Raw genomic sequence first — 57671 nt, forward strand, 5'->3', positions numbered from 1 at the left:
CATCGGCCGCCCCTACATCTACGGCCTCGGCGCCTACGGCGAAGCCGGCGTAACCCGCGCGCTGGAAATCCTCTACAACGAAATGGACATCACCATGGCCTTCACCGGCCACCGCAACATCCACGACGTTACCTGTGATATTTTGGTGCAAGGCACATACTGATTCAGCCTGCCATACACTATAATGCAGGCTACCTGAAACAGTACGGCCACGCCGCCCGTTTTCAGGTAGCCTGCTCACTCATCTGGAAACCCACCATGAAACCCCGAACCCTGCTGCTCAGCCTCCTCATCGCCGCCCCTTTCGCCGCCGCCGGCAACCTCGAGTGCAATCCCGAGCCGGTCAAGCAAGGCGTGCCCACCGTATACCGCTGCGTGTATCACAACGGCAGCCTCGCCCAAGCCTATGCCGCCCTACGCACCAACCAAAACGAAACCCGTGCCCTGATGCTCGACCACCCCAGCCTGCCGCATACCCTGCCCGCCCGCAGCTTTACCCGCCGCGTACAGCTCCGCGACCACAACGGCAGCGACAATTATCCGGCCGAAATCAGCCTGCGCCGCCAAGGGCAAAACCGCGTGCTGGTCAAATATTCCGACCAAGCCGAAGTCACCCCCTACAGCCGCGGCACCCTGTTCCGGCGCCAAGGCCGCAACGTAGAGATCACCATCACCGAAATTGCGCCCTAACTCCCGAAGCCCGCTACCGCCTTCGGGCGGCGGGGCAGCCATCCTGCCCGGCCTCATTAGGTTTTAGCTTCGCAGAAACTCACGTTGCTCGTTTTAACTGAGTTGAAGCTGCGCTTTCAGGTAGCCTTTATCCGCCCAAGGACTCCCCATGACCATCAAAGAAAGATTCTGGCAAGCCAGCACCATGCTGGAAGAAGCCGACCTGCTGTTCGACGAAGCCGCCTGCCGCGCCGCCCTCGAACGCATGGCCGAAGAAATCACCGCCGACCTCGGCGAGCAATACCCCCTGCTGCTGCCCGTGATGGGCGGCGCTGTCGTGTTCACCGGCCAGCTGCTGCCCCTGTTGCGCTTCCCGCTCGATTTCGACTACGTGCACGTTTCCCGCTACGGCAGCGAGCTCAGCGGCAGCGCCGAATTCAACTGGCTGCGCGCCCCGCAAAACAGCGTGGAAGGCCGCCACGTGCTCGTGCTCGACGACATCTTGGACGAAGGCCACACCATGGCCGCCATCCACCGCCAAGTGATGGATATGGGCGCCGCCTCCTGCCGCACTGCCGTGTTTGCCAACAAAGCCATCAACCGCCCCAAACCAATTACCGCCGACTACGTGGGCATCCACGTGCCCGACCGCTACGTGTTCGGCTACGGCATGGACGCCGCCGGCATGTGGCGCAACCTCGGCGCCATCTACGCCCTGGCCGACAAATAAAGCGCCCGCCTGCAAAGGCTACCTGAAAGCGCAGCTTCAACTCAGTTAAAACGAGCAACGCGAGTTTCTGCGAAGTTAAAAACCAGAGGCTACCTGAAAACCATCATCCCGATTTTCAGGTAGCCTCTGGTTTTTCAGGTAGCCTCAATAACAACATAACGAACCCCAACCTCTCGCCACACCGCCCCCATTATTTGACCTAGCTCACATCCGTCCCCGTTTCCCCGCCGAAAATCCCCCGCCTAAAGCCTTGTCCTCCCTTGTTAATAATGCAACAATGCGGCCTGCAATCAAACGGCGCAATCTGCCCGAGGGCGGCCATCCAGCCCGAAACAGGTTTCTCCAGTTTCATCAACCTATTACCAAGAAAGACATCGATTATGCCGAAATTCCTACTGGTGCCCCTGGGCGCCAAAACCGGTCTCACCAGCATTTCCCTCGGCCTCCTGCGCGCCATCCAGCGCAGCGGCCGCCGCCCCGCCTACTACAAACCCGTCTCCGACACACCCACGCCCGACGGCAGCACCGACAGCGCCGTAGTGTTTGCCAACAAGCTGTTCCACCTCAACCCGCCCGGCCCGCAGCCGCTCTCCAAAGTGGAAGAGCTGATCAGCGCCGGCCGCGACGACGATTTGATTGAGCTGATGGTGTCCGATTTCGACCGGGTTACCGCCGCCGAACACGATGTGGCCGTGATCGAAGGCGTGGTGCCCGACGACGAGCACAGCTTCCTCACCAGCAAAAACGCCCAAATCGCCGCCTCGCTGAACGCCAGCATCATCCTGGTGGCCGCCGTGGGCAAACACAGCGCCGAGCAGGTGGCCGACCAAATCAACCTCGCCGCCCACGAATACGACAACAGCCACACCGAAGTGGCCGGCTTCATCCTCAACCGCTACCACGGCAGCGACGCCAAAGCCTTCGCCGCCGAAGTTTCCGCCAAAGTGCGCGGCAAGCTGCCCTGCTTGGGCGTGGTGCCCTTCTCGCCCGAGCACTCCCTGCGACGCGTGGCCGATATTGCAGGCTACCTGAACGCGCAAGTGATTGCCGGCGAAGCACACTTGGGCAACCGCACCAAAGAAATCGTAGTGGCCGCGCAAAACGCCGCCCAAATGCACCACCGCATCACTTCCGGCGCATTGGTAATCACCCCCGGCGACCGCGAAGACATCCTGATGGCCGCCTCGCTGAAAATCCTCAGCGGCGTGCCGCTGGCCGGCCTGCTGATTACCTGCGGCACGCCGCCCTCCCAGGCCGTGCAGGGCATCATCAGCCCCGCCCTGAGCCACAACGTGCCGGTGCTGCTCACCGAGCTCGACACCTTCGCCACCGCCTACGCGCTGGCCCTCCAAGACCAAACCATCCCCGCCGACGACAGCGAGCGCATGGAAACCATGGTGGATTTCGTGGCCGAGCATGTGGACGTGGAAACCGTGTGCCGCAACATCGGCAAGCCGCGCCAGCTGCTGATGTCACCGCCCGCCTTCCGCTTCCGCATGATGGAGCAGGCACGTGCCGCCAACAAACGCATCGTGCTGCCGGAAGGCGACGAGCCGCGCACCGTGGAAGCCGCCGCCATCTGCCAGAGCAAAGGCATCGCCCGCTGCGTGCTCCTGGCCAAGCCGGAAGCCGTGCGCGAAGTGGCCGCCAACCGCGGCATCACGCTACCTGAAAGCCTGGAAATCATCGACCCCGACAGCATCCGCGAGCAATACGTCGCCCCGATGGTGGAGCTGCGCAAACACAAAGGCCTCACCCCCGGCCTCGCCAGCCAGGCCCTGGAAGACAGCGTGGTGCTCGGCACCATGATGCTGCAACAAGGCGACGTGGACGGCCTGGTGTCCGGCGCGGTACACACCACCGCCAACACCATCCGCCCCGCCCTGCAGCTGATTAAAACCGCCCCCGGCGCCAGCCTGGTATCCAGTGTGTTCTTCATGCTGATGCCCGAGCAAGTGTTGGTGTACGGCGACTGCGCGGTAAACCCCGAGCCCACCGCCGCCGAGCTGGCCGATATCGCCATCCAATCGGCCGAATCCGCCAAAGCCTTCGGCATCGAGCCGAGAGTGGCCATGATTTCCTACTCCACCGGCACCTCCGGCAGCGGCGCCGATGTGGAAAAAGTGAAAGAAGCCACCAAGCTGGCGCAAGAAAAACGCCCGGATCTGCTCATCGACGGCCCGCTGCAATACGACGCCGCCAGCGTGCCCAGCGTCGGCCGCCAGAAAGCGCCCGACAGTAAAGTCGCCGGCCAGGCCAATGTGTTCGTCTTCCCCGACCTGAACACCGGCAACACCACCTACAAAGCCGTGCAGCGCAGCGCCAACGTATTGAGCGTCGGCCCCATGCTGCAAGGCCTGCGCAAACCGGTAAACGACCTGTCGCGCGGCGCATTGGTGGACGACATCGTGTACACCATCGCGCTCACCGCCATCCAATCGGTGCAGATGAGCAAATAAGCCCGGCGGTCGCAAGGCCGTAACGCACCAGATAAAAGGCTACCTGAAAAACCGCTCTCGGTTTTAGCTTCGCAGAAACTCGCGTTGCTCGTTTTTCAGGTAGCCTTTTTAGCTGCACAGCATTGCCCGACCGATTCGCCGTATTCAGCCGCCATTTTCAGGCAGCCCCGATAATTCCCCCTGCATCAGCAGCCCTTCTGTGGCATAATCCCCGCACCCCGCACGCACGGAAATCAGAAGCAAACCACCACCACTAACAACAATGGATTGAAACAAAATAATTTTCAGGTAGCCCCAAAGGCTACCTGAAAATGATAGAATCCCACCCCAAACCAACCCAGCCTGCCGCACCCGATTCCAAACAAAACACCAAACCAATCAACGTGCAGCAGGCTACCTGAAAATACTAAACGACGCCCCGATGAGCACCCAAACCCTTTTAATCGAACTCCTCACCGAAGAACTCCCCCCAAAAGCCCTGAACAATTTGGGCAAGCACTTCGCCGCTTCCGTTGCCGAAGGCTTGGAAAAAGCGCAACTGACTGACGGTGCCGCCGAATTTACGGCTTATGCCTCGCCGCGCCGTTTGGCGGTTCAAGTCAAAAACGTCAAAGCCGTGCAAGCCGATCAGAAAATCGTGAAAAAAGGCCCTGCCGTGGCAAATGCCATGAAAGACGGTGTGCCGACCAAGGCTCTGGAAGGTTTTGCACGCGGGGCGGGCGCGAAAATCGAAGACCTGACCATCGTCCACGACGGCAAGCAGGATGTCTATGCCTACGAATACGTCCAAACCGGCAAACCCTTGGGCGAACTTCTGGAAGACATTATCAATCAGGCAGTTAAAAAGCTGCCGATTCCGAAAGTGATGCACTGGGGCAGCAGCACGTTTACCTTCGTGCGCCCCGTTCACGGGCTGATTGTGCTGCACGGCGGCGACATCGTGGACGTCAGCGTTTTGGGTCTGCAAAGCGGCAATCAAACCTTGGGACACCGCTTCCTGTCCAGCGGCGAAATCACCATTGAAAACGCCGACAGCTACGCCGAACAAATGCGCGGTCAAGGCAAAGTCGTTGCTTCGTTTGCCGAGCGCAAAGCTGCCATTCAGACTGCCTTGAACGAACAGGCAGGTCGTCTGAAAGCCACCGTAGCCGCCGATGAAGCCCTGCTGGACGAAGTAACCGCATTGGTTGAGTATCCCGTTGTTTTGGAAGCCGGTTTTGAAGAACATTTCCTCGCTGTGCCGCAGGAATGCCTGATTCTGACCATGCAGCAAAACCAAAAATACTTCCCGCTGCTCGACCAAAACGGCAAGCTGATGAACCGCTTTTTGCTGGTGTCCAACCTGCAAACCGAAGACCCGACGCACATCATCCAAGGCAACGAACGCGTTTTGCGCGCGCGCCTGTCTGATGCCGAGTTCTTCTACAAGCAAGACCAAAAAGCGACTTTGGAAAGCCGCCTGCCCAAGCTGGCAAACGTGGTTTATCACAACAAAATCGGTTCGCAAGCCGAACGCATCGAACGCCTGCAAAGCATCGCTGCACACATCGCCAAAGCATTGGGTGCGAATGCCGCAGCAGCCGAACGCGCCGCGCGCCTTGCCAAAGCCGACTTGGTTACCGAAATGGTCGGCGAGTTCCCCGAGCTGCAAGGCACGATGGGCAAATACTACGCCCGCTTGGATGGCGAAACCGAAGAAATCGCCGAAGCCCTCGAGCAGCACTATCAGCCGCGTTTTGCAGGAGACAGGCTACCTGAAAATAAAATCGCCACCACCGTCGCGCTTGCCGACAAGCTGGAAACCTTGGTCGGCATCTGGGGCATCGGTCTGATCCCCACCGGCGACAAAGACCCCTACGCCCTGCGCCGCGCCGCCTTGGGTATTTTGCGGATGCTGATGCACTACGGCTTGGATGTAAACGACCTGATTCAGACGACCTTCGACAGCTTCCCCAAAGGTTTGCTCAACGAAAAAACGCCGTCTGAAACCGCCGACTTCATGCAGGCGCGCCTTGCCGTGTTGTTGCAAAACGACTATCCGCAAGACATCGTCGCCGCCGTACTCGCCAAACAGCCGCGCCGTTTGGACGATTTGACCGCCAAACTGCAAGCCGTTGCCGCATTCAAACAACTGCCCGAAGCCGCCGCGCTTGCCGCTGCCAACAAACGCGTGCAAAACCTGCTGAAAAAAGCCGATGCCGCGCTGGACGAAGTCGATGAAAGCCTGCTGCAACAAGACGAAGAAAAAGCCCTCTTCGCCGCCGCACAAGGCTTGCAGCCGAAAATCGCCGCCGCCGTAGCTGCAGGCAATTTCCAGGCCGCCTTGTCCGAGTTGGCTTCCGTCAAACCTCAAGTCGATGCCTTCTTCGACGGCGTGATGGTGATGGCAGAAGACCCCGCCGTCAAACAAAACCGCCTGAACCTGCTCAACCGCTTGGCGGAACAGATGAACGCAGTGGCGGATATTGCGGTATTGGGGGAGTAGCCCTAGTTTTCAGGTAGCCTATCCATGTCATTTAAAAGCACATATAAGCAACTAAAACAAAAATGGGCAGCATTGCGGCTACGTATAGCCAAAACCCTGCTGGACCGGTCACCTGATATCCATATTGCCGAACTGAACCCTCACACCATAACAGGCATAGTTTTTCTGCGGCAAGATGGGAAAATTGGCGATTATATCGTCAGTTCTTTTGCGTTTCGCGAAATCAAAAGAATTAATCCGAATATCCGCATTGGCGTTATCTGCAACCATAAAAATCAAGCCATATTCACCAATAATCCATATATTGATGCCTTGCATGTTGTTAGAGCCAAATCAACCATCAGCTATTATCTAACCGCCCGATCGCTAGCCAAACAATATGATATTGCTATTGAACCAAGCTTGGTATTTCGCCCGCGTGATTTGATTCTACTGCACGAACTGAAATGTTCATATAATATCGGCCTAGCAAAGGATAATTATAAAATATTCAATTTAAATATTACCAACACACAGCAGCATTATAGTGATATTTATCAACAAGCTTTAGCGCTATGTGGCTTCTCTAATATCGATACAGACTATAATCTGCCCGTTCATGTGGAATCTGATGCTGCTATACAGAATTTTCTCGCACACCATCATCCATTAAATTATACTGTGGTTAATTTCTTTGGTGCATCTAAAGCACGGCAGTTTAATGACAACAATATTCGCCATATCTTAAACAAGCTTACCAACACTTTTCCTAATCATCACTTTATTTTACTAACCTATCCAGAAGTTACCCCTTCATTAGAAAATATTTGTACCGAATACCCAACGGTATTTATTTATAAAAACACAAGCACTATTTTTGATAGCATAGAAATTATCCGCCATTCAGAAACAGTTATCACTCCCGATACTGCGATAATCCATATTGCTTCTGGCTTAAATAAAAACATTATTGGCCTATATCACGACCACCAGCAAAACCTGACTAACTGGCACCCAAGAAGCAAACAGGCGCATCTGATCTTTTTTAAAAACAATATCAACGAAATTACTCCCAACCAAATATGTACAGCATTGCAGCAAGTATTTGATAAAACTACTAGATAAAAAAATAAATTGATTATGGATAAACCTGTTATTCTGCTTGGCATGATTAACGATGCCGGAATTGCCAAAATAGTAGCGGAAGCACTGGCTTATCATGGCTTTGAGGTAATCGATTACTCACTTGACTCGCTAACGTTTGAATATCCAAACCTAATATCTCGCTTATCCACACAATGGAAAAAATTGCAAGGCAATAAACAAGCAAAAAAAGAACTGATGGTTCAGCTCAAACAGCAAGAAATCCAAGAACAGCTAAGTAAATATCCTTATTTTGATTATGCTTTGTTTATCCGGTCAGATGTTTATCCAGACAACTTTCTAAAAGAAATCAAACAAAAAAGCAGTTTGTTTATAAATTATCAATGGGATGCAGTTAGCCGCTTTCCAGCTGCACTCAAACAAATTGATTTATTTGATCGCTTTTATGTCTTCGATCCTGATGATTTATCTCTTTCCCCAAATAAGCTATATCCTGCCACTAGTTTCTATTTCGACCATATTCCAAGCCCTTCAACTGATAACATATCCGATGATATTTATTTTCTTGGAGCACATCGAGAAGACAGAAAAGAACAAATTATCCGATTCTGCCAGTATGCCAAACAGGCTGGATGGAAATTAAATTTCCAGATTTCCTGCCCCAACCACCCGGAAGCACCACACGAATACCCTGTTGATAATATCCAATTTCATAAAGGTATTTCTTACAGGCAAAATATTATCAATGCACAAAATTGCGGAGTACTGGCCGACTTCGTAATCAGTTCTCACAAAGGGCTTTCCTTGAGAACTTTTGAAGCCATTGGCTATCGTAAAAAATTAATTACAACCAATTCTGAAGTAAAGAAATATGATTTCTATCACCCTAATAATATCTACATTCTAAATGAAAATAATCTTGATGGAATAAAAAATTTCTTAATCATCCCATACTATAATATTTCTTCAGAAATTATTAAAAAATATAGCTTTGGGAATTGGATACAATATCTATTGCAGATTAATCCCTACCTACCAATTAGTTTACCCAACTTACCCACATTATGAATAAAAAAACTGTTATTCTCGCTATGCCCCCTATCTTTGGTATACACCAAGCTATTGCCGATAACTTACGCTTCCATGGTTTTGAGGTTATTGAAATCATATATGGAGAAGATAGGAAATTTATTTACTCGAATATCTGGCAGCATGCGAAAAAAATCTTCTTCAGAAATATTCTACGGCAACGTGAGTATAAAAAAGAACAACTTTTTAAATCATACGCTAGCCATTTTATAAAACAATTAAATGCCATCGATGGGCAAGTTGATTATTGTCTAATGTTTTGGCCTGGAGGCTTTCCTAGTTCGTTTATTCAAACCCTCCGGAGAAAAAGTCGCTTAATGGTGCATTATAACTGGGAAAGGCTTGATTTTCTTGAGCATGAATTTTATAAAATTCGCTATTTTGATAAGTTTTTATTTTTTGATCCATATGACATTGGAAAAAAACAAAGCTATCATGAAAAGCTTATTCCAATAACCAGCTTCTGGATTGATTGTTATCCAGAAAATAATGAGTCTACTAACAGTTTACTATTTGTCGGATCTCATGCAAAGCAACGAACTAAAAGTATACAAATATTTTATCAAGTTGCAAAAAAGAATAATATTCCTATAGAGTTTTATATCTGTGCCCAAGATGGTAATATCGAGCGAGCTCAGGAAGAGCTGAAAATTGAGGAAGCCAAGTATTACCCAGCCTCCGAATCTATTTCTTATCCAGAATATCTTAAAATGGTAAAGAAATCTAGTATATTAATAGATTTTCTTAATGAAAAGCATTATGGCTTATCGCTACGTATCTTTGAAGCAATCGGATATGAGAAAAAAATAATAACCACCAATCCAACCATATTTAATTATGATTTTTATCATCCAAATAATATGTTTCTATGGAATGGCAAGAATATTGATGAGCTTAAACAGTTTATGCAGACTCCATACCATAAACTTTCTGATGAATTAAAAAACAAATATAGTTTTAAAAATTGGATATATTTTGTTTTTGATATTTACCCTAACATACCAATTACTCTTCCAAATCTTGATTTATTATAAGTAGACACTATTATGAAGAATAATCCTGTAATTTTATTAGGTTCCTACCAGGTAAATGATATCTACAGACTAATCATTACCCATTTAATAGATATGGGTTACAAGGTTGTTGATATAAGCTATAATCATGAACCACCTCCTTTTAAATATCGCTCTCTAACTACTCGGTTATTAGTATTATTTAAACGAATAATTTTTCGGCAAAAGAATGCTAAGCAGAAGCTAATTCAAAAAGAAAAAGATCTATATATTGAAAGCGTAAATAAACAAGTCAGTAAGAAGCTTGACCAATATAAATCTTTTGATTTTTCAATAATCCTTGGGGGACAGATATATCACAAAAATCATCTACTTGAAATAAAAAGAAAAACTAAAAATTTAATGGTTGCTTACCAAAGTGATGGTTTAACTAGATTTCCCAAAATTTTTGACTGTTTAGACATTTTCCATAAAGTATACATTTTTGATCCTAAAGACTATAAATCCTATAAGAACAGCATAACTAATCTCTATCCAGCTACGAATTTCTACTTTGATAGAATTACCTTTAATACAGGAAAATCTAACATTCCCTATTCATTCTATTTCCGAGGAGTACACTTAGATGAATTAAGTCGTGCTAAATCAATCTCCGTATTTGCCAAATATGCATTACAGAATAATTTAAATACAGATATTACTATATATCATCTTAATAATAGATCCTTTAAGAAGCATAACAAGTTGTATCCTTCTAATGTAAAAGCATCACTACAAGCAATCCCTTTTTCTGAAAATATTGAAAATGAAAAAAAACAGTTGGTGCCTTCTCGATTTTTGCACTCCCATTCATACCGGAGTTTCTTTCCGAACTATTGAAGCAATAGGGTACCAAAAGAAATTAATTACTACTAATCATTGGGTGAAAACTTATGACTTTTATCATCCTAATAACATTTTTATTTGGGATGGGGAAAATATTAATAGCGAAGAATTAGATTCATTTTTGAATTCTCCCTACTATGATATTGGAGATCTCATTAGGAAGAAATATAGTTTTACAAACTGGATCAGGTATTTACTCAATATTCATCCATATCAAGAAATCAACCTGCCTGACTTATGAGATACTATGTAAATATTCAATATTTTAGGAGCTGACGTAGATTAGCAATCTATACTAGGCCATGAAAATGCAGATAAGCAATTGTAAACTAAATAAGAGAATACAAAAGAAACTACTTGAATTTTTTGTGCTCGAAGTTACAACCTGTTCTACTGCCAATATTTTAAGTATACAACCCAACTTCTACCGTAAAGTCCGCATGGTCATTACCCATCATTTTGGCACTAGCTGCCGATGAGGTTTTTGATGGTGCTGCTTAATCGGACGAAAGCTATTTCGGTGGACACCGTAAAGGCAGGCGCGAGCGCGGTGCGGCGGATAAGGCGTGGTATTCGGCATTCTGAAACAACAAGGACAAATCTATACCGCTGTAGCAGATAATGCTAGGTCTGAAACATTACTGCCTGTCATCAAAAAAATCATGTCTGACAGCATTATTTGCACAGGCAGCCAGAGCATTATGACAAGTTGGAGGTGAGTGGTTTTATCTATTACCATATCAACCATGCCAGAGAATTTACAAACTGCCTGAACCACATCAACGCCATTGAGAATTTTTGGAATCAGGCAAAGCGAGTCTTACGCAAATACAACAAAATTGACCGCAAATCTTTCCCGATATTCTTGAAGGAATGCGAATTTTGGTTTAACTTCGGCACACCGTCCCAGCACTTGAATCCCTGCGAAGATGGTGTGGAATTTATGGCTAACCTAGGACAGCTCCAATAATTTATTATAGAGTTAATAATGGCTCACTATCCCTTAATCTCGATTATTATTCCTTGCTATAATACTGCGGACTATCTACCTGAAACTCTCAATAGTCTAGAAGCACAGGAATTTCAAAATTTTGAAATTATTGCAATCGATGATGGTTCTACCGATAATACACTGGAAATTTTAAAAACCTATGCTTTAAAAAATGATAAATTAACTGTTCTGACTCAAGAAAATACTTACTGTGTTAAGGCAAGAATTAATGCAATAAAACATGCCAGAGGAAAATATTTGGTTTGCCTAGATTCAGATGATATAATTTCACCTACTTATTTATCTGAGTGTGTTCAAGAGGCAGAGAAAGATTTAAGTTTGTCTATCGTTTATACAGATGCTGTGCTATTTGGTAGCAAAAATAAACCTTGGAAATTACCAGATTTCTCGTTATCTTCATTTCTATTGACTAATTATATTTATATAACGGCGTTGATCCGGAAGTCACATTATGATGATATTGGTGGGTTTGATGAAAAAATGACCCTTTTTGAAGATTGGGAGCTATTTATTTCACTCATTAAAAATGGTGGGAAAGTAAAAAAAATATCTAAACCTTTATTCTATTACCGACAGCGTGAAGATGAATCATCAGTAACAAATATGGCAACACAGCATAAATATTCAGATAATATATTAAAAATATACAATAAACACTATGATTTTTATAAAGAGAATAAAATATTTATGCACTCTTTTTTTATGAGAGCCTATTCAGATTTATTGAACGAACAAGCTTATAATGAAAGATTAAAAAGGAAGCATAATAATATTTTTGTTAAATATTTTTATAAATTTTTTAGACCAAAGAGATATGCTATCATTCAAAATAAGCTAAAAGATATAGCATAATTATAGATTATCAACCAAAGTTGAAACCAGATTAATCATGAAGCCAACAGAATTAAATAAGATGATTCTTGATCTTAAAGTATGGATAAAATACCAAAGAAACAAAATCTCAACTACTATAAATCCTTATACCTATGAACAAGGAAAATATACTGACTCCTTCCTGTCAAATTTTCCAAAACGAGAATTGACAACTATTAGATTTGAATCCATACCAAGGGTCATCTATTCTTTTTGGACAGGGGATAACCCAATGTCTCCTGCCCGAAACCAGCACTTTCAATTATTGAAAAAAAATTCAGGTATAGAAATTGCCTTAATTACACCGCAAAATTTGAGTGACTTTATTTTGCCTGCATACCCGCTACATCCTGCCTTCCCTTATTTATCACTAGTACATAAATCAGACTATTTACGTTGCTACTTTATGCACCATTATGGGGGCGGATACAGCGATGTAAAAGCTACCAAACATAGCTGGGAAAACTGTTTTTATCGGCTAGAAAACTCTAATGCCTATTTTTTGGGTTACCCTGAAGCAAAAAAAGAAGATCTTGCCCCAGTTGGTGGAATTTTAGGTAATGATATGAAATTGCGCTTCAGCCGAATAGCAGGAAATAGTGCTTATATTTTTAAGAAGCAAACTCCTTTTACTCAAGAATGGTATACGGAACTACACCATAGGATGGATAATTATACAGAGCAACTGATGAGACACCCTGGAAACATTTTAGGTGATAATTATGGTTACCCTATTCCTTGGACTAATATTTTAGGTGATATTTTCCACCCCCTTTGCTTAAAATATCATGAAAGAATACTGCTCGATTCTAAAATTAGGCCTTGTACCCATAATTATCGTTGATGATTAATTTTATTCTTGCTTAAAAATTCGGTTATGAAACTCCTCCTCACCGGCGGCGCCGGCTTTATCGGCTCGGCAGTTGCCCGCCACATCATCCGCAATACCCAAGACTCCGTTGTCAATCTCGACAAGCTCACTTATGCGGGCAACCTCGAATCCTTGGCAGAAGTTTCAGGTAGCCCCCGCTATGCCTTTGAGCAAGTGGATATTTGCAATCGCGCCGAGCTCGATCGCGTGTTTGCCCAACACCAGCCCGATGCCGTGATGCATTTGGCGGCAGAAAGCCATGTCGATCGCTCCATCGATTCCGCCGGCGAATTTATCCAAACCAATATCGTCGGCACTTTTCATCTGCTCGAAGCCGCCCGCGCCTATTGGCAAGGGCTACCTGAAAACCGCCGCACCGCCTTCCGCTTCCACCATATCTCCACCGACGAAGTGTATGGCGATTTGCACGGCACGGATGATCTATTCACCGAAACCACGCCCTACGCCCCTTCCAGCCCCTATTCCGCCAGCAAAGCCTCCAGCGACCATCTCGTGCGCGCCTGGCAGCGCACCTACGGCCTGCCCGCCCTCATCACCAACTGCTCCAACAACTACGGCCCCTACCACTTCCCCGAAAAACTCATCCCCCTGATGATTTTAAACGCGCTATCCGGCAAACCCCTGCCCGTGTATGGCAACGGCCAGCAAATCCGCGATTGGCTCTTCGTGGAAGACCACGCCCGCGCGCTATACCAAGTCATCACCCAAGGCCAAATCGGCGAAAGCTACAACATCGGCGGCCACAACGAAAAAACCAACCTCGAAGTAGTGCAAACCATCTGCGCCCTGCTTGAAGAACTCGTGCCGCAGAAGCCCGCCGGCGTGGCACATTATGCCGACCTCATCACCTTCGTGCCCGACCGCCCCGGCCACGATTTGCGCTACGCCATCGACGCCGCCAAAATCGGCCGCGAGCTCGGCTGGCAGCCGCAGGAAACCTTTGAATCCGGCATGCGCAAAACCGTACAATGGTATCTCGACAACCGCGCCTGGTGGCAACACATCCTCGACGGCAGCTATCGCCTCGAGCGCCTCGGCCTCAAACCCTGATTTCGGAGAAGCGAATGAACATCCGCCACACCGCCCTGCTCGGCTTTATCGCCCTCGGCCTCGCCGCCACCGGCATGGCCCAAGCCAAGCCGCAGCCCCATCGCGCCACTGCCGCCGCACACCACCAGCAACAGCGCGCCGACGGCAGCAGCCAAGAGCGCGCCATCGTGATCCACGAAAACGATACCCCGCGCGGCATTGCCGCCGAAAACCGCTGGATTGCGCAAAACATGCCCGGCTACCGCAAAGTCGGCCAAGCCCTGATCCAAGGGCAACACGGCATTTACGACCGCATCAGCGTGGCCGGCCCAAACGGCGAACGCAAAGAAATGTTCTTTGAAATCAGCGAATTCTTCGGCCGCTACAACGGCAAACTGCTGGGCACCGAATAAGCACGCCAGCCAACCAACACAGGCTACCTGAAAGCGTAAGCTTCAACGCAGTGAAAACAAACTTTGCGAGTTTCTGCGAAGCGAAAATTTTTCAGGTAGCCTGCTACCAAAGGGAAACAAAAGCATGAAAGGCATTATCCTCGCCGGCGGTTCCGGCACACGGCTCTACCCCATCACACGCGGCGTATCCAAACAACTCATGCCCGTGTACGACAAACCGATGATCTACTACCCCCTGTCCGTGCTCATGCTCGCCGGCATCCGCGACATCCTCATCATCACCACCCCCGAAGACAACGCCGCCTTCCGCCGCCTGCTCGGCAACGGCGCCGACTTCGGCATTCGCCTGCAATACGCCGAGCAGCCCAGCCCCGACGGCCTAGCCCAAGCCTTCATCATCGGCGAAGAATTCATCGGCAATAGCAACGTCTGCCTCGTGCTCGGCGACAACATCTTCTACGGCCAATCCTTCACCCAAACCCTGCAGCAAGCCGCCGCCAAAACCCACGGCGCCACCGTGTTCGGCTACCAAGTGAAAGACCCGGAGCGCTTCGGCGTTGTCGAGTTCGACAGCCAATTCAACGCCCTCTCCATCGAAGAAAAGCCCGCCAAACCCAAATCCAATTGGGCGGTAACCGGCCTCTATTTCTACGACCAGCGCGTGGCCGAATTCGCCAAACAAATCAAACCCTCCCCACGCGGCGAGCTCGAAATTTCCGACCTCAACCAGCTCTATCTCGAAGACGGCAGCCTCTCCGTGCAGCTGCTCGGCCGCGGCTTCGCCTGGCTCGACACCGGCACGCACGAAAGTCTGCACGAAGCCGCCGCCTTCGTGCGCACCATCCAAAACGTGCAAGCCCTTCAGGTAGCCTGCCTCGAAGAAATCGCCTGGCGCAACGGCTGGCTCTCCAACGAGCAACTGGCCGCTTTGGCCCGGCCCATGGCCAAAAACCAATACGGCCAATACCTGCTGCGCCTGCTGGCAAAATAATCCTTGGCGTTCCCATTATGAAATCCACCCTCCTCCTCGCCCTCCTGCTCATCGTACCGCTTGGCCGCGCCGACATATCCTTCGTCCACCCCATGACGCCGGCCGAGTGCAAACAAGCCCTCACCGACAGCCTGGAAATGTATGTCGATGCCCGCCACTGCGAAAAAGCCGACACCGAGCAAACCCGCCAGCGCGCCCTAATCGGCTGGTATGCCGTGGGCGAGCTCAACAGCAAATCCGGCAACGAGGCATTCCAACGCTGCACCCTCAGCCCCGAACAGCGCCAAGATCTCTCCAACCTAAGCAAACACTACGAAGCCATCATGCGCAGTCCAGAACGCCTGCAAAGCTTCTGCACCCCCACCCGCCGCGCCCGCATCGCGCCGCTGTATCCCCGCTACATGCAGCTGCTGCAAGAGCTCGAAAACGCCCGCCGGCAAAGCAGCACGCCCAACTGATTTTCAGGTAGCCTCCCACGCAGGCTACCTGAAAATACAAACGCCAACCTATCCACAATTAAACCCATCCAAATCATGAACATCCTCCCCACCGCCCTCCCCGACGTCAAACTCCTCGAACCCCAAATCCACGGCGACGAACGCGGCTTCTTCATGGAAACCTTCCGCGACAACTGGTTCCGCCAACACATCGCCCCGCGCACCTTCGTGCAAGAAAACCACTCCAAATCCGGCCACGGCGTCTTGCGCGGCCTGCACTACCAAACCGCAAACACCCAAGGCAAACTCGTGCGCGTGATTGCCGGCGAAGTGTTCGACGTGGCCGTCGATCTGCGCCGCCGCTCCCCCACCTTCGGCCAATGGGCCGGCGCCATCCTCTCCGCCGCCAACAAACACCAGCTCTGGGTGCCAGAAGGCTTTGCCCACGGCTTCTACGTGCTCAGCCCCGAAGCCGAATTCGTGTATAAATGCACCGACTACTACAACCCCCAGGCCGAACACTCCCTGCTCTGGAACGACCCCACCGTCGGCATCCAATGGCCATTGCAAGGCGAGCCCAAGCTCTCGCCCAAAGACCTTGCCGGCCAACCCCTGAGCCAAGCCGTATTGTTCGATTAAACCAAACCCACTTTTCAGGTAGCCCCATGAAACTCCTCATCACCGGCCACCAAGGCCAAGTCGGCCAAGCCCTCGTGCAGCAAGCCGCCGCCCGGCATTTTCAGGTAGCCGCCTACGACCGCAGCCAGCTCGACATCGCCGACCCCGCCGCCGTATGGCAGGCCGTTGAGCGCGAGCAGCCCGCCGTCATCATCAACGCCGCCGCCTACACCGCCGTAGACAAAGCCGAAAGCGAGCCCGCCGCCGCCCACGCCGCCAATGCCGCCGGCCCCGCCAACCTCGCTCACGCCGCCCAACACAGCGGAGCCGCCCTGCTGCACATCTCCACCGACTACGTCTTCGACGGCCACACCAGTCGCCCCTACCGCGAAACCGACGCCCCCAACCCCCAAACCATATACGGCCAAAGCAAGCTCGCCGGCGAACAATCCGTCCAAGCCGCCTGCCCCCGCCACATCATTTTGCGCACCGCCTGGGTGTTTGGCGAACACGGCGGCAACTTCGTCAAAACCATGCTCCGCCTCGGCCGCGAACGCGACAGCCTCAGCATCGTGGCCGACCAAGCCGGCGCCCCCACCTACGCCGGCCACATCGCCGCCGCCCTGCTGCACCTCGCCGAGCGCACCCAAAGCGCCCACTGCCCCTACGGCCTCTACCACTTTTCAGGTAGCCCCCACACCACCTGGCACGGATTCGCCGCCGAAATCTTCCGCCGCGCCGCCGAGCAAGGCATCCTGCCCCGCGCCCCGCAACTGAACGCCATCACCACCGCCGACTATCCCACCCCCGCCTGCCGCCCCGCCGATTCCCGCCTCGATTGCAGCAAAATCCACAGCGCCTTCGGCATCCCCCCCAGCGACTGGCAAAGCGCCTTGGGCAATTTGGCCGACTATCTCTAAGCCACAAAATTTTTCAGGTAGCCCCACGGCAGGCTACCTGAAAAAGCGCAAACTCCAGCGCAGCAAAAACACCATCCCAACCATCCGAAAAAATTTCAGGTAGCCCCCAAAAGGCTACCTGAAACGCCCTAATCCTTCCCGCTTTCCCATTCCCGCCGCGCCGCGCTCGCCTCGGCAAACATTTCCCGCAAGCCCGCCCCGTCTTCCCGCGCCAAACATTCGCGCAACTGCGCCAGCTGCCGCTCCTGCCCTGCCAGCAGAGCCAACAGGTTTTCCCGATTGGCCAGCGCAATATCCGCCCACATCGTCGGCTCGCTGCCCGCCAAGCGCGAAAAATCGCGGAAACCGCTACCCGCCAGCCGCAGCCATTCCTCCGCCTCCGCCGCGAGCGCAATCTGCCGCATATAGGCATAAGCCAAGAGCTGCGGCAGGTGCGACACTGCCGCAAACGCCGCATCGTGCGCCACCGCATCCATGCGCCCCACCTGCGCGCCCACCGCCCGCCACAGCGCCTCCACCCGCGCCAGCGCCACCGCATCCTGCGCCTCGTGCGGGCAGAGAATCAGCCGTTTGCCCGCAAACAGCCCCGCCTGTGCCGCCGCCGCGCCCGAACGCGCCGAGCCGGCAACCGGGTGCGCCGCCACACAGCGCGGCCACGCCTCTGGCAAATTCTCCCGCCAAGCCGCCAGCACCGACTGCTTGGTGCTGCCCACATCGCTCACCGCGCAGCCCTCCGGCAACAGCGGCGCCAGCTCCGCCGACACCCGACCCACCGCACCCACCGGCACCGCCAGCAGCACGCAATCCGTATCCGCGCCCACCGCCTGGCGCAGCGAGGCAAAGCCCTCGTCCACCACGCCCAGCCGCAGCGCCTCGCGCAGGTTGGCCGCATCCGCGTCCACCCCCGCCACGCAGTCCGCCAACCCGAGCCGTTTCACATCCAAAGCCAGCGAGCCACCAATCAGGCCCACCCCCGCCACCACCATCCGCCGCATCATCGCCATCGTTTGCTCCTTCATACAAAATTCTATCCGTGCACACATTCTAGCCGCACAACAGGCTACCTGAAAGCGTGAGCTTCAACGAAGTTAAAACGAGCGAAGCAAGTTTCTGCGAAGCTAAAACCAAAAAAAGCCCGCCGCAAACATAAAAAAGGCTACCTGAAACCCCTTTCCGGTTTTCAGGTAGCCTCTATCATCTTTTACGGCACAGGCTCAGCCCGGCAACACCTCTTCCGCCGCCGCCTGCACCAAAGCTGCTGCCTCTTCAATTACCTGCTGTTCGCCATCTGCTTCCAGCGGCAGCCGCGCCAAAATCGTTTCACTGGCGCGCACCTGCTCGCCGATGGCCACCAGCGGCACCGCATCCGTGGGCAGATACACATCCACCCGCGAGCCGAAGCGGATAAAGCCGTAGCGCTGGCCGCGCGTTACCTGCTCGCCCGGCCGCACATAACACAAAATGCGCCGCGCCACCAAGCCCGCCACCTGCACAAACGTAACCTCGCGGCCGCTCTTCGTGGTGGCCAACACCGCATTGCGTTCGTTTTCCGTGCTTGCCTTATCCAGCGCCGCGTTCACAAACTGGCCGGGAAAATAATCCACCTGCGTAATCATGCCGTCAATCGGCGCGCGCTGCGAATGCACGTTGAACACATTCATAAACACGCTGATTTTCAAAGCCGGCACTTGGCGGAACGGGTCTTCCGCGCGCTCCACCACCACAATCCGACCATCTGCCGGGCAGAGCACCGCATCCGCATCCGCCGGAATATCCCGCGCCGGATCGCGGAAAAACTGCACCGCAAACACAGTAAACAGCCAAAACGGCAGCGACCACCAGCCGCAGCAGCAGCTCACCAGCACACTCAGCAGCAGCCCGCCCAAAATAAACGGCCAGCCTTCCCGCGCAATCAGCGGATGGGGGTAAAAACGGTTCACGGCATCATCCTTAAAGAAAATAGAAACACGGCAGATTATACAAGAAAAGGCAGCCAACGCCCGCAACGGCCATCGAGGCTACCTGAAAAACAATCGCTGCCGTTTCAGCCCGCCATACCCTTCCGCCGCCACACAGGCTACCTGAAACCCAAAAGCCCGCCGCAAGCATAACCAAAAGGCTACCTGAAAAACCCTTTCCGGTTTTCAGGTAGCCCCAAGCCGCCTCACCAATCCTCCCCCCGCTCGCCCGTATAATCGCCCCACGTTTCCTCCCGCGCATACGGCAGCGCCAACAGAGCCGAAAACCAGCCGCCCGCCGCAGCCACCGCCAGCAGCCCATACCACGTTGGCACCGCCATCAGCTGCGCCAACTTCTCGCCCGGCCACGGCAGCACCGCCGCCAACGTTTCGGCCACCAAGCGGTTAAACAACAACGGCACATCCAGCCCCACCTGCCGCAGCAAGGCACACAGCCCCGCCGCCAGCCCCGTCCACACTAGCGCCGACAGCAGCCGCCCGCGCAGATTATTGGACAGCCGCAGCGCAGCCGCCGCCACGCCCGTGAGCGCCGCCGGCAGCGCCAGCAGCCACAAACCGTGCACCAGCGAAGCCAGCATCACCCCCAAGCCGCCCACACCCAGCAAATCCAGCAGCATTTCCTGCGGCGCCTGCCAGCCCGAACGCCACAAAATGGCCAGCGCCCCATACATCAGCCCGCAGCCCGCCCCCGAATACAGCACATACCACCCCGCCATACGCCACAGCGGCAGTTTCTCCCCAGCCATCGCCGGCCTCCGTTTGCAAAAAGCCGAAGGCTACCTGAAAAAGGTTCGGCGGCATAGCCGAAGGGCTCAACCCGGCAAACCCGCCCAGCCCGTTTTCAGGTAGCCCCACGCACAAAGCAGGCTACCTGAAAAATAAGCAAAACGAATTCCCGCAAAGCCACAATGCGCCACCCCTTTGCCTTTCATGGCGCCGAAACATTTTCAGGTAGCCCCGCGCCAAAACTAGAGTGGATTAAATTTCAATCAGGACAAGGCGACGAAGCCGCAGACAGTACAGGCAGTACGGCAAGGCGAGACAACGCAGTCCTGGTTTAAAGTTAATCCACTGTAGACAAGCCCCCGCCTTCTGGCACACAATCCCAGCCTTCAACCATCTTGCCAAACAAAGGAGCATCATGAGCCAGAATAACGCCACCATCCTGCAAACCCTCCCCGTCGGCCAAAAAGTCGGCATCGCCTTCTCCGGCGGGCTCGACACCTCCGCCGCCCTCCTGTGGATGAAACTCAAAGGCGCGCTGCCCTACGCCTACACCGCCAACCTCGGCCAGCCCGACGAAACCGACTACGAAACCATCCCGCGCAAAGCCAAAGAATACGGCGCCATCGAAGCCCGCCTGGTGGACTGCCGCGCCCAGCTCGCCCACGAAGGCATCGCCGCCATCCAATGCGGTGCGTTCCACGTATCCACCGGCGGCATGCCCTATTTCAACACCACCCCACTCGGCCGCGCCGTAACCGGCACCATGCTCGTTTCCGCCATGAAGCAAGACGACGTGCACATCTGGGGCGACGGCAGCACCTACAAAGGCAACGACATCGAACGCTTCTACCGCTACGGCCTGCTCACCAACCCCGCGCTCAAAATCTACAAGCCCTGGCTCGACCAGCAATTTATCGACGAACTCGGCGGCCGCCACGAAATGAGCCAATTCCTCATCGCTAACGGCTTCAACTACAAAATGTCGGTAGAAAAAGCCTATTCCACCGATTCCAATATGCTCGGCGCCACCCACGAAGCCAAAGATTTGGAATTCCTCAACAGCAGCGTGAAAATCGTGCAGCCCATCATGGGCGTGGCGTTTTGGGACGAAAATGTGGAAGTGAAGCCCGAAACCGTGTCTGTGCGCTTTGAAGAAGGCGTGCCCGTAGCGCTCAACGGCCAAACCTTCGCCAACGCGGTGGAGCTCTTCCTCGAAGCCAACCGCATCGGCGGCCGCCACGGCTTGGGCATGAGCGACCAAATCGAAAACCGCATCATCGAAGCCAAATCGCGCGGCATCTACGAAGCCCCCGGCATGGCGCTGCTGCACATCGCCTACGAACGCCTGGTTACCGGCATCCACAACGAAGACACCATCGAACAATACCGCATCAACGGCCTGCGTCTCGGCCGCCTGCTCTACCAAGGCCGCTGGTTCGACAGCCAAGCCCTGATGCTACGCGAAACCGCCCAGCGCTGGGTGGCCAAAGCCATCACCGGCGAAGTTACGCTGGAGCTGCGGCGCGGCAACGACTATTCGATTCTGAACACCGAATCGCCCAACCTCACCTACCAGCCCGAACGCCTAAGCATGGAAAAAGTGGAAAACGCCGCCTTCACCCCGCTCGACCGCATCGGCCAGCTCACCATGCGCAACCTCGACATCACCGACACCCGCGCCAAACTCGGCATCTACGCCGACAGCGGCCTGCTCTCCCTGGGCGAAGGCGCCGTGTTGCCGAAACTCGGCAGCGGCAAGTAAGCCTGAGCCAGAGTCAATAAAAGGCTACCTGAAAAACCATTTGCGGTTTTAGCTTCGCAGAAACTCGCGGAGCGCTTTTCAGGTAGCCTTTATTCCGCACAGCTTGAGCCACACCGCGCAGAGTGCTTTCCTTTGCAGCAATAAGCGGAGCCACGTTTCAGCTTCATCCTAGCTACCATTTTTCAGGTAGCCTCAGCCCGCCCATGCGCTATAATGCCGCATCCCAACTTATTAATCTGCCCGCCGACATGCCCCGCCGCCCGCCCTTCCAGCCCGACAAATCCCTCAGCCGCCCCGAGCGCGTGTTGCTGGTGGGCGTAATGCTGGCCGACAGCTTTTCCGGCAGCAACGAGCAGCGCGCCCGCGCCTTCCAAAACGTGCTCGACGAAGCCGCCGAGCTGGTGCGTGCCGGCGGCGGCGAATTGGTGCACATCTCCACCGCCCGCCGCGAGCGCCCCACCGGCGCGCTGTTTGTGGGCAGCGGCAAGGCCGAAGAGCTCGCCGCCGAAGTGCAGGCGCACAATATCGAATTGGCCGTGTTCAACCACGAGCTCACGCCCACGCAGGAGCGCAACCTCGAAGCCAAGCTGCAATGCCGCGTGCTCGACCGCGTGGGGCTCATCCTCGCCATCTTCGCCCAGCGCGCGCAAAGCCAGGAAGGCCGCCTGCAAGTGGAGCTCGCCCAGCTCACCCACCTCTCCGGCCGCCTCGTGCGCGGCTACGGCCACCTGCAAAGCCAAAAAGGCGGCATCGGCCTCAAAGGCCCGGGCGAAACCCAGCTCGAAACCGACCGCCGCCTCATCGCCCAAAAAATCACCACGCTGAAAAAACGCCTCGCCGACGTACGGCGAGGGCGCGCCACCCGCCGCAAAGCCCGCCAGCAGGGCAGCCTGCCCACCTTCGCCCTGGTGGGCTACACCAACCCCGGCAAATCCAGCCTCTTCAACCGCCTCACCAAAGCCGACGTGCTGGCCAAAGACCAGCTCTTCGCCACGCTCGACACCACCGCCCGCCGCCTGTATCTGGATAACGAACACAGCATCATCCTCACCGACACCGTGGGCTTCGTGCGCGACCTGCCGCACCGCCTGGTGGCCGCCTTTTCCGCCACGCTGGAAGAAACCGCCCAAGCCGACGTGTTGCTGCATGTGGCCGACGCCTCCCAGCCCGACTGCGAGCAACGCATGGAAGACGTAAACCGCGTGCTGGCCGAAATCGGCGCCGCCGACGTGCCCCAGCTCGTGCTCTACAACAAAATCGACCTGCTCCCGCCCGAGCAGCAAGCCCCCGGCATCCTACGCAGCAAAACCGGCCGCATTGCCGCCGTGCGCCTCTCCGTTACCCAAAGCCTCGGCCTGGAAGACCTGCGCCAAGCCTTGATTGAATGGGCCGATGCGCACGGCAAAGCCGCAGGCGGCAAAAAGGCTACCTGAAAACGATGTCTTGGCGAAGCCAAGGCTGAGTTTCTGCGAAGCTAAAACGTAAGCTTTCAGGTAGCCTTCCATACCACACCCAACCCGCCATGAAACGCCTCCTGATTCCCGCCCTCATCCTCGCCGCCCTGTTCGGCCTCGCCTCCTGCGCCAACCAAGCGTTCTACTATCCCGACCATGCCGACTACGGCTCGCCCGCACAATCCGGCCTGCCCTACCAAAACGTTTATTTCCACAGCGCCGACGGCACCCGCCTGCACGGCTGGTTTGTGCCCGCACAAGGCGTGGCCAGCCCCAAGCAGGCCGCCACCATCGTCCACTTCCACGGCAACGCCCAAAACCTCTCCGCCCATTGGCAGGCCGTGAAATGGCTGCCTGCACAAGGCTACAACGTTTTCCTGTTCGACTACCGCGGCTACGGCCAATCCGCAGGCAAGCCCGGCCGCCAAGGCCTGTTTGAAGACAGCAACGCCGCACTCGACTACATCCGCACCCGCCCCGACGTGGATGCCGAGCGCCTGCTCGTGTTCGGCCAAAGCCTGGGCGGCACCAACGCCATCGCCGCCGTGGGCGCCGGCAACCGAGCAGGCGTGCGCGCCATCGCCATCGAATCCACCTTTTCCTCCTATGCCGCCATCGCCCACGACAAACTCCCCGGCGCCGGCCTGCTCCTGAGCAACATACACAGCGCCAGCCGCCACATCGCCGCCCTCAGCCCGATCCCCCTGCTGCTGATTCACGGCACCGCCGACCAAGTGATTCCCGCCCGGCATTCCCAAACCCTGTTCGACTTGGCGCGGCCGCCCAAACAGCTCGTGCTCATCCCCAGCGGCACCCACCTCGGCCTGCAAGGCCTGGGCGGCTACGAGCAAACCCTGCTCGATTTCTTTGCCCGCCACAGCCGAAGCAGCCCGGCAGAATAGGCAGCTGCAAACCCGAACTCCGGCCCTTGCCCTCCCCATTTTTAGCCACGCCAAAGCTGCCGCCATAGCTTCGCAGAAACTCGCAGAGCTCATTTTTCAGGTAGCCTTTTATCCCCGCCAACCCTTTTCCAAACCCAACGCCCATGACCATCCTCATCACCGGCGCCACCGGCGGCCTCGGCCGCAACGCCGCCGAACTCGCCCTGCAAACCGGCAGCCCCGTGCTCGCCCTCGGCCGCAATTCCGCCGCCCTCGCCGAGCTCGCCGCCCAAGGCTGCCGCACCCTTGCCGCCGACCTCACCCGCCCCCTGCCGCCCCGGCTGCTGCACGGCATCCGCGCCGTGTGGCACTGTGCCGCCCTCTCCGCCCCGTGGGGCCGTTATGCCGACTTTCACGCCGCCAACGTGCTCGCCACCGAGCAGCTCGCCCAAGCCGCCGGCCAAGCGCAAGTGCCCGTGTTTGTGCACATCTCCACCCCCTCCCTCTATTTCGACTTCCGCCACCGCCGCAACGTGCCCGAAAGCTTCCGCCCCGCACGCTACGTCAACCACTACGCCGCCACCAAAGCCCTGGCCGAACAACGCATCCTCGCCGCCGCCGAAAAGTTTCCGCACACCCGCTTCGTCATGCTGCGCCCGCGCGCCATCTTCGGCCGCCACGACCAAGTGCTGCTGCCCCGCCTGCTGCACGTTATCCGCCAGCGCGGCTTCCTGCCCCTGCCGCGCGGCGGCGCCGCCCTGATGGATTTCACCTACGCCCCCAACGTTGCCCACGCCATGCGGCTCGCCACCGAACGCCCCGGTATCCCCAGCGGCAGCGCGTTCAACATCACCAACCAAGAGCCGCTCACCCTGCGCCAAGTGGTCGACACCCTGCTCAAAGGCTACCTGAAACTCGATTTTCCCATCCGCACCCCGCCCTACCCCCTGCTCGCCGCTGCCGCCGCCGCGCTCGAAGGCTGGAGCGCCCTCAGCCGCCGCGAGCCCCTGTTCACCCGCTATAGCATCGCCGCGCTGCACTACGACATGACATTGGACAACCGCGCCGCCCAAACTCTGCTCGGCTACACCCCGACCCACAATATGCAGCAAGCCATGGCCGCCACCGCCCTTTATTGGCGCGAACGGCTTTAGCTGCCCAAATAGGCAAGCAAAAGGCTACCTGAAAACCAAAAATATGTTTTCAGGTAGCCTTTTAAAATTGGCTTCGCTGAAGTTTACGTTCTATAGTGGATTAACAAAAACCAGTACCGCGTTGCCTCGCCTTGCCGTACTATCTGTACTGTCTGCGGCTTCGTCGCCTTGTCCTGATTTAAATTTAATCCACTATAACTTCACAGAAACTCGCCAAGCTTTTTCAGGTAGCCTTTTCCGTTTCCCAACACCAGCCCGGCGCTAACTCCCAATCCGCTCCAGCAGCATCTGCTCCAGCTTGAGCTGGAAGGCGGTGTCGGCCAGCTGCGGGTGGCGGATGAGGAAGCTGTCTTCCACGCGCTCGTCGAAGGTGGCGATGGCGGCGTAGCTGAGGCTGATGTTGAGCTGCGAGAGCACGTCGGCGATGTCGGCCAACAGGAAGGCGCGGTTGGCGGTGATGATTTCCAGCGTGTATTCGCCGGGGTTGTCTTCGGCGGAAAGGGTGATGCGCGGGGCGATGGGCAGGTGGCGCAGGCGGCGGCTCAGCACGCGCGGGGCAGGCTCGGCTGCGGCAGCGGCGGGCGGCGGGCTGTGCACAAATTGCTCTAAGGCCTGCTGCACACGGCTGCGGATGCGCCGAATATCGCCGGGCAGGCAGTGGGCGGGCAGCTGCAACACGAAGGTGTCGAGGATGTATTGATGCGCGGTGATATAGGCGTGGGCGGCGAGGATGCCGAGCTGGTGGCGGCCGAAGAGGCGGCACAGGCCGGCAAACAGGCGGTCGCGGTTGGGCATGAGCACCATCACCTGCAAGCCGCCCGCCTCGGGCAATTCGCGGATGTGCGCCTGCGGCGCTTCGGCATCGGCGGCCAACAGCGGCAGGTGCCACAAAATAATGTCTGCGCTGTGGCGCACGAAATAGGCCTGCCCCAGCTGCTGCCACAGCCGGCGGCATTCGGCCTCGCCCACGCCTGTATCGGCCAAGGCCTGCCGCGCCTTCTGCTGGCGGCGGCTCACCGCCATATCGCGGCTGGGCGTTTCGCCGCCGAAATATTGCAGCGCCGAGCGGAACAGCGATTCGAGCAGACTGGCTTTCCAGGCGTTCCAGATTTTCGGGTTGGTGCCGCGCATATCGGCCACGGTGAGCAGATAAAGCGCGGTGAGCCGCTCGGGCGTTTGCACTTGGCGGCAGAAGGCGGCCACCACCGCCGGGTCTTGAATATCTTCTTTCTGCGCGGTGAGCGACATCAGCAAGTGGCTGCCCACCAGCCATTCCAGCAAATCGGCTTCTTCCGCGCTCAAGAAATGGTCGGCGGCAAAGCGGCGCGCGTCTTCCCGCCCCAGCTCGGCATGGTCGCCGCCGCGCCCTTTGGCGATATCGTGAAACAACGCGGCCAAATAGAGTATCGGCTGGCGCGGAAAGCCGTGCATCAGCGCGCTGGCAAAGGGCAGCTCGTGGCTGTGTGCCTCCAAGGCCAGGCGGCGCATATTGCGCACCACCATCAGGATATGGTCGTCCACCGGATAAACATGAAACAGATCGTGCTGGAGCAGCCCCACAATCTTGCCCCACTCGGGCAGATAGCGCGCCAGCACGCCGTAGAGGTTTAAAAAACGCAAAAGGTGGGTGAGCCCGCCGCCGTGGCGGAAGAAGCCCACGAAACGGCGACGGTTGGCCTCATCGGCATAAAAACGCCCGTTCATTTCCTGCTGTACCGCCTGCCACCAGGCGCGCAGCGTTTCCGGTGCCAGGCCGGAGAGGTCGCTGTGTTGCTGCCTCAGCTCCAATATTTTAAAAATATGTTGCGGCTCGCGGCGGAACAGGCTTTTATCACGCACGGCGATGAGGTTGTTCACTTGGAAATAGTGCGCATCCAAATCGTGCACCACGCGCGGCAGCGGCGAATAAATCCGCCCGCGCAGCATCGGCAGCAGGATGCCGCCCAGCTGTTTCACCGTTTTCACCGCGCGGTAGAGCAGGTGCATCAGCCGCTCGCTGCGCCGCTGCTTGCTCTCGTCGTCGAAACCCAAGGCCAGCGCCACCTGCGGCTGCAAATCGAAACGCAGCTGCTCCTGCGGCTTGCCCGCGGCCAAGTGCAGCTCGATGCGGATGCGCGCCAGGCGGCGGTGGCTGCGGCGCAACATGGCCATTTCGGTGCGGGTGAGGATGCGCTGGCGTGCCAGCTGCTGCAACTGCGGCGCTATGCCCTGCACCCGCGCCAGCCACAGCATGGTGTGGATGTCGCGCAGGCCGCCGGGGCAGGTTTTCAGGTTGGGCTCCAGGCTGCTGCCCGCCTGCGCTTTAAGATGGCGCTGCTGCAATTCCAAGAGTTTGCCCTCGGCAAAGGCAGCCGGATTGCGCTGGATATCCAATTCGCGCCGCAGCCGCTCAAACACTTCCGCGCTGCCGTCAAGCAGGCGCGCTTCCAGCAGCGAAGTGTCGCCGGTTAAATCCTCCGCCGCACCGGCGCACAGCTCGGCCACGCTGCCGGTTTTCAGCGATGGGCTCAATCCCATATCCCACAATGCTTGCAGCCACGCTTCAATCTTCTGCCGCTGCGCTTCGTTTAATTCCCCGGCGGCGGCGATGCCCAAATCCACATCGGAAAAGGGATACATTTCACCGCGCCCGAAGCCGCCCAGCGCCATCAAAGCCAGCGGCTCCCGCTCTTGCAGCGGCAGCATCTGCCGCCACAGCGCCACCACGGTTTGCGACAGCGCGGCGCCGTAGTCGGCAAAAAAACGCTGCGGATTGCGGTGAGCGCGGTAGGCGGCAATGATTTGCTGCTTGCGCCCGGCCAGCTCCTGCGCCAGAGTGTGCACGGTTTGCGGCATGGTGGGTTTCCTGGGTTTGTGTGATGGGATGAAGGGAAGGATTGTATCGCGCGGGAAGGCTGCCCTCCAAGCTAAGAAAGGCTACCTGAAAATCAAAAAGGCTACCTGAAAAAATGGAAAATGATTTTTCAGGTAGCCTCTTACAGGAACATCATTGCCCCGCCGCCGTTGCCCGCCGCCGCCCGCTCCAGTAAACTGCCCGCCTCTGCCATCCTTCCCTGCCGCCGCCATGCCCAGCCCCCTTAATCTCCGCAACGGAATCATCACTTTCGACCATTTCTCCTGGCTGCTGGAACACGCCGATGAAGACCCAAGCAGCCTGCTTTTGGGCGAAGACCTGCTGCAAATCAGCTTCTTCGGCGGGCAATACCTGCTCGATGTGGGCTGGTATGCCGCGGCCGCGCCGCAGGGGCGGTTTACCGTGCTGCTGGTGGGCAATCAGGATTGGGAGCGCCCGCTGCGCCGCCTGCACACCCACCAAATCGCCCGCCTGCCCGAGCTGATCAACGGCTGCATCGATTGGCTGCACCAACATTGCGCCGATACCCGCCCGCTGCTGCACGTGGTGGCCGGCATTGTGTATAACGCGCGCGGCGAGGTGCTGCTCAGTTCGCGCCCCGAGGGCAAGGCCTATGCGGGCTATTGGGAATTTGCCGGCGGCAAGGTGGAGCCGGGCGAGGGCGACACCGACGCGCTGCGGCGCGAGCTGGCGGAAGAGCTGGGCATCCGCATCCACACCGCCGTGCCGTGGCTCACCAAAATCTACAGCTATGAGCACGCCCGCGTGCGGCTGCGTTTTTTCCGCGTGCCGGCAAACGGCTGGCACGGGCAGTTGCAGGCGCGTGAAGGCCAGCAATGGCGCTGGCAAAAGCCGGGGTGCTACACGGTGTCGCCCATGCTGCCGGCCAATGCGGCTTTGTTGAACGCGCTGGCGGTGCCCACGGCGTTTTCAGGTAGCCTGCATGCGGGTTTGCGCTCGGCAGACGGCGCTTTTTGCGTGTTGCCGCCCGATGCGCCCCACCCGCCGCCGGGCAGCCGCCTGCTGTCTAGCCTGGCCGACTTGGCCGCCGCTGCGCCGCGCGGGGTGCGCCGCTGGCCGCTGGTGCGCTCGGCGCGGGAAGTGGCGCTGGCGTCGGGAGCCAGGGCCGAAGCGGCGGTGTGGCCGGTGGGCGACGAGGCGGCAGCGGAACAGGCGTGCGCGGCCTTGGCCGAGGGCGTGGCGCTGCCGCTGGTGCTGCTGCCTTCCGATGCGGCGCTGGCGGCGCGTTATGCCGAACGCTGGCTGGCGGCGGGGGCGCATGCGGTGGTGCGGGGGTGAGAAACTGGATTTCAGGTAGCCTTTGCCGCGTGGCTGAAGGCTACCTGAAAAACCAGAATGAAAGGTTAAACAGATGTGGAACAAGCTTAATCCGTATTGGAAAGATATTTTGATTGCCTTGGTGCTGTATCTGCCGCTAGCGGCATATATACTGTATCGCCCGCCCACGTTTGGGTTGTTTCCTTTACCTTTCATTCAGTCTAGCCCTCTACTCATCCCCACCCTGCTGGCTTGGCTGTGCAGCTGGAAGATGTCGAGCGTCCGGCCGTATTTTGCGTCGGGCATTTCGCTGGCCATAAACTTGGGGATATGGATGTATTGGCTGGCAGTGCTCGTGTTTGGTAACGATGAATTATGGTTTCTATATTGGTTCTCGACACCGGCTTTGATTATCGGCTTTATCGTGGCCTTGATATGGCAAGTGGAAGTGGAAGCCGATGAATGGGCAGCGTTTCGGGCGGGTTTTCTCGGCAGTTTTGTGCCGTTTTTACTGGCTCCTCTTGTATTGATACTTTTCGAGTTTAGATAATCCGCCCAAACTTTTTCAGGTAGCCTCTTATGCCCCTCTCTCCACGCACCAAAACCTTGCTCGCCCTCGCCGCGCTGCTGGCGCTGGCAGGCGGCCATTTTGCCGCGCGCCAGTGGCGTGCCGCGCAACAGCCTGCCGCAGCCGCCACACCGCAGGCCTGCCAGCCGCGCCAGGGCTGCACCCTGCCCAACGGCAGCCGCATCCGTTTTGCCGCCGCGCTGCGCGAACCGTTTGATATTGAATTGGCAAACGTGCCGCCCGAAGTGCAGCGGGTGGAAGTGAGCTTCAGCATGGCAAACATGGATATGGGCTTCAACCGCTACCCGCTCGCCCGCCAGCCAAACGGCTCTTGGCTGGCCGCGCAAATCCGCCTGCCGGTGTGCACCGACCGGCGCCACGATTACTTAGCCGACGTGCGCATCGGCGAACAGGTTTTTCAGGTAGCCTTTGAAGCGCAATAGCCGAAACACTGCTTCCTTTTCCCACACCCAAACACCACACACCCATGCCCCACTGCAAGCCCCAGCCCTCAGCCCCCCGCCGCCCCTCTCGCTCTATATCCACATCCCCTGGTGCATCCAAAAATGCCCCTATTGCGACTTCAATTCCCACCGCCTCAAGCCCGACACCAGCGAAGCCGCCTACATCGACGCCCTGCTCGCCGACCTGCAACACGAGCTGCCCCATATTTGGGGCCGCCCCGTGGAAACCATCTTCATCGGCGGCGGCACCCCCAGCGTGTTTTCCGCCGAGAGCATCAACCGCCTGCTCGGCGGCGTGCGCGCCCTCGTGCGCCTGCTGCCCGACGCCGAAATCACCCTCGAAGCCAACCCCGGCACCTTCGAGCAGGCGCGCTTCCAAGGCTACGCCGAAGCCGGCGTCAACCGCCTCTCGCTCGGCATCCAAAGCTTCAACGATGCCAAGCTCAAAGCCCTCGGCCGCATCCACAACGGCAGCGAAGCCCGTGCCGCCATCGAAGCCGCCCTCGCCATCTTCCCCCGCGTGAACACCGACATCATGTATGCCCTGCCCCGCCAAACCCCCGCAGAAGCCCGGCAAGACATCCAAAGCGCCATCGATTCCGGCGTATCCCACATCAGCGCCTACCACCTCACCATGGAGCCCAACACCCCCTTCGGCCGCACCCCGCCCCCCGGCATCCCCGAAGAAGACGCCGCCTACGACATCGAACAAGCCGTACACCAAGCCCTGCTCGCCGCCGGCTTTGCACACTACGAAACCAGCGCCTTCGCCCGAGCCAATCAACAATGCCGCCACAACCTCAACTACTGGCAGTTCGGCGACTACATCGGCATCGGCGCCGGCGCCCACGGCAAAATCAGCAGCCACAGCGGCATCATCCGCACCACCCGCGCCCGCCACCCCCGCAGCTACCTCGCCGCCATGCAGGACAACCCCGCCGAAGCCATCGAACGTTTTCAGGTAGCCCCGGCGAGCTGCCTTTCGAATTCATGCTCAACGCCATGCGCCTCACCCAAGGCGTGCCCACCCACCTCTTCACCGAGCGCACCGGCCTTTCCCTCGCCGCCATCGCCCGCCCCTGCAAAGCGCCGTCCGGCTCGGCCTCATCGACCCCAGCCCCGCCCTCCTGCGCCCCACCGAACGCGGCCAGCGCTACCTAAACGACCTGCTGCAACTGTTCTTGTAAACACCAGCCCCAAGCACAAAAAAGGCTACCTGAAAATTTTCAGGTAGCCTTTAATCCTGCCTCCAGCCTAAGCGTTTAAGCCTCGCGGCGGATAATCAGCAGCGGCAGGCGGGTTTCGCGCATCACGGTTTCAGCGAAGCTGCCCATCAGAAGGTGCATCAGGCCGGTGCGGCCGTGCGTGCCCAGCACCAAGAGGTCGGCCTTCTGCTCGGTGGCGTATTCCACCAGGCTCTTGGCCATGTCGCGCGCGTTTTTGCTGATCACCAGCAAATGGCGGCCGATTTGCGCGTTTTCGCCCAGTATGCCGCGTGCCTGCTTGATGGCGGCATCCAAAATGGCGTTGCCCTGCTCGGTGGCGGCGGTTTCGTAGTTTTCATACTGCAAAAACTCAGGCGCCACAGTGGCCACGTATTCGGCCGGATTGGCCACGTGCACCAGCGTGAGCGCCGCGCCGGTGGCCTGCGCCAGCCCGCAGGCCTGTTTGAGCGCATGCTGCGAAGTGCGGCTGCCGTCTACTGCAATTACGATCTGTTTGTACATAATTTTCTCCTGAGTGAACGATGTTCCAATGCCTCCGCACAGGGGCAACAGCCGCCGGACGGGTCTCTTCCTGATACGTTTACAGTATAATACCGAAGTGCCGAATGTGCCATTTTTTCCGATTGTTTTTGCTCAAACCAATGACAGATTTTTCTCCAAGCAACCGCCGCTTCGGCGGCATTTCCCGCCTCTACGGCGCCGCCGCGCTGCAACAATTTGCCACTTCGCACGTGTGCGTGGTGGGCGTGGGCGGCGTGGGCTCGTGGGCGGTGGAAGCGCTGGCGCGCAGCGGCGTGGGCCGGCTCACGCTGATTGATTTGGACAACGTGGCCGAATCCAACACCAACCGCCAGCTCCACGCCCTCACCGATAATTTCGGCCTGCCCAAGGTCACCGCGCTGCACCGGCGCATCCTGCAAATCAACCCAGCCTGCACCGTGCGCGAAATCGAAGATTTTGTGGACGCGGAAAACGTGGGCACGCTCTTTGCCGAGCCGTTTGACTTTGTGATCGACGCCATCGACCAAGTGCGCGTGAAGGCCGCCATGGCCGCACATTTTGTGGCGCAGAAGCAGCCGTTTATCGTATCCGGCGGCGCGGGCGGCCAGCGCGACCCCGCCCTCATCCGCCGCGCCGACCTCGCCCGCACCACCCACGACCCGCTGCTGGCCAACCTGCGCTACACCTTGCGCCGCCGCCACGGCTTCCCGCGCGACCCCAAAACGCGCATGAAAGTGAGCTGCGTGTATTCCGAAGAAACCGTTGCCCCGCCGCAAACCGGCGCCGCCTGCGAGGCCGATGCCGCGCCGCAGGGCCTATCCTGCGCGGGCTACGGCGCCAGCATGCTGGTTACCGCTGCCTTCGGCCTGTTTTGCGCGCAGGCGGCGATTGAGCACTTTGCCGCCCAAGCCAAATAACTGCTTATTCCAAAGGAAAACCATGTCTCCCATCGAACTGAAAGCCCTGTGCCTCAACCTGAACCTCACTGCCGCCGAAGCCGGCCAAACCCTCGTGCCGAATGTGCACTTTCCCCACGGCGCCACCGCCGCAGAATGGGAAAGCTGGGAAGCCGGCGAGGCCGCCATCCCGCTGCACGTGGTGGCCGCCGTGGAAACCCGCCTCAACCAAAAATACCAGGCCATCGACGACTACGCCGAGCAAATCGCCCGCCAGGCCGAAGGCGGCGAGCCCACCATCGCCTTGTGGTATCCCGACGAACGAGCCTGCATCGGCATTGCCGACTGGCGCATCAGTCAGAGCGTGGCCGGCGAAGTGGCCGCCATGGGCGGGCGCGTGGTACTGTTTAACGCCGAAGCCTACCGCGCCTGGCGCGAGCAGCACGGCCACGCCGCCGACACCCCCGCCAACCGCCAGCGCTGGGCGCAAGAGCAGTTTGCCGCGAGCCGGGGATAATCCGGTTATCCGCAAGCAATCAAGGCTACCTGAAAACTTCGCTTTCTGCGGAAGCGTCGTTCCAGGTAGCCTTTTATTGCTGATGAACGGTGTGGACAGCATTTTCAGGTAGCCTTTTCTGCATCCCTTCTGGCTACCTGAAAAATATTTGGCACGGATATTGCCGCCTATTCAAACATCTGCTGCCATTGCGCCAGCCGCTCGGCAAACGGCCATTCCACGCTATCGAGCAGGTTTTTGGCAATCAGCCCCAATTCGGTGTCGCCTTCGATTTGCAGCTTGCGTTTGAAAAACAGGGTGTCGGGGTCTTCTTCGCGCAGCATCATGCGCAGAAAGTCGGCGCTGTTGGCGGCCAGGCGCAGGTCGGGCTCGCCTTGGAAGGCTTGGTCGAGGAAGCGTTCGCCGTCGGCGGTGAAGCGCACGGCTATGCCCGCGTCAAGCACGTCGATTTCGAAGGTACGACCGGCAAACAGGCTCATGTCGGCGGGCAAGAGGCCGCGCTTGAGCATGAGGTTGAGGGTTTTAACCAGGGCGAAACGCGGCGGCAGGCCGGGCAGGCGGCGGCCGATTCGGGCGCACCATTGGGGCAGGGTGAGGTCGGGGAGGGGCATGATGGTTTCCTTTGTTTATGCGGCTACCTGAAAATTGGTTTTGGCTGCACAGAAACTTTGTTTTAGCTTCGCAGAAACTTTGCTTCTTCGGAAACTTCGTTTTAGCTTCGCAGAAACTCCGCTTCCTGCGGAAACTTCGTTTTCAGACGGCCTTTTTCAGGTAGCCTTGGTTAGGCGGCGTGGTTGCCGTAGGCTTGGCGGTGGGCTTCCACGGCTTCGATGCCGGGTTTGCCGAGCCAGTAGCCGTCCACGGGTGTGCCGGTGGCGAGGCGGGTGAGTTCGGGCAGGGCTTCGGCGAGGGTGGTTTGTCCGTCGAGCACGGCGCGGTGCAGGGCGATGATGCGCGGCATGTCGGTGAGCTGGGGCGAGAGGCGCAGGATGTGTACGCCGATGGCGGCCATGTTGGCGTGGTGCGGCAGCAGGCATTGGCTGCCGTAGGACATGGTTTGGATGCCGTTGATGGTGAGGAAGGGCTGGCCTTCGCGGGTGTTCATGGTGAGGCCGTGTTCGTGGTCGAGGCAGCGGAATTCGCAGCTGTCTTTGTTGAGGTTGTAGTGCCGCGCGGTGAAGCAGCGGGAGGAGTAGGCCAGGGGGATTTTGCCCCAGGCGAAGATTTCGGTTTCGAGGCCGCTGGAAAGGCGGGCGATGTCGGCCACTTTGCCGCGTTCGAGTTCGGCGGGGGCGACCCAGCGGTAGGCGCCGAGGTTTTGGAAGAGTTGGAGGGGGGCTTCGTTGTAGATGTTGAGGCTGGCGCCGGCCACGAAGGGGATGCCGTGTTCGCGGGCGAGTTTGACCGCGCCCATGTCGTTGGCTTCGATTTTGAATTTGTCTTGGCCGGTGATTTTGCGCAGGCGTTTGAGGTCGGATTCGCTTTCGAGCAGCACTTGGGAGGAGAGGATGATTTCTTTGCCGCTGTCGGCGAGGTCTTGGGCGAGGCCGAACCAGTCGTCGAAACGCATTTTCTGGCGGCGGGAGCAGACGGTTTCGCCCAGGTAGATGGTGTCGAGCGGGCTGTCGAGCATGGCGGCGTAGAATTCGAGCAGGGTTTCTTTCTGCCAGAAGAATTGGACGGGGGCGAGGGAGAGATTCATGGGTGTTCCTTTTTTCAGGTAGCCTTTTCAGACGGCCTTATTCTGTTCGGCTTCGGCGGCGTAGATATATTGCATCAGCGTTTCGATGAAGGCGGCCATGGTGAGGTCGTATTTGTATAGGGCGTTGCGCAGGTCTTCGATGTGTTTTTTCATGCTCTTACTGTTTCGCACCGTTTTTCAGGTAGCCTTTTCAGACGGCCTGAGAGGCTACCTGAAAATATTCGAGCCCGTCTGAAACCTACTTCCAAGGCCGGTTATACGCACCCAGCGTGCTCTGGCTGCCTTCGGAAACCTTGCCTAAAGCCGCATCCCAGGCGGGGGTTACGCGGTAGTGCGCGGGGTCGGCGGCGGCCGCGTCCAAAGCCTGCCGCAGCGTGCGCGTAACCTGCGCGGTGTACATCGGGCTGCGCTGGCGGCCTTCCACCTTCACCGCCGCCACGCCGATTTTTATCAGTTCGGGCAGCACGGAAAGCACGTTCAGGCTGGTCGGCTCTTCCAGCGCGTAATAGGTTTCATCGTTCACTTCAAAACGGCCTTTGCACAGCGTGGGGTAGCCCGCTGGTTCGTCTTTATTGAACTGGTCGATTAGCACTTGGTTGAGCCGCACGTTCATCTTGTCGGGCAGTTGCTCCCAGCGCACGGCCTTGGCGGGCGAACACACGCCCTGCATATTCGGCGATTCGCCCGTGGCGTAGCTCGACAAAATACAGCGGCCTTCCACCATCACGCACAGGCTGCCGAAACCGAACACTTCAATCTCCACATCCGTGTTTTCAATCACATGCCGCACTTGGTCGATGGTGAGCACGCGCGGCAGCACGGCGCGGCGGATGCCGAACAAATCGCGCATCAGGTTGATGGCTTCGTAATTGGTGGCCGAACCCTGCACCGACATATGCAGGCGCAAGTTCGGATGTTTCTTGCAGGCGTAGTCCATCACGGCGGGGTCGGCCACAATGATGGCATCCGCGCCCAAATCAGCGGCGGTGTCCACCGCGCGCTGCCAGCGTGCCACCTGCCCGGCTTGGGCATAAGTGTTGATGGCCATCAGCACGTGCCGCCCGCGCTCGTGGGCGTAGCGGATGCCTTCGATGGTGGATTTTTGGTCGAAATTCAGGCCGGGGAAATTGCGCGCGTTGGTGGCGTCTTTCAGCCCCATGTAAACCGTGTCCGCGCCGTTGTCCACGGCGGTTTTCAGGGCGGGCAGGTTGCCGGCGGGGCAGACGAGTTCGGGCGCGGGGGCGGCCGGCGGGCTGCGGCTGGCGGCAGGCTGGGTGCGGTGGGTGGGCTGGAAATCGTCGAACAGCATAGTGTGGCTCGCATGTGCAGGTTAGGCTAGGGCGAACTGACCATTTGAAATGAGTCGGTTTTTGGCACAGAAAATGCCGGATTCAAGGCAAAAAGCACAGCAAGATTGGACATCTTGCGAGCATTTTTAACGCAGAAGGCGGCGTTTTATGGGACAAAATACCGCCGTTATCAAATTGTCAGTTCGCCCTAGGCATTCTAGGGGCATTGCCCGGCCTCAGCGCTGATTTAAGTCAAGCCTGCGGAAAGCAGATATAGTTGGTTTTGCGGAAACACGCCCCCGCTCGTTTGCATGCAACCTTTGGCTTGAGGCTACCTGAAAACGCAATCTTCAATGCAGCGCAACGAGCAAGGCAAACTTTGCGCCGCCCAAGGCTTCCCGCCCGCTTGCGAGCCGCAGGCAGCACAGGAGTACGGCAAGGCGAGCTAACAGCAAAAGTTAAGTTGGTTCGCTATATATTTTTCAGGTAGCCTCCCGCCGCCAGGCAGGATGCAGTAAAATCACGCCCAATTTTTGTTTACTCGGCAGCCTCTCTGCCAAGCCGCCCGAGGCTACCTGAAAATCCATCTTCACTTTAAAGAGACACCATGAAAACCAAAGAACTGCGCCAAAAATTCCTGCAATTTTTCCAAAACAAAGGCCACCAAGTTGTCCGTTCCTCCTCGCTCGTCCCCCACGACGACCCGACCCTGCTCTTTACCAACGCGGGCATGAACCAGTTTAAAGACGTGTTCCTCGGCTTCGACAAACGCGCTTACAGCCGCGCCACCACCGCGCAAAAATGCGTGCGCGCAGGCGGCAAACACAACGACTTGGAAAACGTCGGCTATACCGCCCGCCACCACACCTTCTTTGAAATGATGGGCAACTTCTCCTTCGGCGACTACTTCAAACGCGACGCCATCCACTTCGCTTGGGAGTTCCTCACTTCCCCCGAATGGCTGAACCTGCCCAAAGAAAAACTCTTGGCAACCGTCTATGCCGAAGACGACGAAGCCTACAACATCTGGCTGAACGAAATCGGTATGCCTGCCGAGCGCATCGTCCGCATCGGCGACAACAAGGGCGGCAGGTACGCATCCGACAACTTCTGGCAGATGGGCGACACCGGCCCCTGCGGCCCTTGCTCCGAAATTTTCTACGACCACGGCGAAGAAATCTGGGGCGGCATTCCCGGCAGCCCCGAAGAAGACGGCGACCGCTGGATTGAAATCTGGAACTGCGTGTTCATGCAGTTCAACCGCGACGAACAGGGCAACATGAACCCGCTGCCCAAACCCTCCGTCGATACCGGCATGGGCTTGGAGCGCATGGCGGCAGTCATGCAGCACGTCCACAGCAACTACGAAATCGACCTGTTCCAAGACCTGCTCAAAGCCGTCGCCCGCGAAACCGGCGCGCCGTTCAGCATGGACGAGCCGAGTCTGAAAGTCATCGCCGACCACATTCGCTCCTGCTCCTTCCTGATTGCCGACGGCGTGATGCCGTCCAACGAAGGACGCGGCTATGTGCTGCGCCGCATCATCCGCCGCGCCGTGCGCCACGGTTACAAACTCGGTCAGAAACAGGCGTTTTTCTACAAACTCGTGCCTGATTTGGTGAAAGCCATGGGCGACGCGTATCCCGAGTTGAAAGAAAAACAGACGCACATCATGGAAGCCCTGCGCGGCGAAGAAACCCGCTTCGGCGAAACGCTGGAAAAAGGCATGGGGCTGTTCAACCAAGTATGGCACGGCATGGCGTTCCTCAAACTCGAAAGCCTGCTGCCCGCCGAAGGCAGCGGCAAACCGCTGGTGTTGAAAACCGCCGACGGCATCGAGTTTTTCGCCGAATCGCGCAACGCGCCCGACCGCAAACAAGTCATCCTGTCCACCCGCGAAACAGGTCGTCTGAACGAAAAATGCGTCTTTGATTTCCAAGAGATTTGGACCAATGCCGACAAACCGAAACCCGCAGAAATCAAACCCTATATCGAAGCATTGGAAGGCTACCTGAAAAACAACATCGCCAACAGCAAGCTCGTCATTCCCGGCGAAGCCGTGTTCAAACTCTACGACACCTACGGCTTCCCCTACGACCTGACCGCAGACATGGCGCGCGAACTCGGCATCGACTTGGACGAAGAAGGCTTCGATCGCGAAATGGAAGCCCAACGCGCCCGCGCCCGCGCCGCGCAAAATTTCAAAGCCAACGCGCAACTGGACTACACAGGCGCGGACACCGAGTTCACCGGCTACGAACACCGCAGCCAAGACACCAAAATCATCGCCTTATACAAAGGCAGCGAAGCCGTGGACGAACTTCAAGCAGGCGAAGCAGGCGTAGTCGTTTTGGAACACACCCCGTTCTACGCCGAAAGCGGCGGACAGGTCGGCGACGTCGGCTACATCTTCGCCGGCGAAAACCGCTTCCGCGTCGAAGACACGCAGAAAATCAAAGCCGCCGTACACGGACAATTCGGCGCAGTCGTATCAGGTCGTCTGAAAGTGGGCGACGCCGTATCCGCTGAAATCGACAACGACATCCGCGACAGCATCATGCGCAACCACAGCGTAACCCACCTGATGCACAAAGCCCTGCGCGACGTACTCGGCACACACGTCGAACAAAAAGGCAGCCTGCAAAACGCCGAGCTGACCCGCTTCGACATCTCCCACCCGCAAGGCATCAACGCGGAAGAAATCGCCGAAGTCGAACGCCGCGTCAACGCCGCGATTATCGCCAACGTGCCCGTCAAAGTCGAAACCATGTCCATTGAAGACGCGCAAAAATCCGGCGCAATGATGCTCTTCGGCGAAAAATACGGCGACTTCGTCCGCGTCATCACTATGGGCGACTACTCTACCGAATTGTGCGGCGGCACCCACGTCGCCCGCACCGGCGACATCGGCTTCTTCAAAATCATCAGCGAAGGCGGCATCGCCGCAGGCATCCGCCGCGTAGAAGCCATCACTGGCCTTGCCGCACTCGCATGGGCGCAAAACCAAGAGCGTTTGATTAAAAACATCATCGCCGAAGTCAAAGCCCAAACCGAGAAAGACGTACTCGCCAAAATCCAAGCCAACGCCGCAAACGCCAAAGCCTTGGAAAAAGAATTGGCACGCGCCAAAGCTGAACTCGCCGTCTACGCAGGCGCCAAACTCTTGGACAACGCAAAAGACTTGGGCGCAGCCAAACTCGTCGCCGCCCAAATCGAAGCCGACGCAGCAGCCCTGCGCGAAATCGTTACCGACCTGACCGGCAAATCCGACAACGCCGTGATTCTTTTAGCGGCAGTGAACGACGGCAAAGTCTCCCTGTGCGCCGGCGTATCCAAACCGCTAACCGGTAAAGTAAAAGCCGGTGATTTGGTCAAATTCGCAGCCGAACAAGTCGGCGGCAAAGGCGGCGGACGGCCGGATTTGGCACAGGCGGGGGGCGCGGATATTGCGAAACTGCCTGAAATGTTAGGGAGTGTGGAAGGCTGGGTAAGCGGCAAGCTAGCCTAAATTATTTCGTTCTAATCAAAGGCTACCTGAAAAAATTTTCAGGTAGCCTTTTCCTTGCCCGCCATCCCTCCCTCCAAGCACAACCGCCATTTTTGCAAAGCCGCCACACTTATCCCGCAACAAACTTTTACAAAACTTCAAGAAACTAGCAAAATCGTGTATCATTCACATCACCGATACGCTGGCGGCTGTCCGAGCGGGCGGCAAACGGCATATCGATTAAGCAGTTCGTTTAGGCAATACCGACATTCCGTTTGAAATTTGAATTAAGGAGAAAACTATGTTGTATCCGATTCAAGAACCCATCCGCAGCGGCATGCTGCCCGTATCCGAGCTCCACACAATCTATTGGGAAGAAAGCGGCAACCCCGCCGGCATTCCCGTCATCTTCCTGCACGGCGGCCCCGGCGCAGGCTCCAGCCCCGCCTGCCGAGGCTTTTTCAATCCCGAAAAATACCGCATCATCATCATCGATCAGCGCGGCAGCGGCAAATCCACCCCCTATGCCGAAACCCGCGACAACACCACCTGGGATTTGGTGGAAGACATTGAAAAAGTGCGCAAAATGCTCGGCATCGATACCTGGCTAGTATTCGGCGGCTCATGGGGCAGCACCCTCGCCCTGGCCTATGCCGAAACCCATCCCGACCGCGTGCGCGGCCTCGTGCTGAGAGGCATCTTCCTTTGCCGCCAGATTGAAATCAACTGGCTGAGCGAAGAAGGTGGCGTGAGCATGATTTACCCCGAACAATGGCAGCGCTACCTCGCCGCCGTGCCGCCCGAGCAGCGCGCCGGCTCGCTGGTGGAAGCCTACTACTGGATGCTCAATTCGCCCGATCCCGCCGTACACCTGCCCGCCGCCAAAGCCTGGGCCGATTGGGAAAGCTGGCTGATTTGGTTCGACCCCAAACCGGTAGATGAAGACCCGCAGGCCTCCCTCGCCATCGCCCGCTTCGAAAACTACTATTTCGTACACCAAGGCTGGCTGCAAGGCGACAAATCCATCTTGGCCAACGCCCACAAAATCCAGCATATTCCCACCATCATCGTGCAAGGCCGCTACGACCTCTGCACCCCCACCCGCAGCGCGTGGGATTTGAAACAGGCATTGCCGCAGGCCGATTTGCGCATCATCCAAAGCGGCCACTATGCGCAAAACCCCGCCATCGCCGAAGCCCTGGTGCAAGCCACCGACGAATTCGCCGAACGGCTCGGCGGCTAACACTCCCCGCCTAAACCGTTCGCGATGCAGGCTACCTGAAAATCAAACGATCCTGCTTCAAAGCCCGCAGCAAAAGGAATAAAATTTCCCCAAAGCTTCCCAACCCAACCAACCCGTTTAAGGAGAAGAAGATGCGTAGAACCAAACCCTTTGCCCTCGTGTGCGCCGCCCTGCTTTCCGCCCCCGCCCTGGCCGACAACCTCACCAAAACCCTGCCCGGCGACCTCACCGTGGAGCAGGCGCAGGCCGTGGTGCAGGCTTCTATCGCCAAAGCGCGCGAAATCAAAGTGCCGATGAACATTGCCGTGATGGATGCCGGCGGCAACCTGAAAGCCTTCGTGCGCATGGACGACGCCTTTATCGGCAGCATCGACGTGGCCACCCGCAAAGCCCGCACCGCGCGCTATTTCAATATGTCCACTCGCGACCTAGGCAAAGCCTCGCAGCCCGGCGGCGAGCTCTACGGCATCGAAGTCACCAACGGCGGCCTGGTGATTTTTGCCGGCGGCGAACTGCTGGTTGACCGCTCCGGCACCATCGTCGGCAGCATCGGCGTGAGCGGCGGCTCGGTAGACGAAGACGAAAGCGTGGCCAAAGCCGGCGCCGCCGCCCTGCCGCGCAGATAGCCGCAATAGTTTTGCCCCACAGCCTGCCCGCCCCGGCAGGCTGTTTTGTTTCCCCTTGCCGCGGCCGGTTTGGTTTACAATGGCCGTCGTTCGTTCAGGCTACCTGAAAACTGCCAAACCATTTTTCAGGTAGCCTCTTTAGGAAACAATCAACCATGAAATACCAAGACCTTCGCGATTTTATCGCCATGCTCGAGCAGCAGGGCAAACTCAAACGCATCGCCCACCCCGTTTCCCCGCATTTGGAAATGACCGAAATCGCCGACCGCGTGCTGCGTGCCGAAGGACCGGCGTTGCTGTTTGAAAACCCGATTAAGCCCGACGGTACGCGCTATGATTATCCCGTGTTGGCGAACCTGTTCGGCACGCCCGAACGCGTGGCGATGGGCATGGGCGCGGACAGCGTGTCCAAGCTGCGCGAAATCGGGCAGACGCTGGCGTATCTGAAAGAACCCGAGCCGCCCAAAGGCATTAAAGACGCGTTTTCCAAGCTGCCGCTCTTGAAAGACATTTGGAGCATGGCACCGAACGTGGTGAAAAACGCGCCGTGTCAGCAAATCGTGTGGGAAGGTGAAGACGTTGATTTGTCTCAGCTTCCGATTCAGCGCTGCTGGCCGGAAGACGTTGCGCCACTGGTAACATGGGGCTTGACCGTAACGCGCGGACCGCACAAAAAACGCCAGAACTTGGGCATTTACCGTCAGCAGCTGATTGCGAAAAACAAGCTGATTATGCGCTGGCTGGCGCATCGCGGCGGCGCGTTGGATTATCAGGCGTTCCGCCGCGAAAACCCCGACACGCCGTATCCCGTCGCCGTCGTGCTCGGTTGCGACCCTGCCACCATTTTGGGCGCGGTAACGCCTGTTCCCGATACTTTGAGCGAATACCAGTTTGCCGGCCTGCTGCGCGGTTCGCGGACGGAACTGGTGAAATGTATCGGCAGCGATTTGCAAGTGCCCGCCCGCGCAGAAATCGTGCTGGAAGGCGTGATTCATCCGAACGAAACCGCGCTGGAAGGCCCATACGGCGACCACACCGGCTATTACAACGAGCAGGATTATTTCCCCGTGTTCACGGTCGAGCGCATCACCATGCGCGAAAACCCGATTTACCTCTCCACCTACACGGGCAAACCGCCCGACGAACCCGCCGTCTTGGGCGTGGCGTTGAACGAAGTGTTCGTGCCGCTCTTGCAAAAGCAGTTCCCCGAAATCACCGATTTCTACCTGCCGCCCGAAGGCTGCTCCTACCGCATGGCGGTGGTCAGCATGAAAAAACAGTACGCCGGACACGCCAAGCGCGTGATGATGGGCTGCTGGTCGTTCCTGCGCCAGTTCATGTACACCAAATTCATCATCGTGGTGGATGACGATGTGGACGTGCGCGACTGGAAGGAAGTCATCTGGGCCATCACCACGCGCATGGATCCCGTGCGGGATACGGTGCTGGTGGAAAACACGCCGATTGATTATTTGGATTTTGCCAGCCCCGTCAGCGGACTCGGCGGCAAAATGGGCTTGGACGCGACCAACAAATGGCCAGGCGAAACCGACCGCGAATGGGGACGGGTAATCCAAAAAGACCCGGCGGTTACGGCGAAGATTGATGCGATTTGGGGGGAGTTGGGGTTGTAGATGATGAGTGCCTTATCCAAAATATCGGAGCTGCTCGGCGGTTTGGGCGAACTGCTGCTTGCCGCACGGGACAGCGTTCGCCAATGGCAACGGGATTGGAAACAAGGGCAGTTATCCGAAGGCAGCAAGGTGCTGATTGGCGTTTGGCTGGCAGCGGCTTTGCTGCTGGCCTTGATGTGTGCCAACCTGCTGCTTTGAATTGTGAAACGGCAGGGGCTACCTGAAAACAGCAATACATTTTTCAGGTAGCCTCTATACCCTGCCCAAAGGCTACCTGAAAATCCCAAATCCCAAAAACACATGATCCCCGACCTTTTCCCCGCCTCCGCCGACCCGCATACCAACCTGCTCCCCTGCGACGGCATCCTCAACGACCACGGCATCATCTTTACCCCCGCCGAAGCCGATGCCTGCCTGCACACCCTGCTGCACGAAATCCCGTGGCGGCACGACCAAGTGCGGCTCTACGGCAAAACCATCACCACCGCCCGCCAAACCGCGTGGTACGGCGAAGCCGGCGCGGCCTACACCTATTCCGGCATCACGCGCCAGCCCCTGCCGTGGACAACCTTCCTGCTGCGGCTGAAAGAACGCGTCGAGCAGCATCTGCACGCCGTCAGCCCCACCCTTTTCAACACCTGCCTGCTCAACCGCTACCGCCACGGCGGCGAAGGCATGGGCTGGCACAGCGACGACGAAGCCGAATTGGGCACAAACACCGTCATCGCCTCCCTCAGCTTCGGCGCCACCCGCAAATTTGCCTTCCGCCACAACCAAACCCGTGAAAAACGCGAAATCCTGCTGCACCACGGCCAGCTCGTCGTGATGCGCGGCGAAACCCAACATCACTGGCAGCACGCCGTGATGAAAAGCAGCAAAATCAGCGAAGAACGCGTGAGCCTCACGTTCCGCACCTATGTGGGCAAAGACGCCAGCCCGCTGCGCTGAAGCCAAGCTTTTCAGGTAGCCTGTTGCCCCGCCAATCGCCGGTGTAGAATGCCGCACAAGAATACTTCCCGCGCCCTTTCAGGCTACCTGAACCCCGCCAGGCCAGTTTCCGCCAAGCCAAGTCCGCCCCAATCCGCCTCTTCAGGAAAACCGCCATGCTGAAAATCCAAGATGCCGTGAGCGAAACCCTGCTGATCCCGCTCTACATGAAATACCTCGACGCGCAAGAGCCCGCGCCCATCCTCAACGACCCCGCCGCAGCACGCCTTGTGCCGCAAATCGACTACGACTTCTCCAAATTCCGCCACGCCCGCAACAGCCGCGTCGGCACCGCCCTGCGCGCCCGCTATTTCGACCAAGTGGTCGCCGACTTCATCCGCCGCAAGCCCGAAGCCGTGGCCGTAATCATCGGCTGCGGGCTCGACAGCCGCCGCGAGCGCCTCGGCGAAGCCGCCGCCCACACCCCCTTCTACCAGCTCGACCTGCCCGACGTAATCGCCCTGCGCGAAAAGCTGCTGCCCCCGCTGCCCAACGAAACCCTGCTCGCCGCCTCCGCCTTCGACACCGGCTGGATGGACGACCTGCGCCAACGCCATCCGCATTCCCCCTCCCTCTTCGTGCTCGAAGGCGTGCTGATGTATTTCAGCGAAAACCAAGTGCGCACCCTGTTTCAAAACCTCGCCCGGCGCTTCCCCGGCGGCGAGATCGCCTTCGACGTGGCCGGCAGCTTCATGGTGCAGAATTCCGACAAACACGACTCGCTCAAACACGCCCGCGCCCGCTTCGATTTTGCCTGCGACGATGACCGGCAAATGGAAGCCTGGGTCGACAACCTGCACCTCGTCTCCGCCAAACACATAACCGACTTCCCCGCCGCCCGCCACATCGGCTTTTCCTACTGGCTGATGAGCATCATCCCGAAAATCCGCAATTCCTACCGCCTGCTGCACTACCGCATCGCCTAAGCCGTGCACACGCGAAAAGGCTGCACGCGAAAAGGCTACCTGAAAAATAATCAGCTTATTTTTCAGGTAGCCTCATTTACATCCTGCTGCGGCAAACCAAGCTTTGCCAAATCAAGCCATTTGGCAGAAACATCCTGCCCGCACGCCCAAGCGGGCACGCCGTATCGTTTGCATCCGCCTCCCCGCTAGCGGCCTGAATCGGCGGGCTAATTTTCTAGCCAACCGCCAATCGGCTGTTGCCCGCTGCCGCTGCCGTTGCTATACTCATTTCCCGATTAATGAAATAAATCTGCGGCCGACATCCATCCGGCCGGCCATACCCAGCTAAAGCCCTTATTTCTCCACATCGGGCGCTACACCGGCGCAATCAGGGGAAATCGGGCTTTGGCTTTCGTTTTTGGCGGATGCGGATTGAGGCGCAGGAAAGGAGAAAACACTATGAATGCCGTTGTCTTGGCGGTGCTGGTGATGCTGATTTTGTCGGCAGCGCGGGTACACGTCGTATTGAGCTTGGTGATCGGCGCATTTGTGGGCGGTTTGGCCGCCGGGCTGCCGCTGGCCGATGTAACCGATCCGAACACCCACGAAGTGATCAGGCAGGGCGTGATCACGCATTTCCAAAGCGGCCTCTCCGGCGGCGCGAAAATTGCGCTCTCCTACGCCATGCTGGGCGCGTTTGCCATGGCCATCGCCCACTCCGGCCTGCCTTATCAGCTCGCCGGCATGGTGGTGCGCAAAATGGGCGGTGAAACCCGCCGCGACCAAATTCCCTCCGCCGTAAACGGCATCAAATGGGGGCTGATCGGCGCGCTCCTGCTGATGAGCATCATGAGCCAGAACGTGATTCCGATCCACATCGCCTTTATCCCGATGGTGGTGCCGCCGCTGCTTTTGGTGTTCAACCGCCTGCAAATCGACCGCCGCCTGCTGGCCTGCGTGCTCACCTTCGGCTTGGTGACCACCTATATGTTCCTGCCCTACGGCTTCGGCGCGATTTTCTTAAACCAAATCCTCTTGGGCAACATCCAGAAAGCCGGCATGAACGTGCAGGGCATCAACGTGATGGAAGCGATGGCGATTCCCGCCGCCGGCATGCTGGCCGGCCTCTTGCTGGCCTTCATCCACTACCGCAAACCGCGCCACTACACCAACAACCAAGTGGACTTGAGCGCCGAGCAGGCTGCCGAGCGCGCGCCGAAAATCTCCACCTACCGCAGCGTGGTGGCGATTGTGGCGATTGTGGCTTCCTTCGTGGTGCAATTGGTGTATGACGACGCGCTGCTCTTGGGCGCGATGGTGGGCTTCGGCGTGTTTATGGCCACCGGCGTGGTGCGCCGCCGCGAAGTGGACGGCGTGTTCGACAGCGGCCTGCGCATGATGGCGATGATCGGCTTCATCATGATTGCCGCGCAGGGCTTTGCCGAAGTGATGCAGGCCACCGGCCAGATCAAACCGCTGGTGGACGCCAGCGCCAGCCTGTTTGCCGGCAGCAAAGGCATGGCCGCGCTGGCCATGCTCGCCGTGGGTCTGCTGGTAACCATGGGCATCGGCAGCTCTTTCTCCACCCTGCCCATCATCACCGCCATTTATGTGCCGCTGTGCGTGGGCATGGGCTTCTCGCCGCTGGCCACCGTGGCCATCATCGGCACCGCCGGCGCGCTGGGTGATGCCGGCTCGCCCGCTTCCGATTCTACCCTCGGCCCCACCTCCGGCCTGAATGTGGACGGCCAGCACGACCACATCTACGATTCCGTGATCCCCACCTTCATCCACTACAACCTGCCCTTGATGGCCGCCGGCTGGATTGCCGCCATGGTGCTGTGATGGAACGCGAAGAACTGGCCGCCCGGCTGGAGGAGCTGGAAATCCAAGCCGCCCTGCAAAACGAGCTGCTCGACAGCCTGAGCGGCACCGTTGCCCGATTGCAAAAAGATTTGGATTTGCAACAGGCGCAGCTACGGTTGCTCTACGGCCGCCTGCAAGAAAAAGACGGCGCCAGGCAGAGCCAGCCCTTCAACCCCGCTGCCGAAATCCCGCCGCATTATTGATCACGGCTAAGCGTATCAAGCAAAAGGCTACCTGAAAAATAATTTTCAGGTAGCCTTTTTCGATAGAGTGCAGCCAGTAAACCCTTATCCCGCCCGGCAAAAATCCCCCGCCCCCGCCAAAATTTCCGCCGTGGGCGCGAAGGTGGCTTCCACAATGCTTTTGCCCGTGGCGGCCAGATAGGCCTGCACCAGGTGGTAGCCGTAGGCATAGCCCGCCGCGTAGGGCAGCCCGACCGGCTGGTGGCCTTGCAGCGCGGCGATTTCATCGCCGTAAAGATAGGGGGTCATCTCCGCCATGCCGGTCATGCCCAGCCGCGCGGAAATCACGGGCTTGATTTTCTCCAACGTGGCGGCATCGGTTTCGCTCACCCACGGGCCGATGAACCGGCTGCCGAATTGTGCCGCCGCAAACGATTCCGCCAGCCCCTCGCTGACCACCCAGTCCGCCAGCGTGGTTTTGCTGCTCCATTTGGCAAACTGGAAGCGCACGTTGTGGTTGCATTCGTGGGCGATGGCGGCTTGCAGGCGCGGCAGGGTGTAAGCGTTGGGCAGGATGCTCATCATGATGTAGCCGGGAATGCCGCCGTCGCCGAGATAGCCTTTGTTCAGCGCGAGCATGCGGCTTTTCGGGCTGCCGAACAGGATGGTGAAGGTGTAGTCGCGCACGGGTAGCGGGCGGTGCGCGTCCAACAGGGCAAGGCTGGTTTGCACGGTGTTGCGGCAGGTTTGCCAAAGTGCGTCGTCGGCAATGGCGGCAACGGCGGGGGGGGCGGCTTCGGTGATGTCGGCGGGCATCAGGTGCATCCAGCCCAAGAGCCGCATGGCATCGAAGCGGCCGGGTTCTTTGGCTTTCAGCGGCATGTTTTGCGTTTGGAATTTGTCTTTGAACGGCCAAAGCACCCGGGCGATAAAGTGGTTTTCCCGTTCGGCTGGGGGCAAATCTAATAATTCGTGGTATACGCGATCGGAACGGATGATGTTGATGTTCATGGGATTTCCCCTTTTTTGATCAAGCTGCCTGCACTTGGGTTTCAGACCATCTGAAAGCGCGGTTCCCACACAAGTATAGTGGATTAACAAAAATCAGGACAAGGCGACGAAGCCGAAGACAGTACAAATAGTACGGCAAGGCGAGGCAACGCCGTACTGGTTTTTGTTAATTCACTATAAAACGAAGCTTCCGCAAAGCTAAAGTAGCAGGCTACCTGAAAAATTTTCAGGTAGCCTTTTCGCTTATTTGCCAACCCAGGCCTTACAGCGGCAAGTCGCGGTTTGTGCCTCCCACACGGCCTTTGCGCAGGGTTTCCAATTCGTCGAGCAGTTGCAAAATCAGCGCGGTGGCGGGCACACTGGCCTCGAAGTCGCGGCTGATGCGGCGGGCGCGGCGGATGCGGGCGAGCTGCCAGCCGCTGAAGCCGGCCTGCTGCGGGCTGCCCTGCACGGATACGATTTCTTCTTCAATCACGTTCACCACCCAATCGGCGTCGCCATCGCAGGCGCGCACGATTTCTTGGAAACTGAGCTGGATGTCTGGTTCGCGGTTCATGGTTTATCCTTTCACGCCGTAGTGTTCGGCCAGTTGCTGCCAGGCGGCGCGGTCGGCTTCGCTGTGGGCTTCGGGCAGCACGATGTTGATAACGAGGTAGAGGTCGCCGGCTTCTTTGGCGGGGATGCCTTTGCCTTTGAGGCGCAGGTTTTGGCCGCTGCGGCTGTTGGCGGGAATGCTGATGTTGAGCTTGCCGGCGGGGGTGTCGACGGCGGTTTTGCCGCCGATGGCGGCCACCCAGGGCAGCACGTCGATGCGCTGGTATACGTCCTTACCATCTTTCACATACAGCGTGTCGCTCTCGCGGAAGCGGACTTTGAGGTAGAGGTCGCCGTGTTCGCCGCCGTTGAAGCCGGGCAGGCCTTGGCCGCGTAGGCGAATTTGCTGGCCTTCGCTGATGCCTTTGGGGATTTTCACTTGCAGGGTTTTGCGCTCGTAGGCCATTTGGCCGTCGGCGGTGAGGGTGGGCATGTCGAGGCTGAGCGCGCGTTCGCTGCCGGCATAGGCGGCGGCGATGTCGATGCTCAGTTCGGCGTGCTGGTCTTCGCCGTGGACGGGGCCGGCTTGGCGCTGCTGGCGGCCTGCGCCGGCATGGCCAAAGGCGGAGAAGATGTCGTCGAAACGGAAATCGCCGCTGCCGAAGGGCTGGCCGTCGCCGAAGTGGCGGCTGTCGAAATGGTAGTATTGCCCGAAGCCTTGGCCGGGGTCGAAACCGCCTGCGCCTGCGCCCGCGCCGCCGTAGGCGCTACCGGCGCGGCCGAATGGGTTGGCCAACATTTCGTCGTATTCGGCGCGTTTTTCCGGGTCTTTCAGGGTGTTGTAGGCGAGGTTGATTTCGCTGGTTTTTTGGTCGGCATCGGGGTCTTTGCTGATGTCGGGGTGGTATTGTCGCACCAGCTTGCGGTAGGCCTTTTTGATGTCGGCCAGGCTGGCGTCTTTGGCCACGCCGAGGATGTCGTAGTAGTTTTTCTGATTGGCACTCATAACAGTAAAGATTCTATAGAATGAATTGGCAAACAGATGGGGCTGGGGCCGGGAAAATCAATATGCAAGGCAGGTTCGGCAGCAGCTGGAAGGCTACCTGAATTTTTCAGGTAGCCTTCCTCCCGCAATCCCGACCGATTCACTCGGCTAATATGCTAAAATACGCGCCATTATCCGCACAACAAACACAACACACGCCATGGCCCTCCTGCAAATCGCCGAACCCGGCCTTTCCGCCGCACCGCACCAACACCGCCTCGCCGTCGGCATCGACCTGGGCACCACCAACAGCCTGGTGGCCACCGTGAAAAACGGCCACGCTGCCTGCCTGCCCGACGAAAACGGCCGCTTCCTGCTGCCCTCCGTGGTGCGCTACGGCACCAACGGCCAAATCACCACCGGCCTCTTGGCGCTGCAAAGCCAAACCGCCGATCCCTCCAACACCATCAGCTCCGCCAAACGCCTGATTGGCCGCAAACTGGAAGACATCGACACCAGCCACCTGCCCTACCGCTTCGGCCGGTCAGACCAGCTCATCGACCTGCAAACCCGCCAAGGCGCCAAAACCCCGATCGACGTCTCCGCCGACATCCTGCGCGCGCTCAAAACCCGCGCCGAGCAATCCCTGGGCGGCGAGCTGGTGGGCGCCGTCATCACCGTGCCCGCCTATTTCGACGACGCCCAGCGCCAGGCCACCAAAGACGCCGCCCGCCTTGCCGGGCTCAACGTGTTGCGCCTGCTCAACGAGCCCACCGCCGCCGCCATCGCCTACGGGCTCGACAACGCCGCCGAAGGCACCTTCGTGGTATACGACCTCGGCGGCGGCACGTTTGACGTATCCGTGTTGCAGCTCTCCAAAGGCCTGTTTGAAGTGAAGGCCACCGGCGGCAACTCCGCGCTCGGCGGCGACGATTTCGACCACCGCATGCTGTGCCACCTCATCGAAATCAACCGCCTCTCCATCACCAACGCCCAAGACAGCCGCCTGCTGCTCAGCCTCGTGCGCCGTGCCAAAGAAGAGCTCAGCAGGCTACCTGAAAGCCGTATCCAAGCCGTATTGAGTGACGGCACCCCCATCGACACCACCCTCACCCGCGCCCAATTCCACGCCCTCACCCAGCACCTCGTAGCGCAAACCCTCGTGCCCGTGAAGCAGGCGCTGAAAGACGCCGGCTTGAGCAAGGCCGACATCAACGGCGTCATCATGGTGGGCGGCGCCACCCGTATGCTGCACGTGCAGCAGGCCGTGGCCAACTTCTTCGGCCAAACCCCGCTCAACAACCTCGACCCCGACCAAGTGGTTGCGCTGGGCGCCGCCATGCAGGCCGACGTGCTCGCCGGCAACAAGCGCGACAGCGACTGGCTGCTGCTCGACGTTACGCCCCTATCCTTGGGCTTGGAAACCTATGGCGGGCTGGCCGAAAAAATCATCCCGCGCAACAGCACCCTGCCCACAGCCCGCGCCCAAGAATTCCCCACCTTCAAAGACGGCCAAACCGCCATGACCATCCACGTGGTGCAGGGCGAACGCGAGCTCGTGGCCGACTGCCGCAGCCTCGCCAAATTCACCCTGCGCGGCATTCCGCCCATGGTGGCCGGCGCCGCCCGCATCCGCGTTACCTTCCAAATCGACGCCGACGGCCTGCTCTCCGTGTCCGCCCGCGAGCAAACCACCGGCGTACAGGCGCAAATCGAAGTGAAGCCCTCCTACGGCCTCAGCGACGAAACCATCACCCAAATGCTCACCGACAGCATCCAAAATGCCGGCGGCGACGCCGAAGCCCGCGCCCGCGCCGAAGCCGTGGTGGAAGCCGAAAGCCTGATTGGCGCCGTTGAAGCCGCACTGGCGCTCGACGGCGACCTGCTCGACGATGCCGCCCTTGCCGCCATCCGCGCCGAAATCGCCACCCTGCAAACCCTGCTCGCCCACGCCGACGCCGCCGCCATCCGCCGCTCCACCGCCGCCCTCGCCGAGCACACCGACGACTTCGCCGCCAAACGCATGGACCGCAACATCCAGCGCGCCCTCGCCGGGCAAAATGTGAACGATATTTAAGCCGCATCACGCTTAAGTCGGAATATTTTTCAGGTAGCCTCTTCCCGCCAAAAGGCTACCTGAAAAGCCACTCCAAGCTCGTTCCCGCACGGCGGAAAACAAAACGGCAACAAACATCTGATGCCGCCACGGCAGCCAAGTTAAATCCCGTATCCCCGCTTGCCGCCCGCAGCCGGATTTGCTACCATCCACAGCGCATTAAGAGTTGGGAATCCATGCCAACCTGCCCGCCGCAAACGGCGCGTAAGGTGGACGGCCGAGAGGCCGATGTGGCTCGTCTGAATCAGGCCGGGCAATATCTCTTCCCGCCTGGTGCGGGATTTTTTATTGCCCGTTGAGCCCTCCTTGCTAAGCTGCAAGGTTTATCTATTATCCGAAAGACATATCATGAGCGAATACCTCTTTACCTCCGAATCTGTTTCCGAAGGCCATCCCGACAAAGTGGCCGATCAAGTATCCGATGCCATTCTCGATGCCGTCCTCGCCCAAGACCCCAAAGCCCGAGTGGCTGCCGAAACGCTGGTGAACACCGGCCTGTGCGTGCTGGCCGGGGAAATCACCACCACCGCACACGTGGACTACATCAAAGTGGCGCGCGAAACCATTGCCAAAATCGGCTACAACTCTTCCGAGCTCGGCTTTGATGCCAACGGCTGCGCGGTGGGCGTGTATTACGACCAGCAATCGCCTGACATCGCCCAAGGCGTGAACGAAGGCGAAGGTATCGACCTGAACCAAGGCGCGGGCGACCAAGGCCTGATGTTCGGCTATGCCTGCGACGAAACCCCCACTCTGATGCCGTTTGCCATCTATTACAGCCACCGCCTGATGCAGCGCCAGAGCGAAGTGCGCAAAAGCGGCCAACTGCCCTGGCTGCGCCCCGATGCCAAAGCGCAAATTACCGCCGTGTACGATAGCGAAACCGGCAAGGTAAAAAGCATCGACACCGTGGTGCTTTCCACTCAGCACGATCCGTCTATCGGCCATGAAGAACTGAGCAAAGCCGTGATTGAGCACATCATCAAACCCGTGCTGCCGCCCGAAATGCTCACCGCCGACACCAAATACCTGATCAACCCCACCGGCCGCTTCGTGATTGGCGGGCCGCAGGGCGACTGCGGGCTCACCGGCCGCAAAATCATTGTCGATACCTACGGCGGCGCAGCCCCGCACGGCGGCGGTGCATTCTCTGGTAAAGACCCGAGCAAAGTAGACCGCTCCGCTGCCTACGCTTGCCGTTATGTGGCGAAAAACATCGTGGCCGCCGGTTTGGCCACTCAGTGCCAGATTCAGGTTTCCTACGCCATCGGCATTGCCGAGCCCACTTCCATCGCCATCGACACCTTCGGCACGGGCAAAATCAGCGAAGACAAACTCATTGCCATTGTGCGCGAACATTTCGATCTGCGCCCGAAAGGCATTGTGCAGATGCTCGACCTCCTGCGTCCAATTTACAGCAAATCCGCCGCCTACGGCCACTTCGGCCGCGAAGAGCCTGAGTTTACTTGGGAGCGCACCGATAAGGCTTCGGCTTTGAAAGCAGCAGCAGGTTTGTAATTCCGTTTGCCAAACAGATTAGAGGCTACCTGAAAACGAGCAAAGCCAGTTTTCAGGTAGCCTCTTTAATGTGCGGGCAGAATGGCTAAAAAGCCTTCCTGCATACTATTTATCCGGTTTCCTTTCCCGAAACTCTAAGAACGCATCAAACTTCGCAAACTCTGGTACTTGGATAAGATTCTCCGCACGTATCATCAATCTATCCCCTTTGCGGACAAATCCGGAGTGAACGGAGAAAATGAAATCGCCGTTTTCCTCTTTGGAGAAATCAGCCACAACAGTGTCTTTCCCATAAAGTAAGCTGGGATTACCCGCCGTTTGCACCTCATACTTCACCACAAAAGGCACATGCCTGGCCTGATAAAACAAGTTGTCTATCTCTTCTTTTGAAAGATGTGTTCCGGTTTTCGGCTTTAATCTTACCGTGAGTGCAAACAAGCCACGATGCGGGATTGGTACATCGTTTATCGTCTGTTGATAGCCTTCCTGCTGCGTACTGAACGGCACAGAAACCAGCGGCGTGGTATCCACTTCTCTATTCATATCGCTGATATAGTCGCCAACAAACGGGATAATTGCCACAGTAGCAGCCATACCGATTAGTGCGAACACTATCAACACCGCCAGTGCTATCTTCTTCCAGCGCTTCTGTCCCATTTCCCTTCCTCTAAAATTACTGTTTAAAAGAATTTTCAGGTAGCCTCGTGCAGCCCAAGGCTACCTGAAAATCTTTAAACCACTGCCAGCTCTTGCTGCAAGCGGGCAATAAACTCTTCTATCTGCATGCTGCCCAAATCCTCGCCTTTGCGGCGCACGGCTACTTGGCCGTTTTCCATTTCCTTATCGCCCACCACCACTTGGTAGGGGTAGCGCATTTGGCTGTTGTCGCGGATTTTGTAGCCGATTTTTTCGTTGCGTAGGTCGGCTTCGGCGCGCAGGCCGGCGGCTTTGAGTTTGTTGACCACTTCCAGGCAGTAATCGGCCTGTTTTTCGGTGATGTTCATCACCACCATCTGTACGGGCGCGAGCCACAGCGGGAAGGAGCCGGCGTGCTCTTCAATCAGGATGCCGATGAAGCGCTCCAGTGAGCCCAAAATGGCGCGGTGCAGCATCACGGGGCGGGCACGGCCGTTGTCTTCGGTGACGTATTCGGCACCCAGGCGCTCGGGCAGCACGAAGTCGAGCTGGATGGTGCCGCACTGCCAAGAACGACCGAGCGCGTCTTTGATGTGGTATTCCACTTTGGGGCCGTAGAAGGCGCCTTCGCCGGGCAGCTCTTCCCATTCCACGCCGCAGGCGGTGAGGGCGTGGCGCAGGCCGTCTTCGGCTTTATCCCAGGTTTCATCGCTGCCGGCGCGCTGTTCGGGGCGCAGGGAGAGCTTGATGCTCACGTGCTCGAAGCCGAAGCGTTGGTAAATCTTCATCACCAGCTGGTTGAAGGCGCGGGTTTCGTCGGCAATCTGGTCTTCGGTGCAGAAGATGTGGGCGTCGTCTTGCACGAAGCCGCGCACGCGCATGAGGCCGTGCAGGGCGCCGGAGGGCTCGTTGCGGTGGCAGGAGCCGAATTCGGCCAGGCGCATGGGCAGGTCGCGGTAGGAGCGCAGGCCGTGGTTGAAGATTTGCACGTGGCCGGGGCAGTTCATCGGTTTCACGGCGTAGTCGCGTTTTTCCGATTTGGTCACGAACATATTGTCTTTGTAGTTTTCCCAGTGGCCGGATTTTTCCCAGAAGCTTTTGTCGAGAATCTGCGGGGTTTTCACTTCTTGGTAGCCGGCGGCCTGCAATTCGCGGCGCATGTATTGCTCGATGGTTTGCCACAGCGTCCAGCCGCGCGGATGCCAGAACACCATGCCGGGGGCTTCGTCTTGCAGGTGGAAGAGGTTGAGCTGGCGGCCGAGGCGGCGGTGGTCGCGTTTTTCGGCTTCTTCGATGCGCTGGATATAGGCTTTGAGCTCTTCTTTGCTGGCCCAGGCGGTGCCGTAGATGCGCTGGAGCATTTCGTTGTTGCTGTCGCCGCGCCAGTAGGCGCCGGCCAGCTTGGTGAGCTTGAAGTTTTTCAAAAAGCGGGTGTTGGGCACGTGCGGGCCGCGGCACATGTCTACATATTCTTGGTGGTGATACATGCCCATTTCCTGCACTTCGGGCATATCTTCAATCAGGCGCAGTTTGTATTCTTCTCCGCGCTGGCTGAAGATTTGGATGGTTTCGGCGCGCGGGGTCATGATTTTGACCACGTCGTAGTCTTGGTTGATGAGCTCTTTCATGCGCGCTTCGATGGCGGCCATGTCTTCGGGGGTGAAGGGCTTGTCGGTGGCGATGTCGTAATAGAAGCCGTCTTCAATCACGGGGCCGATCACCATTTTGGCGTCGGGATAGAGCTGCTTCACAGCGTGGCCCACCAAATGGGCGCAAGAGTGGCGGATGATTTCCACGCCTTCCTTGTCTTTCGGCGTGATGATTTGCACGGTTGCATCTTCGGTAATCGGGTCGCAGGCGTCGCGCAGGATGCCGTTCACTTTGCCGGCCACGGTGGCTTTGGCCAGGCCGGAGCCGATGGAGGCGGCAATTTGGGCAACGGTTACGGGGGCTTCGTATTGGCGCACAGAACCGTCGGGCAGGGTGATGTTGATTTGGGGCATGATGGGTTGCTTTCTGTTTGGTTTAATAAAAAGATGAGTGGATTTTCAGGTAGCCTTGATTCCGTGTGCGGGCAAGGCGTTCAGGCAAAGCCGAAAAAGTAAAACAGCAGAAACAGGCCGGCAACCGCCAGCGCGGCCAAAGCGGCCAGGGTGAGCAGCAGGGCGGGCACGGGGCGTGGGCAGCGCATGGGGCTTTCCGGCAAAACGGTTCGGCGGCGGGCGGGCGGCAAAGCTGATTTTCAGGTAGCCTCCATGCAGGCACAGGCTACCTGAAAATCAAGCGGCGGCTTCTTTATCGCGAACCAACTTAACTTTCGCTACGGCGTTAGCCCGCCTTGCCGTACTCCTGTACTGCCTGCGGCTCGCTGCCTGGTATCGAAAGCCAATTTGATTCGCTATAGCATCAAACAAAAAGGAACAACCGAAGTTTCCCAGAAACCCCTGTTGTTCCACGAATTCTGGTAGGCACGATTGGATTCGAACCAACGACCCCCACCATGTCAAGGTGATGCTCTAACCAACTGAGCTACGTGCCTGTGTCGAAGGGCGGATTATAGCCGATTCCACACGGCTTGGGAAAGGCGCGGCCGCCTATTCCGCCGCCCCGCCAGCCTCCCCCCGCAGCCACTCCCGAAACGCCCGCACCTGCGGCAGGTTGCAGCTTTCCGCACGGTACACCAGATAATAGGCCAGCGGGCTGGGCACGGAGATTTCGGGGAACAGGCGCACCAGCCGTCCGGCTTTAAGGTCGTCTGCCGCTAGGATGCTGCGTGCCAGCGCAATGCCCGCGCCGTCTGCCGCCGCCTGCAACACGGCGGCGGAATTGTTGATGTGCAGCCCTTTGGCGGCGGGCTGCGGCAGGCCGGAGGAAAACCAGTCCGCCCAGCCCGCAAAACCGCTGTCGGGCGGCAGCGTGTCGTCGTGGATGAGCGGTAGGGCGAGCAAATCGGCGGGGCGGCGGATGTCGTGCGCGGCGGCGAAGGCGGGCGAGCAGACGGGGAACACGGTTTCGCCGCACCATTTTTCGGCGGCCACGTCCGTCCAGCCGCCCCGACCGTAGCGGATGCCGATGTCGATGTGTTCCGCCAG

At 57.6% G+C, this 57671-nt stretch carries 52 protein-coding genes, 1 tRNA gene and 2 pseudogenes (2 of these 55 running past the window's edge); 39 read left to right on the plus strand and 16 right to left on the minus strand.

Going from position 1 to position 57671, the window contains the following annotated elements; translation table 11 throughout:
* From LG371_RS05465 to rfbD, 18 genes and pseudogenes are all read left to right on the plus strand, one after another.
* On the plus strand, window positions 1–163 hold the 3' end of the coding sequence (locus LG371_RS05465; RefSeq protein ID WP_225747952.1) for an alpha-hydroxy acid oxidase. The gene continues 995 nt to the left of window position 1, outside the view; the window shows 163 of its 1158 coding nt (coding positions 996–1158); its start codon lies beyond the left edge, outside the window; the stop codon is at window positions 161–163.
* Window positions 164–258: 95 nt separating this feature from the next.
* Complete coding sequence (locus LG371_RS05470; protein WP_067590119.1) at window positions 259–690, plus strand: hypothetical protein; 432 nt, start codon at window positions 259–261, stop codon at window positions 688–690.
* Between the two features lie 148 nt (window positions 691–838).
* Window positions 839–1399, plus strand: coding sequence for a hypoxanthine-guanine phosphoribosyltransferase (locus tag LG371_RS05475; protein WP_067590122.1), 561 nt, complete (start codon window positions 839–841; stop codon window positions 1397–1399).
* A gap of 380 nt (window positions 1400–1779) precedes the next feature.
* Window positions 1780–3858, plus strand: a complete 2079-nt coding sequence (gene pta, locus LG371_RS05480; RefSeq protein WP_225747953.1) for a phosphate acetyltransferase — start codon at window positions 1780–1782, stop codon at window positions 3856–3858.
* A gap of 421 nt (window positions 3859–4279) precedes the next feature.
* Window positions 4280–6343, plus strand: a complete 2064-nt coding sequence (gene glyS, locus LG371_RS05485; protein ID WP_225747954.1) for a glycine--tRNA ligase subunit beta — start codon at window positions 4280–4282, stop codon at window positions 6341–6343.
* A 24-nt stretch (window positions 6344–6367) separates the two neighbouring features.
* The gene (locus LG371_RS05490; protein ID WP_082890672.1) at window positions 6368–7447 is read left to right on the plus strand and encodes a glycosyltransferase family 9 protein; all 1080 of its coding nucleotides are present in this window, start codon (window positions 6368–6370) and stop codon (window positions 7445–7447) included.
* Window positions 7448–7462: 15 nt separating this feature from the next.
* Entirely contained in the window at window positions 7463–8494 is a 1032-nt protein-coding gene (locus tag LG371_RS05495; protein ID WP_225747955.1) for a hypothetical protein, read from the plus strand.
* Window positions 8491–9549 (plus strand): hypothetical protein, encoded by a 1059-nt coding sequence (locus LG371_RS05500; protein WP_067590136.1) that lies wholly within the window; start codon window positions 8491–8493, stop codon window positions 9547–9549. The genes LG371_RS05495 and LG371_RS05500 overlap by 4 nt, the downstream gene beginning before the upstream one ends.
* Before the next feature lie 12 nt (window positions 9550–9561).
* Window positions 9562–10407 (plus strand): hypothetical protein, encoded by an 846-nt coding sequence (locus LG371_RS05505; protein ID WP_225747956.1) that lies wholly within the window; start codon window positions 9562–9564, stop codon window positions 10405–10407.
* Between the two features lie 314 nt (window positions 10408–10721).
* Window positions 10722–11364 (plus strand): annotated as a pseudogene (locus LG371_RS05510) (IS1595 family transposase).
* 37 nt (window positions 11365–11401) lie between these two features.
* Window positions 11402–12277, plus strand: a complete 876-nt coding sequence (locus tag LG371_RS05515; RefSeq protein ID WP_225747957.1) for a glycosyltransferase family 2 protein — start codon at window positions 11402–11404, stop codon at window positions 12275–12277.
* Window positions 12278–12314: 37 nt separating this feature from the next.
* Window positions 12315–13142, plus strand: coding sequence for a hypothetical protein (locus LG371_RS05520; protein WP_225747958.1), 828 nt, complete (start codon window positions 12315–12317; stop codon window positions 13140–13142).
* A 33-nt stretch (window positions 13143–13175) separates the two neighbouring features.
* A complete protein-coding gene (gene rffG, locus LG371_RS05525; RefSeq protein WP_225747959.1) occupies window positions 13176–14240 on the plus strand; it encodes a dTDP-glucose 4,6-dehydratase in 1065 nt (354 codons plus the stop codon).
* Between the two features lie 14 nt (window positions 14241–14254).
* Complete coding sequence (locus tag LG371_RS05530; protein ID WP_067590141.1) at window positions 14255–14632, plus strand: hypothetical protein; 378 nt, start codon at window positions 14255–14257, stop codon at window positions 14630–14632.
* 124 nt (window positions 14633–14756) lie between these two features.
* Window positions 14757–15623, plus strand: coding sequence for a glucose-1-phosphate thymidylyltransferase RfbA (rfbA, locus tag LG371_RS05535; protein ID WP_067590144.1), 867 nt, complete (start codon window positions 14757–14759; stop codon window positions 15621–15623).
* Between the two features lie 17 nt (window positions 15624–15640).
* Window positions 15641–16081, plus strand: coding sequence for a hypothetical protein (locus LG371_RS05540; protein ID WP_067590147.1), 441 nt, complete (start codon window positions 15641–15643; stop codon window positions 16079–16081).
* Between the two features lie 75 nt (window positions 16082–16156).
* Window positions 16157–16699, plus strand: coding sequence for a dTDP-4-dehydrorhamnose 3,5-epimerase (gene rfbC / locus LG371_RS05545; protein WP_067590150.1), 543 nt, complete (start codon window positions 16157–16159; stop codon window positions 16697–16699).
* A gap of 26 nt (window positions 16700–16725) precedes the next feature.
* Window positions 16726–17598, plus strand: a complete 873-nt coding sequence (rfbD, locus tag LG371_RS05550) for a dTDP-4-dehydrorhamnose reductase (RefSeq protein ID WP_225747960.1) — start codon at window positions 16726–16728, stop codon at window positions 17596–17598.
* Between the two features lie 128 nt (window positions 17599–17726).
* On the opposite strand, the gene LG371_RS05555 is transcribed toward rfbD, so the two are convergent.
* The 3 genes from LG371_RS05555 to LG371_RS05565 form a co-directional block, all read right to left on the minus strand.
* Window positions 17727–18617: a prephenate dehydrogenase/arogenate dehydrogenase family protein gene (locus tag LG371_RS05555; RefSeq protein ID WP_225747961.1), complete on the minus strand. Its 891-nt coding sequence runs from the start codon at window positions 18615–18617 to the stop codon at window positions 17727–17729.
* Between the two features lie 195 nt (window positions 18618–18812).
* Entirely contained in the window at window positions 18813–19538 is a 726-nt protein-coding gene (locus LG371_RS05560; protein ID WP_067590156.1) for a phosphatidylserine decarboxylase, read from the minus strand.
* Window positions 19539–19762: 224 nt separating this feature from the next.
* Window positions 19763–20323 carry a hypothetical protein gene (locus LG371_RS05565; RefSeq protein ID WP_225747962.1) on the minus strand — a complete coding sequence of 187 codons (561 nt, stop codon included), beginning with the start codon at window positions 20321–20323 and terminating at the stop codon, window positions 19763–19765.
* A 395-nt stretch (window positions 20324–20718) separates the two neighbouring features.
* Between LG371_RS05565 and argG the strand changes: the two genes are divergently transcribed.
* The 4 genes from argG to LG371_RS05590 all read left to right on the plus strand — a co-directional run bounded on the left by argG (window position 20719) and on the right by LG371_RS05590 (window position 25554).
* Window positions 20719–22065, plus strand: coding sequence for an argininosuccinate synthase (gene argG / locus LG371_RS05575; RefSeq protein WP_067590165.1), 1347 nt, complete (start codon window positions 20719–20721; stop codon window positions 22063–22065).
* A gap of 248 nt (window positions 22066–22313) precedes the next feature.
* Window positions 22314–23498 carry a GTPase HflX gene (gene hflX, locus LG371_RS05580; RefSeq protein ID WP_225748054.1) on the plus strand — a complete coding sequence of 395 codons (1185 nt, stop codon included), beginning with the start codon at window positions 22314–22316 and terminating at the stop codon, window positions 23496–23498.
* 89 nt (window positions 23499–23587) lie between these two features.
* Window positions 23588–24421, plus strand: a complete 834-nt coding sequence (locus tag LG371_RS05585; RefSeq protein WP_067590168.1) for an alpha/beta hydrolase — start codon at window positions 23588–23590, stop codon at window positions 24419–24421.
* Between the two features lie 143 nt (window positions 24422–24564).
* Window positions 24565–25554 (plus strand): NAD(P)-dependent oxidoreductase, encoded by a 990-nt coding sequence (locus LG371_RS05590; RefSeq protein WP_067590171.1) that lies wholly within the window; start codon window positions 24565–24567, stop codon window positions 25552–25554.
* A gap of 261 nt (window positions 25555–25815) precedes the next feature.
* Here LG371_RS05590 and glnD read toward each other — a convergent pair whose 3' ends face one another.
* Complete coding sequence (gene glnD / locus LG371_RS05595) at window positions 25816–28389, minus strand: [protein-PII] uridylyltransferase (RefSeq protein WP_225747963.1); 2574 nt, start codon at window positions 28387–28389, stop codon at window positions 25816–25818.
* A 154-nt stretch (window positions 28390–28543) separates the two neighbouring features.
* On the opposite strand from glnD, the gene LG371_RS05600 reads away from it, so the two are divergent.
* The 4 genes and pseudogenes from LG371_RS05600 to hemW all read left to right on the plus strand — a co-directional run bounded on the left by LG371_RS05600 (window position 28544) and on the right by hemW (window position 31905).
* Complete coding sequence (locus tag LG371_RS05600; protein WP_370632656.1) at window positions 28544–29707, plus strand: NUDIX domain-containing protein; 1164 nt, start codon at window positions 28544–28546, stop codon at window positions 29705–29707.
* Between the two features lie 73 nt (window positions 29708–29780).
* Window positions 29781–30236, plus strand: coding sequence for a hypothetical protein (locus LG371_RS05605; protein WP_067590174.1), 456 nt, complete (start codon window positions 29781–29783; stop codon window positions 30234–30236).
* A gap of 29 nt (window positions 30237–30265) precedes the next feature.
* Window positions 30266–30697 (plus strand): hypothetical protein, encoded by a 432-nt coding sequence (locus LG371_RS05610; protein WP_067590177.1) that lies wholly within the window; start codon window positions 30266–30268, stop codon window positions 30695–30697.
* Window positions 30698–30749: 52 nt separating this feature from the next.
* Window positions 30750–31905 (plus strand): annotated as a pseudogene (gene hemW / locus LG371_RS05615) (radical SAM family heme chaperone HemW).
* 75 nt (window positions 31906–31980) lie between these two features.
* Here hemW and LG371_RS05620 read toward each other — a convergent pair.
* Window positions 31981–32445, minus strand: a complete 465-nt coding sequence (locus LG371_RS05620) for a universal stress protein (RefSeq protein WP_067590182.1) — start codon at window positions 32443–32445, stop codon at window positions 31981–31983.
* Window positions 32446–32585: 140 nt separating this feature from the next.
* On the opposite strand from LG371_RS05620, the gene LG371_RS05625 reads away from it, so the two are divergent.
* Complete coding sequence (locus tag LG371_RS05625; protein ID WP_225747964.1) at window positions 32586–33362, plus strand: ThiF family adenylyltransferase; 777 nt, start codon at window positions 32586–32588, stop codon at window positions 33360–33362.
* A gap of 22 nt (window positions 33363–33384) precedes the next feature.
* Window positions 33385–33858, plus strand: a complete 474-nt coding sequence (locus LG371_RS05630) for a DUF1870 family protein (RefSeq protein ID WP_225747965.1) — start codon at window positions 33385–33387, stop codon at window positions 33856–33858.
* Between the two features lie 167 nt (window positions 33859–34025).
* On the opposite strand, the gene LG371_RS05635 is transcribed toward LG371_RS05630, so the two are convergent.
* From LG371_RS05635 to LG371_RS05645, 4 genes are all read right to left on the minus strand, one after another.
* Window positions 34026–34469, minus strand: a complete 444-nt coding sequence (locus LG371_RS05635) for an SCP2 domain-containing protein (RefSeq protein ID WP_067590188.1) — start codon at window positions 34467–34469, stop codon at window positions 34026–34028.
* A 170-nt stretch (window positions 34470–34639) separates the two neighbouring features.
* On the minus strand, window positions 34640–35560 hold the full coding sequence (locus tag LG371_RS05640) for a U32 family peptidase (RefSeq protein ID WP_225747966.1): 921 nt from the start codon (window positions 35558–35560) through the stop codon (window positions 34640–34642).
* Window positions 35561–35587: 27 nt separating this feature from the next.
* Window positions 35588–35713, minus strand: coding sequence for a hypothetical protein (locus LG371_RS12250; RefSeq protein ID WP_255593081.1), 126 nt, complete (start codon window positions 35711–35713; stop codon window positions 35588–35590).
* Window positions 35714–35798: 85 nt separating this feature from the next.
* Entirely contained in the window at window positions 35799–36869 is a 1071-nt protein-coding gene (locus tag LG371_RS05645) for a peptidase U32 family protein (protein WP_225747967.1), read from the minus strand.
* Between the two features lie 587 nt (window positions 36870–37456).
* Here LG371_RS05645 and alaS point away from each other — a divergent pair.
* From alaS to LG371_RS05690, 9 genes are all read left to right on the plus strand, one after another.
* On the plus strand, window positions 37457–40357 hold the full coding sequence (gene alaS, locus LG371_RS05650) for an alanine--tRNA ligase (protein ID WP_067590194.1): 2901 nt from the start codon (window positions 37457–37459) through the stop codon (window positions 40355–40357).
* Window positions 40358–40640: 283 nt separating this feature from the next.
* Window positions 40641–41579, plus strand: coding sequence for a prolyl aminopeptidase (gene pip, locus LG371_RS05655; RefSeq protein ID WP_067590387.1), 939 nt, complete (start codon window positions 40641–40643; stop codon window positions 41577–41579).
* Between the two features lie 131 nt (window positions 41580–41710).
* Window positions 41711–42205 (plus strand): heme-binding protein, encoded by a 495-nt coding sequence (locus LG371_RS05660; RefSeq protein ID WP_067590197.1) that lies wholly within the window; start codon window positions 41711–41713, stop codon window positions 42203–42205.
* A 155-nt stretch (window positions 42206–42360) separates the two neighbouring features.
* A complete protein-coding gene (gene ubiD / locus LG371_RS05665; RefSeq protein WP_225747968.1) occupies window positions 42361–43839 on the plus strand; it encodes a 4-hydroxy-3-polyprenylbenzoate decarboxylase in 1479 nt (492 codons plus the stop codon).
* Between the two features lie 3 nt (window positions 43840–43842).
* A complete protein-coding gene (locus tag LG371_RS05670; protein ID WP_225747969.1) occupies window positions 43843–44037 on the plus strand; it encodes a hypothetical protein in 195 nt (64 codons plus the stop codon).
* Between the two features lie 102 nt (window positions 44038–44139).
* Complete coding sequence (locus tag LG371_RS05675) at window positions 44140–44787, plus strand: alpha-ketoglutarate-dependent dioxygenase AlkB (protein ID WP_225747970.1); 648 nt, start codon at window positions 44140–44142, stop codon at window positions 44785–44787.
* A gap of 155 nt (window positions 44788–44942) precedes the next feature.
* The gene (locus LG371_RS05680; RefSeq protein ID WP_225747971.1) at window positions 44943–45752 is read left to right on the plus strand and encodes a class I SAM-dependent methyltransferase; all 810 of its coding nucleotides are present in this window, start codon (window positions 44943–44945) and stop codon (window positions 45750–45752) included.
* Window positions 45753–46190: 438 nt separating this feature from the next.
* Entirely contained in the window at window positions 46191–47576 is a 1386-nt protein-coding gene (locus LG371_RS05685; RefSeq protein ID WP_225747972.1) for a Na+/H+ antiporter family protein, read from the plus strand.
* Entirely contained in the window at window positions 47576–47800 is a 225-nt protein-coding gene (locus LG371_RS05690; RefSeq protein WP_082890677.1) for a SlyX family protein, read from the plus strand. The genes LG371_RS05685 and LG371_RS05690 overlap by 1 nt, the downstream gene beginning before the upstream one ends.
* Before the next feature lie 84 nt (window positions 47801–47884).
* On the opposite strand, the gene LG371_RS05695 is transcribed toward LG371_RS05690, so the two are convergent.
* The 3 genes from LG371_RS05695 to LG371_RS05705 form a co-directional block, all read right to left on the minus strand.
* Window positions 47885–48790 (minus strand): DUF2268 domain-containing protein, encoded by a 906-nt coding sequence (locus tag LG371_RS05695; RefSeq protein WP_225747973.1) that lies wholly within the window; start codon window positions 48788–48790, stop codon window positions 47885–47887.
* 262 nt (window positions 48791–49052) lie between these two features.
* Window positions 49053–49346: a chaperone modulator CbpM gene (locus LG371_RS05700; RefSeq protein ID WP_067590220.1), complete on the minus strand. Its 294-nt coding sequence runs from the start codon at window positions 49344–49346 to the stop codon at window positions 49053–49055.
* Window positions 49347–49349: 3 nt separating this feature from the next.
* Window positions 49350–50330, minus strand: a complete 981-nt coding sequence (locus LG371_RS05705; RefSeq protein ID WP_067590223.1) for a DnaJ C-terminal domain-containing protein — start codon at window positions 50328–50330, stop codon at window positions 49350–49352.
* A 199-nt stretch (window positions 50331–50529) separates the two neighbouring features.
* Here LG371_RS05705 and hscA point away from each other — a divergent pair, with 199 nt between their 5' ends.
* Both hscA and metK read left to right on the plus strand, forming a co-directional pair.
* The gene (gene hscA, locus LG371_RS05710) at window positions 50530–52386 is read left to right on the plus strand and encodes a Fe-S protein assembly chaperone HscA (protein ID WP_225747974.1); all 1857 of its coding nucleotides are present in this window, start codon (window positions 50530–50532) and stop codon (window positions 52384–52386) included.
* Window positions 52387–52773: 387 nt separating this feature from the next.
* Window positions 52774–53943 (plus strand): methionine adenosyltransferase, encoded by a 1170-nt coding sequence (metK, locus tag LG371_RS05715; RefSeq protein WP_225747975.1) that lies wholly within the window; start codon window positions 52774–52776, stop codon window positions 53941–53943.
* Between the two features lie 105 nt (window positions 53944–54048).
* Here the strand turns inward: metK and LG371_RS05720 are convergent, their stop codons facing one another.
* The 4 genes from LG371_RS05720 to LG371_RS05735 all read right to left on the minus strand — a co-directional run.
* Window positions 54049–54600, minus strand: coding sequence for a hypothetical protein (locus LG371_RS05720; RefSeq protein WP_225747976.1), 552 nt, complete (start codon window positions 54598–54600; stop codon window positions 54049–54051).
* A gap of 74 nt (window positions 54601–54674) precedes the next feature.
* Window positions 54675–56582 carry a threonine--tRNA ligase gene (thrS, locus tag LG371_RS05725; protein ID WP_225747977.1) on the minus strand — a complete coding sequence of 636 codons (1908 nt, stop codon included), beginning with the start codon at window positions 56580–56582 and terminating at the stop codon, window positions 54675–54677.
* Between the two features lie 459 nt (window positions 56583–57041).
* Window positions 57042–57118 (minus strand) — tRNA-Val (locus LG371_RS05730).
* Window positions 57119–57173: 55 nt separating this feature from the next.
* Window positions 57174–57671 carry the 3' portion of a LysR substrate-binding domain-containing protein gene (locus tag LG371_RS05735; RefSeq protein WP_225747978.1) on the minus strand. The gene runs 408 nt beyond the window's last position, so 498 of the gene's 906 nt are visible here — the last part of the coding sequence; its start codon lies off the right edge, out of view — the gene reads right to left on this strand; it ends in the stop codon at window positions 57174–57176.

This window comes from Eikenella sp. Marseille-P7795 (assembly GCF_916618725.1).
Classification (GTDB): Bacteria; Pseudomonadota; Gammaproteobacteria; order Burkholderiales; family Neisseriaceae; genus Eikenella; species Eikenella longinqua.

Excerpts from the sequence above, each read along its gene's own strand:
- LG371_RS05470 (WP_067590119.1), top strand. The coding sequence starts at position 259 with ATGAAACCCCGAACCCTGCTGCTCAGCCTCCTCATCGCCGCCCCTTTC.
- LG371_RS05475 (WP_067590122.1), top strand. The coding sequence starts at position 839 with ATGACCATCAAAGAAAGATTCTGGCAAGCCAGCACCATGCTGGAAGAA.
- pta (WP_225747953.1), top strand. The coding sequence starts at position 1,780 with ATGCCGAAATTCCTACTGGTGCCCCTGGGCGCCAAAACCGGTCTCACC.
- glyS (WP_225747954.1), top strand. The coding sequence starts at position 4,280 with ATGAGCACCCAAACCCTTTTAATCGAACTCCTCACCGAAGAACTCCCC.
- LG371_RS05490 (WP_082890672.1), top strand. The coding sequence starts at position 6,368 with ATGTCATTTAAAAGCACATATAAGCAACTAAAACAAAAATGGGCAGCA.
- LG371_RS05495 (WP_225747955.1), top strand. The coding sequence starts at position 7,463 with ATGGATAAACCTGTTATTCTGCTTGGCATGATTAACGATGCCGGAATT.
- LG371_RS05500 (WP_067590136.1), top strand. The coding sequence starts at position 8,491 with ATGAATAAAAAAACTGTTATTCTCGCTATGCCCCCTATCTTTGGTATA.
- LG371_RS05505 (WP_225747956.1), top strand. The coding sequence starts at position 9,562 with ATGAAGAATAATCCTGTAATTTTATTAGGTTCCTACCAGGTAAATGAT.
- LG371_RS05515 (WP_225747957.1), top strand. The coding sequence starts at position 11,402 with ATGGCTCACTATCCCTTAATCTCGATTATTATTCCTTGCTATAATACT.
- LG371_RS05520 (WP_225747958.1), top strand. The coding sequence starts at position 12,315 with ATGAAGCCAACAGAATTAAATAAGATGATTCTTGATCTTAAAGTATGG.
- rffG (WP_225747959.1), top strand. The coding sequence starts at position 13,176 with ATGAAACTCCTCCTCACCGGCGGCGCCGGCTTTATCGGCTCGGCAGTT.
- LG371_RS05530 (WP_067590141.1), top strand. The coding sequence starts at position 14,255 with ATGAACATCCGCCACACCGCCCTGCTCGGCTTTATCGCCCTCGGCCTC.
- rfbA (WP_067590144.1), top strand. The coding sequence starts at position 14,757 with ATGAAAGGCATTATCCTCGCCGGCGGTTCCGGCACACGGCTCTACCCC.
- LG371_RS05540 (WP_067590147.1), top strand. The coding sequence starts at position 15,641 with ATGAAATCCACCCTCCTCCTCGCCCTCCTGCTCATCGTACCGCTTGGC.
- rfbC (WP_067590150.1), top strand. The coding sequence starts at position 16,157 with ATGAACATCCTCCCCACCGCCCTCCCCGACGTCAAACTCCTCGAACCC.
- rfbD (WP_225747960.1), top strand. The coding sequence starts at position 16,726 with ATGAAACTCCTCATCACCGGCCACCAAGGCCAAGTCGGCCAAGCCCTC.
- LG371_RS05555 (WP_225747961.1), bottom strand. The coding sequence starts at position 18,617 with ATGAAGGAGCAAACGATGGCGATGATGCGGCGGATGGTGGTGGCGGGG.
- LG371_RS05565 (WP_225747962.1), bottom strand. The coding sequence starts at position 20,323 with ATGGCTGGGGAGAAACTGCCGCTGTGGCGTATGGCGGGGTGGTATGTG.
- argG (WP_067590165.1), top strand. The coding sequence starts at position 20,719 with ATGAGCCAGAATAACGCCACCATCCTGCAAACCCTCCCCGTCGGCCAA.
- hflX (WP_225748054.1), top strand. The coding sequence starts at position 22,314 with ATGCCCCGCCGCCCGCCCTTCCAGCCCGACAAATCCCTCAGCCGCCCC.
- LG371_RS05585 (WP_067590168.1), top strand. The coding sequence starts at position 23,588 with ATGAAACGCCTCCTGATTCCCGCCCTCATCCTCGCCGCCCTGTTCGGC.
- LG371_RS05590 (WP_067590171.1), top strand. The coding sequence starts at position 24,565 with ATGACCATCCTCATCACCGGCGCCACCGGCGGCCTCGGCCGCAACGCC.
- glnD (WP_225747963.1), bottom strand. The coding sequence starts at position 28,389 with ATGCCGCAAACCGTGCACACTCTGGCGCAGGAGCTGGCCGGGCGCAAG.
- LG371_RS05605 (WP_067590174.1), top strand. The coding sequence starts at position 29,781 with ATGTGGAACAAGCTTAATCCGTATTGGAAAGATATTTTGATTGCCTTG.
- LG371_RS05610 (WP_067590177.1), top strand. The coding sequence starts at position 30,266 with ATGCCCCTCTCTCCACGCACCAAAACCTTGCTCGCCCTCGCCGCGCTG.
- LG371_RS05620 (WP_067590182.1), bottom strand. The coding sequence starts at position 32,445 with ATGTACAAACAGATCGTAATTGCAGTAGACGGCAGCCGCACTTCGCAG.
- LG371_RS05625 (WP_225747964.1), top strand. The coding sequence starts at position 32,586 with ATGACAGATTTTTCTCCAAGCAACCGCCGCTTCGGCGGCATTTCCCGC.
- LG371_RS05630 (WP_225747965.1), top strand. The coding sequence starts at position 33,385 with ATGTCTCCCATCGAACTGAAAGCCCTGTGCCTCAACCTGAACCTCACT.
- LG371_RS05635 (WP_067590188.1), bottom strand. The coding sequence starts at position 34,469 with ATGCCCCTCCCCGACCTCACCCTGCCCCAATGGTGCGCCCGAATCGGC.
- LG371_RS05640 (WP_225747966.1), bottom strand. The coding sequence starts at position 35,560 with ATGAATCTCTCCCTCGCCCCCGTCCAATTCTTCTGGCAGAAAGAAACC.
- LG371_RS12250 (WP_255593081.1), bottom strand. The coding sequence starts at position 35,713 with ATGAAAAAACACATCGAAGACCTGCGCAACGCCCTATACAAATACGAC.
- LG371_RS05645 (WP_225747967.1), bottom strand. The coding sequence starts at position 36,869 with ATGCTGTTCGACGATTTCCAGCCCACCCACCGCACCCAGCCTGCCGCC.
- alaS (WP_067590194.1), top strand. The coding sequence starts at position 37,457 with ATGAAAACCAAAGAACTGCGCCAAAAATTCCTGCAATTTTTCCAAAAC.
- LG371_RS05660 (WP_067590197.1), top strand. The coding sequence starts at position 41,711 with ATGCGTAGAACCAAACCCTTTGCCCTCGTGTGCGCCGCCCTGCTTTCC.
- ubiD (WP_225747968.1), top strand. The coding sequence starts at position 42,361 with ATGAAATACCAAGACCTTCGCGATTTTATCGCCATGCTCGAGCAGCAG.
- LG371_RS05670 (WP_225747969.1), top strand. The coding sequence starts at position 43,843 with ATGAGTGCCTTATCCAAAATATCGGAGCTGCTCGGCGGTTTGGGCGAA.
- LG371_RS05675 (WP_225747970.1), top strand. The coding sequence starts at position 44,140 with ATGATCCCCGACCTTTTCCCCGCCTCCGCCGACCCGCATACCAACCTG.
- LG371_RS05680 (WP_225747971.1), top strand. The coding sequence starts at position 44,943 with ATGCTGAAAATCCAAGATGCCGTGAGCGAAACCCTGCTGATCCCGCTC.
- LG371_RS05685 (WP_225747972.1), top strand. The coding sequence starts at position 46,191 with ATGAATGCCGTTGTCTTGGCGGTGCTGGTGATGCTGATTTTGTCGGCA.
- LG371_RS05690 (WP_082890677.1), top strand. The coding sequence starts at position 47,576 with ATGGAACGCGAAGAACTGGCCGCCCGGCTGGAGGAGCTGGAAATCCAA.
- LG371_RS05695 (WP_225747973.1), bottom strand. The coding sequence starts at position 48,790 with ATGAACATCAACATCATCCGTTCCGATCGCGTATACCACGAATTATTA.
- LG371_RS05700 (WP_067590220.1), bottom strand. The coding sequence starts at position 49,346 with ATGAACCGCGAACCAGACATCCAGCTCAGTTTCCAAGAAATCGTGCGC.
- LG371_RS05705 (WP_067590223.1), bottom strand. The coding sequence starts at position 50,330 with ATGAGTGCCAATCAGAAAAACTACTACGACATCCTCGGCGTGGCCAAA.
- hscA (WP_225747974.1), top strand. The coding sequence starts at position 50,530 with ATGGCCCTCCTGCAAATCGCCGAACCCGGCCTTTCCGCCGCACCGCAC.
- metK (WP_225747975.1), top strand. The coding sequence starts at position 52,774 with ATGAGCGAATACCTCTTTACCTCCGAATCTGTTTCCGAAGGCCATCCC.
- LG371_RS05720 (WP_225747976.1), bottom strand. The coding sequence starts at position 54,600 with ATGGGACAGAAGCGCTGGAAGAAGATAGCACTGGCGGTGTTGATAGTG.
- thrS (WP_225747977.1), bottom strand. The coding sequence starts at position 56,582 with ATGCCCCAAATCAACATCACCCTGCCCGACGGTTCTGTGCGCCAATAC.